At 47.2% G+C, this 57,671-nt stretch carries 53 protein-coding genes and 1 pseudogene (1 of these 54 running past the window's edge); 24 read left to right on the top strand and 30 right to left on the bottom strand.

What is annotated here, in order from left to right; all coding sequences use genetic code 11:
- The 3 genes from B067_RS0108765 to B067_RS0108755 form a co-directional block, all read right to left on the bottom strand.
- Positions 1-899, bottom strand: the 5' portion of a protein-coding gene (locus B067_RS0108765; protein WP_019529705.1) for an AraC family transcriptional regulator. It extends 85 nt beyond the left edge of the window; only the first 899 of its 984 coding nucleotides appear in the window; the start codon lies at positions 897-899; the stop codon falls past the left edge of the window.
- Positions 900-1,008: 109 nt separating this feature from the next.
- The gene (locus B067_RS0108760) at positions 1,009-1,803 is read right to left on the bottom strand and encodes an SDR family oxidoreductase (RefSeq protein WP_019529704.1); all 795 of its coding nucleotides are present in this window, start codon (positions 1,801-1,803) and stop codon (positions 1,009-1,011) included.
- A gap of 90 nt (positions 1,804-1,893) precedes the next feature.
- The gene (locus tag B067_RS0108755; RefSeq protein WP_156820800.1) at positions 1,894-4,287 is read right to left on the bottom strand and encodes a TonB-dependent receptor; all 2,394 of its coding nucleotides are present in this window, start codon (positions 4,285-4,287) and stop codon (positions 1,894-1,896) included.
- Positions 4,288-4,550: 263 nt separating this feature from the next.
- Between B067_RS0108755 and B067_RS0108750 the strand changes: the two genes are divergently transcribed.
- Genes B067_RS0108750 through B067_RS0108740 form a run of 3 tightly spaced genes read left to right on the top strand, consistent with a single transcriptional unit; the run spans position 4,551 to position 7,639 of the window.
- Positions 4,551-6,125: a phytoene desaturase family protein gene (locus tag B067_RS0108750; protein ID WP_019529702.1), complete on the top strand. Its 1,575-nt coding sequence runs from the start codon at positions 4,551-4,553 to the stop codon at positions 6,123-6,125.
- A 1-nt stretch (position 6,126) separates the two neighbouring features.
- A complete protein-coding gene (locus B067_RS19985; protein WP_019529701.1) occupies positions 6,127-7,056 on the top strand; it encodes a flavin reductase in 930 nt (309 codons plus the stop codon).
- A 28-nt stretch (positions 7,057-7,084) separates the two neighbouring features.
- A complete protein-coding gene (locus B067_RS0108740; protein WP_019529700.1) occupies positions 7,085-7,639 on the top strand; it encodes a carboxymuconolactone decarboxylase family protein in 555 nt (184 codons plus the stop codon).
- 673 nt (positions 7,640-8,312) lie between these two features.
- Here the strand turns inward: B067_RS0108740 and B067_RS0108735 are convergent.
- From B067_RS0108735 to recA, 3 genes are all read right to left on the bottom strand, one after another.
- Entirely contained in the window at positions 8,313-8,720 is a 408-nt protein-coding gene (locus B067_RS0108735) for a hypothetical protein (RefSeq protein ID WP_019529699.1), read from the bottom strand.
- A 301-nt stretch (positions 8,721-9,021) separates the two neighbouring features.
- Entirely contained in the window at positions 9,022-9,558 is a 537-nt protein-coding gene (locus B067_RS0108730; protein ID WP_019529698.1) for a regulatory protein RecX, read from the bottom strand.
- A gap of 36 nt (positions 9,559-9,594) precedes the next feature.
- Positions 9,595-10,701 carry a recombinase RecA gene (gene recA, locus B067_RS0108725; RefSeq protein WP_019529697.1) on the bottom strand — a complete coding sequence of 369 codons (1,107 nt, stop codon included), beginning with the start codon at positions 10,699-10,701 and terminating at the stop codon, positions 9,595-9,597.
- Between the two features lie 439 nt (positions 10,702-11,140).
- Here recA and B067_RS0108720 point away from each other — a divergent pair, with 439 nt between their 5' ends.
- The 4 genes from B067_RS0108720 to B067_RS0108705 all read left to right on the top strand — a co-directional run bounded on the left by B067_RS0108720 (position 11,141) and on the right by B067_RS0108705 (position 15,764).
- Positions 11,141-11,878 carry an HAD family hydrolase gene (locus tag B067_RS0108720; RefSeq protein WP_019529696.1) on the top strand — a complete coding sequence of 246 codons (738 nt, stop codon included), beginning with the start codon at positions 11,141-11,143 and terminating at the stop codon, positions 11,876-11,878.
- 2 nt (positions 11,879-11,880) lie between these two features.
- Positions 11,881-12,636 carry an AzlC family ABC transporter permease gene (locus B067_RS0108715; protein ID WP_019529695.1) on the top strand — a complete coding sequence of 252 codons (756 nt, stop codon included), beginning with the start codon at positions 11,881-11,883 and terminating at the stop codon, positions 12,634-12,636.
- Entirely contained in the window at positions 12,629-12,937 is a 309-nt protein-coding gene (locus B067_RS0108710; protein ID WP_019529694.1) for an AzlD domain-containing protein, read from the top strand. Before B067_RS0108715 ends, B067_RS0108710 begins: the two co-directional genes overlap by 8 nt.
- 256 nt (positions 12,938-13,193) lie before the next feature.
- Complete coding sequence (locus B067_RS0108705) at positions 13,194-15,764, top strand: TonB-dependent receptor plug domain-containing protein (RefSeq protein WP_240472844.1); 2,571 nt, start codon at positions 13,194-13,196, stop codon at positions 15,762-15,764.
- Between the two features lie 95 nt (positions 15,765-15,859).
- Here B067_RS0108705 and B067_RS0108700 read toward each other — a convergent pair whose 3' ends face one another.
- The 10 genes from B067_RS0108700 to B067_RS0108650 form a co-directional block, all read right to left on the bottom strand.
- On the bottom strand, positions 15,860-16,243 hold the full coding sequence (locus B067_RS0108700) for a hypothetical protein (protein WP_019529692.1): 384 nt from the start codon (positions 16,241-16,243) through the stop codon (positions 15,860-15,862).
- Positions 16,244-16,361: 118 nt separating this feature from the next.
- Positions 16,362-16,667: a c-type cytochrome gene (locus tag B067_RS0108695; protein ID WP_019529691.1), complete on the bottom strand. Its 306-nt coding sequence runs from the start codon at positions 16,665-16,667 to the stop codon at positions 16,362-16,364.
- A gap of 28 nt (positions 16,668-16,695) precedes the next feature.
- Positions 16,696-17,256, bottom strand: a complete 561-nt coding sequence (locus B067_RS0108690; protein WP_019529690.1) for a CBS domain-containing protein — start codon at positions 17,254-17,256, stop codon at positions 16,696-16,698.
- Positions 17,257-17,260: 4 nt separating this feature from the next.
- Positions 17,261-17,602, bottom strand: coding sequence for a hypothetical protein (locus tag B067_RS0108685; RefSeq protein ID WP_019529689.1), 342 nt, complete (start codon positions 17,600-17,602; stop codon positions 17,261-17,263).
- A 503-nt stretch (positions 17,603-18,105) separates the two neighbouring features.
- Positions 18,106-18,861, bottom strand: a complete 756-nt coding sequence (locus B067_RS0108675) for a DUF4197 domain-containing protein (RefSeq protein WP_019529687.1) — start codon at positions 18,859-18,861, stop codon at positions 18,106-18,108.
- Positions 18,862-18,875: 14 nt separating this feature from the next.
- Complete coding sequence (trhA, locus tag B067_RS0108670; protein ID WP_019529686.1) at positions 18,876-19,499, bottom strand: PAQR family membrane homeostasis protein TrhA; 624 nt, start codon at positions 19,497-19,499, stop codon at positions 18,876-18,878.
- 60 nt (positions 19,500-19,559) lie between these two features.
- Complete coding sequence (locus B067_RS0108665; RefSeq protein ID WP_019529685.1) at positions 19,560-20,174, bottom strand: 3'-5' exonuclease; 615 nt, start codon at positions 20,172-20,174, stop codon at positions 19,560-19,562.
- Positions 20,175-20,183: 9 nt separating this feature from the next.
- Complete coding sequence (locus B067_RS0108660; protein ID WP_019529684.1) at positions 20,184-20,687, bottom strand: M48 metallopeptidase family protein; 504 nt, start codon at positions 20,685-20,687, stop codon at positions 20,184-20,186.
- Positions 20,688-20,796: 109 nt separating this feature from the next.
- Complete coding sequence (locus tag B067_RS0108655; RefSeq protein ID WP_019529683.1) at positions 20,797-21,135, bottom strand: 50S ribosome-binding protein YggL; 339 nt, start codon at positions 21,133-21,135, stop codon at positions 20,797-20,799.
- A 170-nt stretch (positions 21,136-21,305) separates the two neighbouring features.
- Positions 21,306-21,512 carry a hypothetical protein gene (locus B067_RS0108650; RefSeq protein WP_019529682.1) on the bottom strand — a complete coding sequence of 69 codons (207 nt, stop codon included), beginning with the start codon at positions 21,510-21,512 and terminating at the stop codon, positions 21,306-21,308.
- Between the two features lie 801 nt (positions 21,513-22,313).
- On the opposite strand from B067_RS0108650, the gene B067_RS0108635 reads away from it, so the two are divergent.
- Positions 22,314-22,715 (top strand): DUF3127 domain-containing protein, encoded by a 402-nt coding sequence (locus B067_RS0108635; protein ID WP_019529680.1) that lies wholly within the window; start codon positions 22,314-22,316, stop codon positions 22,713-22,715.
- A gap of 68 nt (positions 22,716-22,783) precedes the next feature.
- Here B067_RS0108635 and csrA read toward each other — a convergent pair whose 3' ends face one another.
- The gene (gene csrA / locus B067_RS0108630; RefSeq protein ID WP_019529679.1) at positions 22,784-22,981 is read right to left on the bottom strand and encodes a carbon storage regulator CsrA; all 198 of its coding nucleotides are present in this window, start codon (positions 22,979-22,981) and stop codon (positions 22,784-22,786) included.
- A gap of 477 nt (positions 22,982-23,458) precedes the next feature.
- On the opposite strand from csrA, the gene B067_RS0108625 reads away from it, so the two are divergent.
- The gene (locus tag B067_RS0108625) at positions 23,459-23,803 is read left to right on the top strand and encodes a helix-turn-helix domain-containing protein (protein ID WP_019529678.1); all 345 of its coding nucleotides are present in this window, start codon (positions 23,459-23,461) and stop codon (positions 23,801-23,803) included.
- Here the strand turns inward: B067_RS0108625 and B067_RS0108620 are convergent.
- Together B067_RS0108620 and B067_RS0108615 are read right to left on the bottom strand one after the other, a co-directional pair.
- Entirely contained in the window at positions 23,800-24,195 is a 396-nt protein-coding gene (locus B067_RS0108620) for a DUF4124 domain-containing protein (protein ID WP_156820798.1), read from the bottom strand. The genes B067_RS0108625 and B067_RS0108620 overlap by 4 nt on opposite strands.
- A gap of 195 nt (positions 24,196-24,390) precedes the next feature.
- Positions 24,391-25,098 carry a winged helix-turn-helix transcriptional regulator gene (locus tag B067_RS0108615; protein WP_205619958.1) on the bottom strand — a complete coding sequence of 236 codons (708 nt, stop codon included), beginning with the start codon at positions 25,096-25,098 and terminating at the stop codon, positions 24,391-24,393.
- 184 nt (positions 25,099-25,282) lie between these two features.
- Here B067_RS0108615 and B067_RS0108610 point away from each other — a divergent pair, with 184 nt between their 5' ends.
- From B067_RS0108610 to B067_RS0108600, 3 genes are all read left to right on the top strand, one after another.
- Positions 25,283-26,716, top strand: a complete 1,434-nt coding sequence (locus B067_RS0108610) for an FAD-binding oxidoreductase (RefSeq protein WP_019529675.1) — start codon at positions 25,283-25,285, stop codon at positions 26,714-26,716.
- Complete coding sequence (locus tag B067_RS0108605; protein ID WP_019529674.1) at positions 26,716-27,312, top strand: hypothetical protein; 597 nt, start codon at positions 26,716-26,718, stop codon at positions 27,310-27,312. The genes B067_RS0108610 and B067_RS0108605 overlap by 1 nt, the downstream gene beginning before the upstream one ends.
- 70 nt (positions 27,313-27,382) lie before the next feature.
- Positions 27,383-28,384: a DUF1853 family protein gene (locus B067_RS0108600; protein WP_083921388.1), complete on the top strand. Its 1,002-nt coding sequence runs from the start codon at positions 27,383-27,385 to the stop codon at positions 28,382-28,384.
- 34 nt (positions 28,385-28,418) lie between these two features.
- On the opposite strand, the gene B067_RS0108595 is transcribed toward B067_RS0108600, so the two are convergent.
- Positions 28,419-29,579, bottom strand: a complete 1,161-nt coding sequence (locus tag B067_RS0108595) for a hypothetical protein (RefSeq protein ID WP_156820797.1) — start codon at positions 29,577-29,579, stop codon at positions 28,419-28,421.
- A gap of 154 nt (positions 29,580-29,733) precedes the next feature.
- Positions 29,734-30,171 (bottom strand): thioredoxin TrxC, encoded by a 438-nt coding sequence (gene trxC, locus B067_RS0108590; protein WP_019529671.1) that lies wholly within the window; start codon positions 30,169-30,171, stop codon positions 29,734-29,736.
- A gap of 191 nt (positions 30,172-30,362) precedes the next feature.
- Here trxC and B067_RS0108585 point away from each other — a divergent pair, with 191 nt between their 5' ends.
- Positions 30,363-31,760, top strand: a complete 1,398-nt coding sequence (locus tag B067_RS0108585; RefSeq protein WP_240472843.1) for a two-component system sensor histidine kinase NtrB — start codon at positions 30,363-30,365, stop codon at positions 31,758-31,760.
- Between the two features lie 935 nt (positions 31,761-32,695).
- Here the strand turns inward: B067_RS0108585 and B067_RS0108580 are convergent.
- Together B067_RS0108580 and B067_RS0108575 are read right to left on the bottom strand one after the other, a co-directional pair.
- Entirely contained in the window at positions 32,696-34,153 is a 1,458-nt protein-coding gene (locus tag B067_RS0108580) for a DEAD/DEAH box helicase (RefSeq protein WP_019529669.1), read from the bottom strand.
- Between the two features lie 164 nt (positions 34,154-34,317).
- Positions 34,318-36,159 carry a DEAD/DEAH box helicase gene (locus tag B067_RS0108575; protein ID WP_026244532.1) on the bottom strand — a complete coding sequence of 614 codons (1,842 nt, stop codon included), beginning with the start codon at positions 36,157-36,159 and terminating at the stop codon, positions 34,318-34,320.
- Between the two features lie 139 nt (positions 36,160-36,298).
- Here B067_RS0108575 and B067_RS0108570 point away from each other — a divergent pair, with 139 nt between their 5' ends.
- Complete coding sequence (locus B067_RS0108570) at positions 36,299-36,808, top strand: DUF3087 family protein (protein WP_019529667.1); 510 nt, start codon at positions 36,299-36,301, stop codon at positions 36,806-36,808.
- A gap of 126 nt (positions 36,809-36,934) precedes the next feature.
- On the opposite strand, the gene B067_RS0108565 is transcribed toward B067_RS0108570, so the two are convergent.
- The 3 genes and pseudogenes from B067_RS0108565 to B067_RS19980 form a co-directional block, all read right to left on the bottom strand.
- Positions 36,935-38,101 carry an iron-containing alcohol dehydrogenase gene (locus B067_RS0108565; protein ID WP_019529666.1) on the bottom strand — a complete coding sequence of 389 codons (1,167 nt, stop codon included), beginning with the start codon at positions 38,099-38,101 and terminating at the stop codon, positions 36,935-36,937.
- Between the two features lie 70 nt (positions 38,102-38,171).
- Positions 38,172-39,545, bottom strand: a complete 1,374-nt coding sequence (locus B067_RS0108560; protein ID WP_019529665.1) for a glutamine synthetase family protein — start codon at positions 39,543-39,545, stop codon at positions 38,172-38,174.
- A 315-nt stretch (positions 39,546-39,860) separates the two neighbouring features.
- Positions 39,861-40,085: pseudogene (locus B067_RS19980) on the bottom strand (transposase); the annotation flags it as partial.
- 300 nt (positions 40,086-40,385) lie between these two features.
- On the opposite strand from B067_RS19980, the gene B067_RS0108545 reads away from it, so the two are divergent.
- Genes B067_RS0108545 through B067_RS0108535 form a run of 3 tightly spaced genes read left to right on the top strand, consistent with a single transcriptional unit; the run spans position 40,386 to position 43,229 of the window.
- A complete protein-coding gene (locus B067_RS0108545) occupies positions 40,386-41,138 on the top strand; it encodes a mechanosensitive ion channel family protein (RefSeq protein WP_019529662.1) in 753 nt (250 codons plus the stop codon).
- Positions 41,135-41,956: a magnesium transporter MgtE N-terminal domain-containing protein gene (locus tag B067_RS0108540; protein WP_019529661.1), complete on the top strand. Its 822-nt coding sequence runs from the start codon at positions 41,135-41,137 to the stop codon at positions 41,954-41,956. Before B067_RS0108545 ends, B067_RS0108540 begins: the two co-directional genes overlap by 4 nt.
- Positions 41,943-43,229 carry a magnesium transporter gene (locus B067_RS0108535; protein ID WP_019529660.1) on the top strand — a complete coding sequence of 429 codons (1,287 nt, stop codon included), beginning with the start codon at positions 41,943-41,945 and terminating at the stop codon, positions 43,227-43,229. Before B067_RS0108540 ends, B067_RS0108535 begins: the two co-directional genes overlap by 14 nt.
- A gap of 140 nt (positions 43,230-43,369) precedes the next feature.
- On the opposite strand, the gene B067_RS19975 is transcribed toward B067_RS0108535, so the two are convergent.
- Positions 43,370-44,206 (bottom strand): M48 family metallopeptidase, encoded by an 837-nt coding sequence (locus B067_RS19975; RefSeq protein ID WP_019529659.1) that lies wholly within the window; start codon positions 44,204-44,206, stop codon positions 43,370-43,372.
- 241 nt (positions 44,207-44,447) lie between these two features.
- Here B067_RS19975 and B067_RS0108525 point away from each other — a divergent pair, with 241 nt between their 5' ends.
- From B067_RS0108525 to B067_RS0108515, 3 genes are read left to right on the top strand one after another with little or no spacing between them, the layout of a single operon-like run.
- The gene (locus tag B067_RS0108525; RefSeq protein ID WP_019529658.1) at positions 44,448-45,935 is read left to right on the top strand and encodes a Wadjet anti-phage system protein JetA family protein; all 1,488 of its coding nucleotides are present in this window, start codon (positions 44,448-44,450) and stop codon (positions 45,933-45,935) included.
- 33 nt (positions 45,936-45,968) lie between these two features.
- Positions 45,969-46,679 carry a DUF4194 domain-containing protein gene (locus B067_RS0108520; RefSeq protein WP_019529657.1) on the top strand — a complete coding sequence of 237 codons (711 nt, stop codon included), beginning with the start codon at positions 45,969-45,971 and terminating at the stop codon, positions 46,677-46,679.
- Positions 46,669-50,319, top strand: coding sequence for an ATP-binding protein (locus B067_RS0108515; RefSeq protein ID WP_019529656.1), 3,651 nt, complete (start codon positions 46,669-46,671; stop codon positions 50,317-50,319). The genes B067_RS0108520 and B067_RS0108515 overlap by 11 nt, the downstream gene beginning before the upstream one ends.
- Before the next feature lie 47 nt (positions 50,320-50,366).
- Here the strand turns inward: B067_RS0108515 and B067_RS0108510 are convergent, their stop codons facing one another.
- Together B067_RS0108510 and hmpA are read right to left on the bottom strand one after the other, a co-directional pair.
- Complete coding sequence (locus tag B067_RS0108510) at positions 50,367-50,648, bottom strand: TehB family protein (RefSeq protein ID WP_019529655.1); 282 nt, start codon at positions 50,646-50,648, stop codon at positions 50,367-50,369.
- A gap of 101 nt (positions 50,649-50,749) precedes the next feature.
- Positions 50,750-51,934, bottom strand: coding sequence for an NO-inducible flavohemoprotein (hmpA, locus tag B067_RS0108505; protein WP_019529654.1), 1,185 nt, complete (start codon positions 51,932-51,934; stop codon positions 50,750-50,752).
- A 174-nt stretch (positions 51,935-52,108) separates the two neighbouring features.
- Between hmpA and norR the strand changes: the two genes are divergently transcribed.
- The 4 genes from norR (at position 52,109) to B067_RS0108485 (ending at position 55,667) form a co-directional block, all read left to right on the top strand.
- The gene (gene norR / locus B067_RS0108500) at positions 52,109-53,686 is read left to right on the top strand and encodes a nitric oxide reductase transcriptional regulator NorR (RefSeq protein WP_019529653.1); all 1,578 of its coding nucleotides are present in this window, start codon (positions 52,109-52,111) and stop codon (positions 53,684-53,686) included.
- Positions 53,687-53,691: 5 nt separating this feature from the next.
- Positions 53,692-54,255 carry a Crp/Fnr family transcriptional regulator gene (locus B067_RS0108495; protein WP_019529652.1) on the top strand — a complete coding sequence of 188 codons (564 nt, stop codon included), beginning with the start codon at positions 53,692-53,694 and terminating at the stop codon, positions 54,253-54,255.
- A gap of 72 nt (positions 54,256-54,327) precedes the next feature.
- Complete coding sequence (locus tag B067_RS0108490) at positions 54,328-54,822, top strand: GNAT family N-acetyltransferase (RefSeq protein ID WP_026244531.1); 495 nt, start codon at positions 54,328-54,330, stop codon at positions 54,820-54,822.
- Entirely contained in the window at positions 54,819-55,667 is an 849-nt protein-coding gene (locus B067_RS0108485; RefSeq protein ID WP_019529650.1) for a DMT family transporter, read from the top strand. Before B067_RS0108490 ends, B067_RS0108485 begins: the two co-directional genes overlap by 4 nt.
- A gap of 789 nt (positions 55,668-56,456) precedes the next feature.
- Here B067_RS0108485 and B067_RS0108475 read toward each other — a convergent pair.
- Positions 56,457-57,617 carry an IS30 family transposase gene (locus B067_RS0108475; RefSeq protein ID WP_019529719.1) on the bottom strand — a complete coding sequence of 387 codons (1,161 nt, stop codon included), beginning with the start codon at positions 57,615-57,617 and terminating at the stop codon, positions 56,457-56,459.
- Between the last annotated feature and the right edge of the window lie 54 nt (positions 57,618-57,671).

Here is a 57,671-nt window from a genome sequence, read left to right as displayed (position 1 = left end):
CCAAGCTGGGTTAATATATCCGTGACTGTATCATCGCATTTAGCGGCCATAAGACACTGATGGGCCTGCTCAAGGCGGAATTTCTGCAATCGTTTCATCGGCGTGACGCCACGGAAACGTTTGAACGCATCAAATAGTGACCGTGCGCTAACACCACAGACCTCGACCAAATCAACAATATTTATTGGCACGCTAAGGTTCTCAAGCATAAAAGCTTCAGCCTGTTTAACATGCTTTGGGGCGATCGTGTGTTGGCTAACTTCCAGCAAAGAAGAATAATTATGGGGTAAGGCATGCAAAAGATTGGCAACAATAGTTTTTTCGATATTTTTCTTTTCTGCCGTACCTAGATAGGAAAAAGAACCTTCATCTATATCAGAGACCATGCATTTTATATAACGCCACCATGAATCCATGCGCCGGTTATCGCTTAAAGATATAAGCGGATCAAAAACTAACGGCTTAGTTATATTACATCGAGAAAGACGACCTAAGGCCTGCTCAATAGAGGATCTTTTTATTTGAACCATCAATTGCTGGCAACCTTCGTTCCATACCATCGATGTTTTTTCAGAAGGATTAATCACCGTCGCCACCTCACTGTGACTCAGCACTTCCTGACCGCAGGTATGCACTGTAGCGGTACTGTTATTCAGAGGGAGCTGTAAGAGATAGAAATCATCAAGAAACCCTGGATTAATAATCACCTTCGAAGAATAAGTCATATAATTGATAGAAAGATCATCAATTGGGACATAATTATGAATAGCGAAAAAAGGATCGTTATGAGCTACGTTCGCCAGCGAAAGTTTATGATCGCAATAAACCCCGCTAATAAGCTTGCGTGCGTAATCAAGGTGTTTGGTATTGACAAGCGTATGATCATTTAGCGGAGTCATATTATTTTAAACCCATTTATCCCCGTAACAGAAGCTCTAACTTAATCCTTTTATCCTGTACTGTAAATAAGCACGTCTTGATCAAGGAGCGCTTATTCAAACATTAAAGTTATGATTGCCCTTCCATCAATAGCGGCATAAGAGGGTAATGCTGCTCTGGACCCATGGCGCTATAGCCGCCATCAACGGGAAGCTCAGCACCGGTCACATAAGACGCCTCGGCAGAGGCCATAAATGCCACGACATTGGCGACCTCCTCGGCATTGGCAACACGCCCCATCAGATTATAGGGCTCAGAAACCTTATCCGCATGTGCTCGGTTATCGCCCGTTAAACCCTCAAACGGATCTGACCAAATATGGCCCAGCCTGGCCATATTCACCCGGATGCCATCTTCAGCGTATTCCACCGCTTGCGTTTTAGTCAGATGAATCATCGCAGCTTTGGAAACGGGGTATGTCCAGCGTCCAATGTGTGGCGCAATACCTGAGATAGACCCAATATTGACAATACAGCCACCACTGGTTTTTAAATGGGGACGAGACAATTCCCCCAAAATTGCAGGGGATATTGCGTTGGCATTTAAAGTGCCCAACCATTGCTCCCTAGTTGAAGCACTGCCGTCATCGTCATAACTGGCAGCATTGTTAACCAGAATGTCTAGTCTGCCAAAAGTCGATACTGCTGTATTCACCAAGTTTTCCAGTTGGCGGTCATCGGTTATGTCTGTCTGCACGTACAGCGCACGATCACCTAGCCTTTGAGCAATTGCCTGTCCTTTATCCGCACTCCGTGCAGCAATAACAACCGATGCACCACAGGCATGTAATTTCTCTGTAATAGCGGCGCCTATAGATGCTGCCCCGCCTGTAATAATTGCTACTTTTCCGGTTAAATCAACCATAATTTTCTCCAATGGACAGTAAGTAAAATCAACTAACCCACCACAAAGGGGCAGGCTATACGACCTGCTACCTTAAGTAGCAGAGAGCATTTAGAAGTTATAAAGCATTTTCAAGTACCACTCAGAACCCCGAGCGTATACACCTTCATAAGATTGAAACGCATCACCCACTATCCCCGAAACCAAATATTTTTCATCCGCTAAGTTAGTTCCGCCCAAAGTTACTTCGTATTGTTCATCGGCAGAAATCCAACGAATATTGGCATTCAATAAAGAATAACTATCTTGGCGGATTTCAGGACTATTAAACGTATCCATCTCCTGATCAGCACGATATGACCAATCAAGACGAGCCGTTACCGCTGAACCGTTATTTAAGAATGTTACTTTGGAAATCGCGGCACTCAATGTCGTATCGGGTACGCGTTCCAAATCATTACTTTTACTGATCAACGTATCAGCACTACTCAACGATTTATACTTTGCATCGGTTATACCAACTGACGTTTCGAGCATCCAGCCTTCGGCAGGTGCCCAGGTAACCTCAAGCTCACCGCCTCGAATACCCACTGACGCCGCATTTTTGGTGACCGGGGCAACACTGGTAAAGACCTGAATCTGAAAGTCGTCATAGCTCGTATCAAAAACCGCTGCGTTAATCCGTAGTTGCCCATCTTCACTGGTATATTTAAGACCAATTTCAGTGGATTCTACAAACTCTGGTTCAAAAGAAGGAATCAGGTCAATATCTGCCGTACCAGCTGGAGCAGTGGCACCCGCAACTTGTGGTGGAAATACACGCTGACTAAAACCACCGCTTTTAAAGCCCTCTGAATAAGAAGCGTAGAGCATAACGTTTTCTCTCGCCTGCCAACGTACATTCAGCATGGGTGTCGTTTCCTCAATCGATATTTCCTTTGCCAGTTTAGGTAGTACACGACTTCCAGCTTGCATAAAGGGCGCATCAAGCGAAGGATGCCCGGAACCGGCGAAGTAATTTTCTAGGATAAATTGATCAGGCAAAAACGTTTTACTTTCGTCCGTGTAACGTAGACCTAAGGTGACTGTAATATTATCCGCAACGTCATAGCCGGCCTGAGCAAAAACTGCTTTACTTTCATTATCGAACTGACCACCACTGACAAAATTGGAAACGCTGAAATCAAGCGTATTGATATTGTTACCATCCTCCTCAAAGTAATAGAGGCCCAAAATCCAGTTTAAACGCTGATCTTCAGAGGCGCCCAACAACTGAAATTCCTGCGTGAACTGCTGCTGGTCTAATTCATCCAAAAATTCCGACACCCTGTGCGGGGAACCATCTCCATCACGACCAAAAGAACTGTCCAAATCACGGTAACCCGTTAAAGATTTGAAGGTCAGGTTTTCGTTCACCTGCCAAGTAACTGTTACGTCTGTTGTTAATAAATCTGTTTTTGAAAATGACTCTGAGGTGCCATGATTAACACCATCATTGGTGACATAGCGATTATCGTAACAACCTGGCACCGCCAAATTTGTTGTGTCGGTCACACCTGGAATAATACAGGGCGCGGGCGGGCCTCCAGCGGCGAGGTTAGCGCCAACATTATGAATAGTTGCCAACGGTGGCGTGTCGGGATCAATTGGTCCCGCATAATTTATGCCTAATAACTCTATCGCAGGCCCGTTTTCATCATCTTCAGTAAACCCGACAGACATATCAACATCAATGGTATCAGAGGCTATCCAACGAAAAGCAGCCCGGCCTGTCAAAGTGTCATCATTACCCAGATCCAAACCATCAAAAGATCGCTCAACATAACCATCGCGGGTTAACTTCGCCAAAGAAAAGCGGCCCATAAAATCATCAGTAAAAGGCACATTGACCATCGACTTTACATCAGCCCGACTATCGGACCCTAAGGTCATCTGTACATTACCCTTAAACATCTCTTCAGGTTTCTTACTAGTGATGCTCATCGCACCACCGATTGTATTACGCCCAAACAAGGTCCCCTGAGGGCCACGCAATATTTCTACCTGTTCAATTTCTACTAAATCAAATATCGCACCAACTGAACGCGCTACATAAATTCCATCGAGGTAAATACCCACACCCGGATCTACTGTCGGAACAAAATCCTTTTGACCAATACCACGAATATAAATAGCCGCTGCCGAACTGGCACCGCCGAAACTGGGATTATTTTGAAACGTAAGGTTAGGAGCAACATTTTGAAGATCATTCAGCTGGGTAATACCACGATCGGATAAACCCTCGCTTGAATATGCGGATATGGCAATCGGCGCATCCTGCAGACTCTCCGAGCGCTTTCTTGCTGTCACCATCATTTCTTCAAGTTGCCAGTTTTGGCTATCCTCTTCAGCAATGGTCGGCGTAGCCGCCATCAGTAGCACAGCACCAACAGCAGCGGCTATGGGCTTCATTACCAATACATTTAAGTCAGTCATACGCGTATTTTTTATAGAGCGAACAGTCATTTCTTACTCCCACATTTTATTCGGCGGGATCTAAAGCCGATTATTATTAATAGATGCTTTTCCTTCGAACTGGACTGATTAACCCAGCACCGAAAGATGAACTCTATGACTGCCGCAAGCAAATAGATATTCGCAAAATGCAGGAAATGTTCATTTAGTGAAACTTTATGCGTAAAAACTTATTTTCTGCTTGTCACTACTCATCTGTTTTCGCTATAACAAAATCAAATGAATAATAATTGACAGCAAGGTTACGTAATTTCATGAATGACTTTGACCACATAATCATTGGCAGTGGCTTGAATTCACTGGTTTGTGCCGCTCTTTTGGCCAGAAATGGCAGTAAAGTCTGCGTACTCGAGAGAAACCAACAGCTCGGTGGCTGCATCGCTACTAACGAGATAACGCTACCAGGCTTTCAGCACGACCTATTATCGAGTTGGCACCCCCTTTTTGTGACTTCTGGTGCTTATGCCGAGCTACAGGAGGACTTGGAACGACATGGGCTGGATTATGCTTATACCGAATTCCCCGCTGCCGGGTTAACTTCACAGGGTGAAAGCTTTATTTTCACACGCTCAAGGAAAGCCAATGCCGAAGCATTAGCGGAAGATGGCCCAGGATATCTGGCTGCCATGGAGGAAATTGAGGCCCATGCCGAATTGATTTTCCCATTGCTATCACAGCAACTCCAACGCTTCAGTTTCGTCAGAGTGCTCGCCAAATGTGGCTGGAATATGGGTATCAAAAAGCTATTGACCTTCGCCAAATCTAGTCTTTGCTCAGCTGGTGATTGGCTAAATCAAACATCATCCAATAGAGCCTATCACGCCTGTGTTGCGCCCTGGGTTTTACATGTTGGCCTTGGCCCCGAAAGCGCCACTTCGTCAATGATGGCAAAAGTTGTGTTATTCACGTTGGAAGCCGTCGGTTTACCGGTAGTCAAAGGTGGTAGCTACAATTTGGTCAGTGCATTTAAAGCACTTATCGAAGAACACGGAGGCACCTTGCTCACCGAATCAGACGTCAGTGAAATTATTATCCAAAACAAACGCGCAACGGGCGTCAAATTGACTGATGCGTCCACCATCCTTGCCCGCAAAACTGTTATTTGCAATGTCACCCCACAACAACTCTACGGCCAATTAATCGCCAGAGAACATATCCCTGATGAATTACACACACAGGCAAACAACTACCGGTTTGGTCGCGCTGATATGCAGATACATATTGCCATGGATAAGCCTGCCCAATGGAAAAACGCCGAATTAAACAACGTGGCAATGATACATCTATCTGATGGTATCGAGGCTTTGTCCAAGGCTGTCAATCAGTCCCATAGTGGTTTATTACCGGAGCAAGCAACCATCGTTGTTGGCCAACCGTGTGCCGTCGACCCCAGCCGCGCTCCCGATGGAAAATGGATTTTATGGCTGCAGCTACAGGAGCTTCCCAGCCTCATTAAAGGAGATGCAGCCGGCGACATTCAGATTCCAGAGAGCGGCGAATGGAATCATGAAATTAAAGAGCTGTACGCTGACAGAATCATTAGACGCTTGAATGAAGTCATTATTAACCTTGATAGCAATACATTAAAACGCGTGGTTTTGTCACCTAAAGATTTACAGGCAATGAATGTTAACTTGGTCGGCGGGGACCCTTATTCAGGCGATTGTGCACTGGATCAAAACTTGTTTATGCGCCCAACAAGCCATGCAAAAAACCACGACACTTGTATTAAAAACGTTTTCCACATCGGCGCTTCCACCCACCCCGGGCCGGGTCTCAATGGAGGCTCAGGACTATTGGTAGCCAAGCAATTATCTAGAGGTAAGTAACATGAGCCAAGAAAAAAGTATTGACCCGATTGAATTTAGAAACGCATTGGGAGCATTCGCTACGGGTGTAACCGTGGTCACCACCAATTGCGACGAAGTAGGTCGAGTCGGCTTAACCGCTAATAGCTTCAATTCAGTATCATTGGACCCACCAATGGTATTGTGGAGTCTCGCCAAGACCTCAAAAGCGTTGAAATTTTTTACCGATGCACAGCAATTTTGCGTTAATATTCTTGCTGCTGATCAAGTCAGTATCTCAAATCATTTTGCCAGTAAAACCCTCGATAAATTTTCAACTATAGCCTATAAAGATGGCATTATTGGCACGCCTGTTATTGATGATTGTTCCGCTTCTTTTGAATGTAAAACGGTTTTCACCTATGAAGGAGGGGACCATTTGATTTTTGTTGGTGAGGTGGTAAATTTTATTAAAACCGACAAAAAAGCGCTTATCTATCATGCTGGTAGCTATGCTGTATCAGAACCACATCCTATCACTGCCCCCAAAAACGCGGATAACCCGTCAAAAAACAGAGGCTTTGTCGATGATTACTTGGACTATCTGTTAGCTAAAGCCACCCATAAATTTGAGGTGAGCTTCCAACAACACCTAGACAGAAGAGGCATTGGGAAATATCAGTGGCGAACACTGGTCACCATTGCCGACTTCAACGGTATTACAATCGATGAACTGATGAAAATTGTTCTGCTTGAAGAAGATAAACAACTTGAACTTATTAATAACATGATCGAAACGGGCTTTATCCGCAGCACTCAAGGCCAGCCCCCAAGCTATCACTTGGAAACAAAAGGTGAGCAAGAGATCATTCAATTATTAGCGGCGGCAAAAGCCCATGAAGCAGACACACTCGGAAATTTTAGTTTAGATGAGTCCCGAACATTAAAAGCTTTGTTAAAGCGCCTACTATAATGCCTATTATCAGTGCCGGAGTACTACGATGACCAGAGTTGGCTTAATAAAACCAGATGAAATTGACGACCCTATTATCCAAGAGATTTTTAGCTGGGTGACGGATATGGAAGGAAAAGTTCCAAACCATTTCTACGTAGAAATGAATTTTCCGGAGTATTTAAAAGCCAAGCTAGGATCTACCAAGATACTCTGGGAGCTGGGTGAACTGAGCATGGAAGAAATTCAACATGTCGGCATTTTAGTCTCTAAAGCCAATGGCTGCGACTACTGCACTGGTGCATTTTGTACTGTGCTCAGCTATGGTATGAACACGGCTGAATCCTATGTCGAGGAACTAGTTAGCCGCGGCGTTGACAGCATTAAAAACAAACGCATACTGTCCATCGTCATTTTTGCACTGAAGGCAAACGCAAACCCTAAATCAGTCACCGACAACGATATAGATGAATTAAAAACGCTAGGGCTTACCGATAAAGGCATTGTGCAACTTGTACATTTAGTCAGTGACTTTGGGTCCTACAACCGCCTTAATCTGTCACTACAAACTGAGTATGACTACAAGGATATGTGGCGACAATAGTTTGTTGATCCGGATGTAGTAAAGTGTAGTAGCTTAGACTTGAACTGACATTTCATAATCACAGGTTTATATTAAATCTGACGATCAGCTTAACTGCTGATAGCCTCCAAAACGCCCCGGGGCAGCTGTTCATCAAGTTTGTTTTGGGCCGGTGAGATTTTAATTGAGATAGTAGAAGTTGACCTTGAGAGGTCTTTTAGGGCATTTCACAAATCCGCTCAACAGAGGATGTTTGATTAGCGATTATCGGTGGATTATGGCTGATCAATAAGCATTCGTTACGACCCCTTTAATTTCAATTCACACATTGGCAAAAAAGAAAAAGTCTCTATCCGCTCCACTTATGCCTAGGATGAAACCGGGGTCCATGAAAATTTGGTAGAGCCTTTGAAAAAAAGTATTACACTGGATGAAAAAACAATCAACTTCAACACCCAATTACATGGCGGCATTACCGCCTCAGCTTTCTCGACCATCTGCTTTACGCACTAAACGGCTGTACGATTAGATCTAGCCTTATTGTTAATTTATGCCAGATCAAGTCTGAGCTACTACATGGGCCAACAAACTGGTTTACAGCTTACAGGGCGACAGCGTCAGCCCTTATTTGACCAACCTCTACACGCCACTGTTTCATATCAAGGATAGGGAGCTACGCATAGGCAGCATCAGCTCAGACTGAGGGAGGCTTATCCTCAAGCTCTTTATCTTCAGTCGGCTTATCTTCATCAGGCTCGCCGATTACTGCAGTAGCCACCGCTAAGGATAGGTCATTACTTTGAAAAGCACTGGGCAAAACTTCTATACCATAGCGCCTGCCAAAGGCACACAACATAGGTACCGTCACCACACTGCCTGGGGTAATAGCCAGCAATAACAAGGCGGCAATTTTATGTACGTCTTTTAATTGCTCTATGGCTGCGCGAATTTCTTGCTCATCGGGCTTGCGGCCATTGGGTAACTTTTGGGTGAGGGCATCAAAAAACGTGCGCACCATGACTTTGGTTTCCACACGTTCTTTGCTTAACCCCACCATAACGCGGTCAAGGACTTTGCTATAGCGGTCAAATTTTAAAGCCATATATTACACTTAATAAGTTGCAGCACTTTTTTGCCTGATTCCACGGCATACGTGACATCAGTATACCCATAGCACAGGTATTAGTGATACCTGCAAATACTCAGCCTGCGCAAACAAAAGCTGACAACCAATAAAGAGAGGGGGTTACTACATAGCCCGACACCACCCCCACTACCACCAAACTACCTGCCGCTATACAGAGATAGCATTACTCTCACTAAGAAATAACTACATTAGCGAGATCTACTGTAAATAAGCTCAAAAAAATCCTGTAGTAACAGGTGGCGTGAAGATGTAAATATTAAATGCTAGGTGTGGTCAGTAAATGCAGAAAATAATCAAAGCTAAAGCCTCGGCTTTGCATAAAGCGTATGCGCTTGGCTTTTTCTTTATGGCCGGTAAAGGGTTCGCCTTGGTATTTGCGCTCATACAGCGCTTGCGCGAGAGCAAACCACTCCCCTTCTACCGCCTCTAATGCCAACGCTATCAGCTCGGCGTTTACGCCTTTTTGCTGCAGCTGTTGCCGCACCACCATAGGGCCCTTGCCGCTATTTTTCTTGCTATTAATAAACGCTTCCACAAAGCGCTCATCATTTTGCAAACCTTGCTCTCGTAGCATTTTCAGCTGCTCATCAATAAGGGCTGGGGGATGGTGTTCAGATTTAGCGAATTTGCTGCTTAGTTTGCTGTACAGCTCTTGATAGCCGTGCTCACGTCTGGCTAATAAATTCATAGCCGCTAGGCGTATATCACGAGGGGGATTTTTTGGGGTTTTTTTAGATCTTTTTTCTGACTCTAGCTCGCGTGCTGCGTCATCACCTTGATGATAATTTTCCATAGCAGCACGTCCGCTAGTTAGCCAACTAGGGCAGGCTTATTCAGCCGCCACAGCGTCTTCTGTTACTGTAGTTTTTGCCGTGGCTTTTGCTGCTTCTTTTGCTGTTACTGCCGCCGCTTTACTGGCTATCTCTGCTTTTTCAGCATTAGACGTAGGCACCACTAACAGCTCATCGCGAATCTGTTTTTCAATTTCAGCGGCCATCTCTGGGTTATCACTTAAAAAACGCGCTGCGTTAGCTTTACCTTGACCGATCTTGTTGCCTTTATAAGCATACCAAGCGCCAGATTTATCAACCAAATTAATCTTAACGCCCAAGTCTATTACTTCACCCATATGGTATATGCCTTTGCCATAATGGATTTGGAATTCCGCTTGTTTAAAGGGAGGCGATACTTTGTTTTTCACTACCTTAACCCGGGTTTCGTTGCCTATTACTTCCTCGCCGTCTTTAACCGCACCGATGCGACGTATATCTAAACGTACTGAAGAATAAAACTTCAAGGCATTACCACCGGTGGTGGTTTCAGGGTTACCAAACATCACGCCTATCTTCATACGAATCTGGTTGATAAAGATGGCACAGCAGCCGCTGTTTTTAATGTTGCCGGTTAGCTTACGCAGTGCCTGTGACATTAGGCGTGCTTGTAAACCTACGTGGTGATCACCCATATCCCCTTCAATTTCGGCTTTAGGGGTTAAGGCGGCTACCGAATCTATGACTATCATATCTATAGAGCCCGAACGCACTAGCATATCGGTAACTTCTAAGGCCTGCTCACCGGTATCGGGCTGCGAGATAATAAGTTCATCTAGATTAACCCCCAGCGCTTCGGCGTAAATAGGATCTAGGGCATGCTCGGCATCGATAAAGGCACAGGTGCCGCCCTGCTTTTGACACTCGGCTATAGCCTGTAGTGTTAAGGTGGTTTTACCTGAAGACTCTGGGCCATATATTTCAACGATACGACCTTTAGGCAGGCCGCCTATACCTAACGCGATATCTAGGCCAAGAGAGCCGGTAGAAATAGCCGGTATACGCTCTACAGGCTTGTCGCCCATACGCATAGCGGTACCCTTACCGAATTGTCGTTCAATCTGGCTTAGTGCTGCTTGTAGGGCTTTTTCTTTATTGGTATCCATAATTCACTCTCTTGTTAGTAGATCGCAGATCTTTGTTAATCGTTAACGGCTTAGTTCAAGCTCGCATAGTACTTTTTTGTTACTGCGTGTTGTTATGTATATTGTTACTGCCTGTTTTTGCTAGCTGCTACTGCGTATGTGCCTGCTTATTTTTCAGCTCTGGGGAAAGGTAGTTGTTGCTCCCTCCCCTAGAGGTAAATAAAGGTAAAAACACTGTATAAGCAAACAGTAAAAAGAACTGTACACATAAACAGTTATTTTGGCAAATATCTTTCTCACTTTTTTTCATCATTATTTGCCCAGCCCGCCTGCTGCTAAGTGTAAGGTATTTGTCCACGTCTAGCTACGGCCTCAAACAACTGTATAAAGCACAGTCAGAGAGCCATTATAGGGCCATTGCCGTATAATGCTTTTTCACCAATAACACTCGGAGTTGTTAATGTTAAAAGCCCTGTTTCTAGACATGGATGAAACCCTCTGCAACACCCTCGCCGCCAACGCGCTAGCCACCGAGAAACTAGGCCAGCTGGCCGAACAAAGCCTTAACCCTATTAATGGCCAGCGCTTTGCCGAAGCCTATGTAGCTGGTATATACCGTATGTGGAGCGACAGTGAACGCGCTAAGTACTTACCCTTGGCTGAGCGCAGTGAGCAAGGCTATAGATTACAATTAGCACGCGACCTACTGGCCCAGCAACATATACTGGACGTAGCTAAGCCCGTGGCGCAAAGCTTTCTAGATTGCTTTGATAACGAACGTCTCGCGGCATTAGAATTTTACCCAGGCATAGTGGATTTTTTAATCAACGCCAAAAAGCACTTTACCCTAGTGGTGATCACCAATGGCCCTGAGTATTCGCAAATCCCCAAAATAGCGAAGTTGCAGATGGCTAAGTATGTCGACCATATTATTATTGGCGGCCAAGAGCCTGAGCAAAAACCAGCCCGCTCGATTTTTGAAAAAGCCCTGAGCCTAGCTAATTGCGAAGCGCATGAAGCCATACACGTAGGCGATAGCTTAGCCGCCGATATAGCTGGCGCTCACAGTGCCAATATCACCTCGGTGTGGATACAACATCAACAGCCTTTAGATGCCGAGCTGGGCATTAACCCCAATCACACCCTACTCAGCCCCGATGAGATACCGGCGTTAATACAAGAATTACACCCCCACTAACCATGGCTAGCACCCCCCAACCTAGGCACAACCACAAGCGTTCATTTAGCAAAGGCTTAATCGCTGGGCTGCCGCTAAGCCTCGCGGTGCTGCCTTGGGGGCTATTAACTGGTTCCTTAGCGATAGAAGTGGGCCTGCAAGCTAGCGAGGCCTTGGCGATGTCAGCACTGGTGTTTGCCGGCGCGGTGCAGCTAGCCGTGCTGGGTATGCTCACCAGCGGAGCCGGCCTGCTCAGTATTTTATTAACCAGCTTAATGATTAGCTCGCGCCATCTGCTCTACGGTATGGCCATGCGGCCCCATATTGCGCAGTTAAGCCTGCCTTGGCGTTTATCCTTAGGCTTCTTGCTCACCGATGAAATGTTTGTATTGGCCGCCCCTAAAGGTGGCCAATTCGATCGCTGGTTTGCACTGGGTGCGGGGCTAGGGTTTTACCTGAGTTGGAACCTGTGGACCCTCTTGGGCATAGTGATAGGCCAGCAGCTCAATGACCTAGCAAATTGGGGGCTGGACTTTGTGATTGCTGCCACCTTTATCGCGCTATTAATACCCGCTATTAAAAACGTCTCATCTTTGCTGGTCGCCCTAATCGCCGCGTTGCTATCGGTACTGTTTGCTTATTGGCAGTCCCCAGCAGGTTTGGTACTGGCCGCCTTAATCGCCATGGCTATAGGCTTTATACTGTCACCGCTGTTAGACAGTGATGACAGCTCACTGGCCCACAATAGCCAGCAAGCAAGTGAGGGCGGCGATGATTAGCCTATTACTGATGCTCACCGTGATTACCTTTAGTTGCCGCTATGTGTTTTTAGAGCCCAAACTGCCGATACGACTTAACTACCGAGCCAAGCACTTTTTATCTTACTCAGCCCCAGCGGTGCTCTCAGCTATCGCTGCCCCCATACTGTTTATGCCCGAGGGCGAGCTGGCCCTACACCTACACAACCGTTATTTATGGGCCGCACTGGTGGCCATTATCATTATGTTAGCCACCCAGCGCATGCTGCTCACCGTAAGCTTAAGCTTTGCGGCTTTTATTGCCTTAGGGCAATACCTATAAAACCCTCTCCGTAGAAAAAATACGCCATATAGAATATTTTTTTAATCGCAATTGCGTATGTAAAACACCAGCCCCTCCCTCAATATAAATATAAAAACGACTAGGCTTATAGTTACGCTAATCAAAAATATAACCGCATCTGCGGTAATAAAGCCCAATAACTCTTCATGCCGCCGCAAAGCACAACACAACTTAGCTTTCTAATAAAACAATAATGGCAGCACATTATAACCCCCTAGGAGAATGGCAAATGAACATGAATAGGAAATCAACGTTGTCCCTTGCAGTATCTGCAGTTATGGCAGGCCAGTTGTTAAGTTATAACTCCGTAGCTTTAGCGCAAGAAAAACAGAGCGCAAATACCACCTTAGAAGAAGTTGTGATTATAGGTTCACGGGTTAAAGGACGCACCGCCGAGGACTTGCCAGTACCGGTAGATGTATTAAGCTCCAGCGCTATGGAGAGCACCGGCCACACCGAAGTAGGCAGAATGCTACAATCACTAGCACCTTCTTTTAACTTTTCCAGCTCCTCCATCAGTGATGGTACCGATGCATTAAGGCCCGCCACCTTGCGCGGCTTGGGCCCCGACCAAACCTTGGTACTAATCAACGGTAAACGCCGTCACCAAGCCTCACTCATACATATCAATACCTCGGTAGGGCGAGGCACCGCCGGTGTCGATATGAATGCTATACCTGCCGCCGCCATTGAGCGTATAGAAGTGTTACGTGATGGTGCCGCCGCCCAGTACGGCTCTGACGCCATCGCCGGTGTCATTAATATTATTCTTAAAAACTCCGCCGACGCCGGCAAGATTAGCCTCTCCTATGGTGAGTTTAAGGAAGGCGATGGCGAAACCACCAACGTCGATATTAATAAAGGTTTTGAAATAGGTGACGGCGGTTTTATTAACGCCACCTTTAATTTTCGCGACCGTGGCAACACCAACCGCGCAGGCAAGCAAGGTACCTGCGCCTTTGAAGACTGCAGCGCCCTTAGTGATAGCAACGGCAATGGTTATCTCGAAATCACCGACCCCAGAGAAATTACTTTCGATCGCGATACCTTTCGTATAGGTGATGCCGACTCCAAACAATACGCCGCCGCACTTAACGCTGCCCACCCCTTGGGCGAGGGTGAAATATACGGCTTTGTAACCTACTCCAGCCGTGAAAACGAATCCGGTGCTTTTTATCGTAACCCTAGCTCGGGCTCATCGGCTTACTTGGCCGATGGTAATAACGTGATACCCAACGGTTTTTTGCCTTTAATTGAATCACAAATTGATGATTTCTCTTACAGCCTGGGCTACACCATGGATTTTGATAATGGCATGTCCATGGATATCTCTTACACCGATGGCAGCAATGAAATTGATTACAGCACCAATAATTCGGTTAACTATTCCTATGTCAACTTCTTGCGTTTTGACCAAGGCTTAAGTGATGCCGAGATACGCGCCAGCATACCGCGCTCGGCCGATGCCTATGGCTTAGAGTTGGGCCTACAAACAATTAACCTAGACTTCACCCATACCTTGGGTGAGCTAAGCCTAGCTTTTGGTGCCGAAATGCGTACCGACGATTACCAAATTAAACCCGGCGACGCCTATGCCTACACCGACTTTGACACCAGTGGTGCCAGCTCCTTATACGCGCAAGACGCCAGTGGCGGTATACAGGGTTTCCCTGGTATCAGCCCAACCTCATCAGTAGATGAGGAGCGCGATGTGATGTCGGCTTATGTGGATGGCGAATACCAAGTTAATGCTGATCTAATTGTTAGTGCCGCTATGCGCTACGACGACTACGATGGCTTTGGTGACACCACCAACTTTAAGCTAGCCGGTAACTGGGCGGTTACCGATAGGGTGAGTTTACGCTCCGCAGTTAGCACCGGATTTAGAGCGCCCTCTATGCAACAGTTGTATTTTAATAATATAGGTACACAGTTTGTAAACGACCCCGATAACCCCTTGGGGCCACAAATTCCTGTGCAGGTGGGCACATTTAGGAATGATAGCCAAGTCGCCAAAGACATAGGCATACCCGAGTTGAAAGAAGAAGAGTCAGTGAATATGAGCTTTGGTATTATTGTGACCCCCTCTGAACAAGTCAGTATTACTATCGATTACTACTCTATAGACATAGAAGATCGCATTGTTATCAGTAACCAATTAGACGGCAGCCTCAGCACAGACTTAAATAATGCACTGGTCACTGCAGGTGCCGGCTCTGGACAGTTTTTCTTAAACGGTGCCGACACTGAAACAACAGGGGTAGATATTATTGTTACCTACAATGGCTGGGAGGTTTTAGCCGGATCGGTGGACGTCACCCTAGCAGCTAACTTTACCGACACCGAGGTTACTGATATTTACAGCCCTGACTCACTGGCCGACATACCGGCCAGCGTGGTGTTTAGTGATCAAGATATTTCCATCATAGAAGAATGGCAGCCTAAAGATCGCATATCCTTAAGCATGCTCTATCTTAAAAATAACTGGCAGGTATCACTGGCTTTTAACCGTTACGGTGAATACACCGTGCTAGACGGCGGAGAACAAACCTACGGTGCCGAGATACTCACCGATTTAAATGTACGTTATGAAATTGATGACAACTGGAGCGTCAATGCCGGTGGTAATAATATCTTTGACGTTTACCCCGATAAGAACGAAAAGGGTAATAGCCGTGGCGGTGCGCTAGAAAGCGGAGGTAACTTAATAGTTAACAGCCCTGGGGTATTTACCTACTCACGCCGCTCGGCGCCCTTTGGCTTTAATGGAGCCTATTACTATGCGGGGGTTAGCTATAATTTTTAAAACCAACTATTGCTAAAATAGTTAGCTAGTTTATTCGCTAAACGAAAAAGCCCCCACTGAAATCAATGGGGGCTTTTTTATTATTGGTAGCAAGATTAGAAAATTAACGTTAGCACAATAATCACCGCTATCGTCAGCAACACATTACGTAGCAAGCGCTGCTTGCTGAGCGCGGGCTTTTTGTTTTGCTGCTCCTCTTGTATCAACCTAGCCATTAAGGCGTCTACATCGCCGCTGCCCAAACGCTCTGGCTTGGCGCTTGCCGTACTGGTCGTGCTAGCAGAACCCTGCCCGCTGGCCACCTGTACCGCTTGTTGCACTGCCACCTTAGATTGCTGCTCGCAGCGCTGCACCAACGCCAATACGCTTAATAATTGCTGCCTATCGGCTGCGGGCATTTGTTGCACCGGCAAGCTGTCGTGGGCAGTTAACTTATACACATTGCCATTGATAATGCAGGTAATTGGCGAAACAGACATAAACTCGACCTCGTCGTTATTACACGAAAGGCCATATCATGCCCTGCTCGCCAGCACCTAGGCAAGCCTTGCCCGAGTAGGTGCTGCAGGCCTATATAGCCCTGCCCGCACCGCCCGCTTACAAGCTAGAAAAGTACGCTGCCAAATTCGCTATATCCGTATCGCTTAAAGGCTTAGCCATCGCCGACATCACCGGGTCTATTCGACTGCCACTGCGAAAATTATTAAGCTGCTTTTCTAGATAAGGCGCTTTCTGTCCCGCCAGATTAGGATAAATTGCTATTGCAGAAACACCTGCCGCGCCATGGCAGCCCGCGCACATGGCCGACTTTGCCTTGCCGGCATTGATATCTGCGGCCGTCGCGTTATAAGCCGCTAAACTAACACAACTTAACACCATAAATTTCATCATGGATTTTTTCATTACTCTCTTCACAATTCAGCTCTCTCTATTAATGATGCATCTGTGCCAGCACATGGGAAAAACTCGATTTGACTTCAATATCCACAGGCAGGCGCAGCTTTTTAGCAATGTCGCTGGTCGATAATAAGCCGCGTATGCTGTGCAGCTGCCTATCGATCACCAAGCCCAATTGTTGGCCACTCTCCTTAAAGGTATTAATCACATCGACAATGCTGGCTGCTGATAATTCTTTATAATCAAAAGCCTGTAGCTGGCTTTTGGGCCGCATAAAGTCACTGACTAATAATTCGCTGCGTTTAAAGCCTTTCGATAACTTTTTCATTATCCCCTGCTCATTTAAATCTTCGGTATTAATAAGCCCTATAAAGTGTCCATCTTGGTCAACCACCAACATCACACTGACATGGGACTGATGCATAATATTTTCAGCATCTACCGCCGTGGCCGATGCCGCTATCAATAAAGGCTGCTGTTTGGCAAAATCATTTAAAACACTCAATGCTGATGAATATTCACTTAGCTCTTTAGCCATCATGGGCTGAGCCAACTCATCAATACTGCTTGTTGCAAAAAAATTAAGTTTTTTCATGGTGTTAAATTCCTATGGACGCCCGGTGGTAAATTTTTTGACAGCGATTATGGCTGCTATTGATTTGTATCAGCTTGCCTATGACCCGCTCTTGCGCGCGATCAAATGCCAGCGCCTCATTGGCCTGATACTCATAAATATCAACGGGATGTTTATTAGGGATGTGTATAGAAATATGGCAGCCGATCACATCATCCTTTTGCTCGTGCTGTTTTTCTTTACTAAACACAACTTGGATGCGAGTGATATTGGCGGCATGCAACGGAAAGGATAATAACTCCTGGCCTATATGGCGGCGCAGGGGCTTATCCTCCGTACCATGACGGAAGGTAATAGATACAATCATTAGAATGTACTCCTAAGCGATTAATGTTCCGGCAAGTGCCGGTGCAAAAAACTAACTTAGGACGTAAGGAGGTGCGCGAATAGGATGGTGGGGGCGGTACGCTGAGGCTAAGAAATTCCTATGGCTAGTAATATGGCCTGGCGCAAGCAGCTCGGCAAAAAATTGCCTGCCACTAACACTACAAGCATCGGAGCTATCGGTGTCGCTATCAACATCAATCTCTGTTTGATCAAAACAAACAGTATTATCATCGACTAGGCTTTCGGCGTTTAACGAGTACCCTTCTCCCATACCTACGGTAGTGGCAAGGAAGAGAGTTAAGTATAAAAACAACTGCGCCATGAGAATATTTTACTATGTAATAAAAGTACAAACGGTTATTAAACTACCGTGCCTAGACGCTTTGATACTATAGCTAGCCACGAGTTCCAAAAACATCCTGAGCATAGTCAATATAATTAGCGCTGTCTACACGATTAAGCCAGTAGCTTAATGCCGCTATATTATTGGCTACCAAATACTTTCTTTAGCAATACGGTGGTTTGCTGCACTGGGTCTTTTCTGATTGCAGCTTCTTCTTTTGCCAAATAATAAAATATTCCATCCATGCCTTTATTCACTACATGCTCGTTTAAGTTGGCGGTTAAGTCCGGCACAAAGGGTAGGCTTTTATATTCGCTAATTAGCTGTTCGTAAACTTTAATCGCGCCGACTTGGGACAAGCTGTCATTCACGATGGGCTGCATCTCGGCGGCTAGCGAACTCTGCATTTTGCTTTTAAAGTATTGGGTAGCGGAATCTTCGGGGCCTTGATAGATAGCCCGTACATCGTCAAAAGTCATGGTTTTAATAGCCTCTACAAATAAGGCTTGGGCTTTCGGCGTTGCCAGTTCTGCAGCACGGTTTAACTTGAGTTCCAGCTCGTCAACTGCCGCGGCCATACCAACTTTATCGAGTAAAGCCTTAGCCTGGTTAATCGCTGCGGGCAAGGGTATGTGTATAGCGGGGTCGGTGTTAAAGCCGTCCACCTTGGCCAATTGGGTGACGACTTTATCCGACCCCAACTGCAAGGCTTGCTTAAACGCCGCAGCCATATCATCGGCGCTGAGCTCGCTGGCTATAGGCTGGTCGGCCTTCAGTGTTTTAAGGCTGTTAAGGCCTTTTTGCCACCAGCTATCTTCAGCATAGACCGACACTGATGTAACCACTGAACAACACAACAGCATTCCTAGTAATTGCCTACGTTTAATCGCTTTCATATTCACTCCTAGTGTTATCGCACATAGCCCACAATTGAAATAAAGTGACACAGCGAGCCCATTAAAACAAACAAATGCCAAATGCCATGGGCATGGCGAAAGTTGCTTACATTACCCAATAAGTAAAATACGATACCCACGGTATAAGCCAAGCCACCCGCTGTCAGCCAAGCAACGCCGACCTCGGATATTGCCGCCTGCAGCGCACTGTATTGCACGGTGCACACCCATCCCATTACCACGTAAATAATGACTTGCAGCCATACAATGCGCTTAGGTACTAGCGCATCTAATAACAGCCCCACCAACGCTAGGCTCCAAACCACCGCCAACATCAGCATGCCATCGTCTTGCAGTGACACCAGCATATACGGGGTATAGGTGCCGGCTATTAATAAATAAATGGCGATATGGTCTAGCTTTTGAAAAATTCTCTTCAGCTTAGGCGGATGAAAGCTGTGATACAGCGTGGACATGGTATACAGCAAAATTAAGGTCACCCCGAACACACTAAAGCTTAGTATATGCCGCCAGCTTTGCAGCTGAATGCTAATCGTTAACAAGGCGCCAAAACCCACCAGGGCCAGCACGGCCCCTATTAAATGGGTAATGCTATTGAGCTTTTCACCGTGATACATGGGTAATCCTATAAAAATACCGCTTACAAAATCCTATCGAAGCTACCGTTAAATGCATAACTACCACTGCGCCAAAAAATCAGCCACCGATTTTTTAGGCACTTTTACTAGCTTTTTCACTAACGAAAAAGGCACTTGCTGCAAGCCACAGCGCTCGCCTATAGTTTGCAATAACGCCAGCCATAGTTTAGCCGTCATCTCTGAATCATATAATGCTCGGTGAAAATCACCATCCGCTGCAATATTGGCATAGTTCAGTAAAGTCGCCAATTGATGGTTGGGGGCAGCCGGGTAGATACGCCTAGACACTAATAATGAACAACTAAATTCACCACGGTAACGACGCTGAATATGGGCCAGCTCAGCATCTAAAAAACGTTTATCAAAGCTGGCGTTGTGGGCCAATAAATTACTATCCGCGATAAAGTCGGCAAAGCCATCCATCACTTCTGCGCAAGGCGGCGCTTGCCGCAACATGGCATTGCTGATGCCCGTGTACTGGCTAATAAAGCCACTGACCTTAAAGCCAGGATTCATCAAGGACTGAAAGCGATCAACTGCCACGCCATCAACTATACGCACCGCACCTATCTCTATAGCTCTATCACCCTGTAGCGGCGAGAGGCCCGTGGTTTCAAAATCCAGTACCACTATGTCGTTGGCATTACAGCTCATATTTCACCCTTAATAAATGGGGCCGTTTGCTTCTAGCTGCACTAAATACAAGCGAGCATCAAATTCTAGTTGTTGATAATCAGGCAGCATATAGCTACAGAGGCGGTAAAAAGCTTTATTGTGCTCGGACTCTTTTAAATGAGCCAATTCATGTACCGCTATCATCGTTAAAAAAGGCTCTGGCACTTTTTTAAATACGGCGCTAATGCGAATTTCATTTTTACGTTTCAGCTTGTTGCCCTGCACCCGCGAAACACTGCTGTGCATACCTAAGGCGTTGTGCAATACATGTAAGTTGTCATCGTAAATCACCTTGCTTAGCGGCGAGGACTTTTTTAAATAGCGGTTTTTTAAATCCTGCACATAGCTGCGTAATTGCTGGTTGTTGTTCAGCTCATGAACTGAGGGGTAACGCTTTAATAAAAAATCAGCCAAGCGACCCTGCGCGAGCAAGGATTCAACCTGTTGAATAATGTGCGGGGGATAATGGCCCAAGTATTTGCGTATTAGCATAGCGAACAGACCAAGCGTGTTTTATAGCCCTTGTTATTATTATGGCTTGGGCTATTTCAGATCAACGTATTAGAATATTGGTATTAGACCATTGATATCAAAACACAGCTTACGCTTCGTAGCAGGCGTCAACCAACTGGCCGATAGTGACATCGCTCATAATGCTATAAGAGTTCAATGCCTCTTCTATGGCTTTTCTATCTTCTTCGGTGGCAGAGCTATAGCGGCCGCCGGAAGAAACAAAACCGGTTAATTTGTCGTGCTCACCGTCAAGGCTTACAAATAAATCACGGCCTTCAACGACATCTGCGAAGCTATCAAAGAACTGTTCGTAATCAGCATCTGATTCGGTATTGATAGTGCAGGTAAATTCAAAGCCTAAAATAGCGAATTCATCTAAGTACAATTTTTTACGAAGACGACGGCTTCTAACAACTTCTTTGCTCATGGTGTTTGCCTAATAAAATAAGTAATGCCTAAGGAATAGGTAAGTCAGTAAATGGATCAATAATAGAATAGCCCAGCGCGCTGGCTGAATAACACAGGCGGCTGGACGGCGCATCATAGCAGTTTTACCCTACAGGGTATAGAAACAAAGGCCTGGCCGCAGCTAGCACGTTATCGCATGACGCCAAAGCGAAAAGGCTGCTTGTTACCACGATTATCATGCCCCTGACCGTTGCCACCATTTGGATTGCCGCCGGTCTCTTTCTTCAATTTGACCTTTTTGGCGATTAACCCTGTTTTACCTGGATGGCACTCAAACTCAACCTGCACACCCACTTTTAAAAACTGGCAATTCAGCAAGTCAGCCTTGCGAACCATGATATCCGGGCCTTCGCCATTATCGAGAAAACCATACTCTTTATCGCGAAACCACTTCTTAACTGCAGTAATCAGTTTTACACCTCATTATTTATCATTGTGAAAGCAATCTATTATTACGTCTTTGTTTTAGCGAGATATCATCATGCTAATTGGCACCGCCATTAGCATCACGCTGGTATAGGCTAAGCAGCGTCCAGCCGCTAGCAAACAAAATAGCCAAGGCTATAGAAGAATGCTTAGGCATTAACACGACCTAGCTATCAAAGGGCAATCCATTTTTACAGAATTCAAAAACGATATAAGCGTTTAAAGCTTCCTATATCAAGCCGCCACAAGGCGCCTTAAGTTAGCTTAAAGAGCATCAGACGATACTCGGATAAGTCTTTGTCACAACTCCCTAGCACCAAGCCAACTACTGTGGCAGTGGAGTCATAGCCATAAAATGGCTAAAGCGTGAACAATAAAGTTGCCCATCATACGCTGAAATGCGCTGGCAACCAATACTTCAAACACCCTCTTGTGCAATAAACAAGCAAAACTATAGATTAATTAACGGTGCTTAGCCAAATTTCACCGCTACAGCAGCACTAACATCAGGCGATGACTAGCTAAACACCCAAGCTATAAACAACTATACGCTAGACCATGCGGTAATAAGCCCATTAAAATGGGGGGCCTAGGCCACAAATTTAGACATTTTATAATTGCCTGCCTAGCTCTCTAATTTATTAATAACAGCGCTTAATAAGCCTTTATAAAGGTGCTACTATCGCGCCACTTATTTTGCAGGAACCTACCATGTCTACAAGTTTTGAAATCCAAGGTTTAATCCATTCTATAGGTGCAACCACTGAATACGGCAGCAATGGATTTACCAAGCGTGAGTTTGTATTAAAGCTCACTGGCGAAGGTGAAAACAGCACCTACCCTAATCACGTAGCCCTAGAGCTTATAAAAGATAAATGCGCGCTAATGGATGCCTACCAAATAGGCGATGAAATAAAAGCGCAGTTTAACCTATCGGGGCGCCTGTGGTCGGGCAATGGCAACCCTGAAAAGTGCTTTACCAGCTTACAAGCCTGGAAGGTTGAAAGCCTGAATACGTCTATGGATCAGCAAGCCCCGCCGCTGGCCAGCTATGAAGCTGCGGGCTTTGTGCCGCAAAACAATTCTAGCTTTGACGATGATATCCCGTTTTAAGCTGCCCAATATATAAAAACTGAATTATGATTCAGGCATAAGCTAGCGTCGCTTATCGGGCGCTTAGCTTACTCACTCTCTTCATCACCTTGGGGTTTGGTTGCCGTGCCGTGTATGCGCTCATAAATCTCTTCACGATGCACTTCTACGTCTTTAGGGGCGGTAATACCAATACGAACCTGATTACCTTTACTCGCCAATACCGTGATTTTAACATCATCACCAATAATCAAGGTTTCGCCAACCCGTCTCGTTAATACCAACATATTATTTACTCATCATTATAAAAACAGCAGTCATATCCAGCCGTTCACAAATATCATAGGTCTTGCAATACGCGCACGCTGGCTCAAACACAGTAAAGTTAGCGGCACATTCTTCCCTATTAGGCCTAAAACCGTAAGCAGAAGAACAAACTGAGGGCAAACTAATAGATGAAAAGAGCATGAGCAACATTTTTTTGATTTCAAAAAGAAATTTGAGCCGACACTGCTCACATACAACCCTATAGACCATAAACTTGCGCACAATACGCGCAGGCGATATAACATTCTTGAAACAAATACAACTCTGTTATATCAACCTATAATTTATTACCTATAGCGTAACAACAAAAATCTTAGTAACCGACCCCGCTCAGTGGTCAGCGAGCTAAACTAACCACCGACAGCCACCAGTATAGCGAATCTATAAATGCCTAAGTTGAATAGCGGTGTATCTTTAGCTATAGCTAAGGTATAGCTTTGACTTATCGGATCGTTAAAAACGAAGGCAAAACCGTGGCAAACAGCGCTAGAGGGAAATTAATACGCAGCTACATGAAGGGCATTAGTGACTCTGAATTAGCGCGTATCACCCAACTTACCCGCCGCACTATTAGCAAGGCCAAGTCAGGTGAAGATATTTCTTTTGAAAAAATGATGGCCATATTTCAGGCACTAGGCATAGAGCCGGCTTTTTTACACCGCGCGATAAACCCCCGTGATTTAAAAGCGCTGAGTTTTTGGCAGCAATTAAGCGATAAAGAAAAAGATGTTTATATAGCGCTACTAGATATGTATGCCGCCAACAAAAATACCCGTAACTAATCGCTTAGCATGCTCAGTTCTTGCTCTAACTGCTTAACTGTTATCCTAGCCTCATCAATTCTTTGTTCATAACGTTGGCTAATCGCTGCTTGTTCAGCACTCGCTATGTCAGAGCTTAGCGCATTATTCCTTTGCTCTCGCAAAGCCATAATATTGCGATATTGTTCGGGAATTAATTTGCGCTTAATTTCATCCATTCTTTTACTATCTGCCAACCTTTTTAACTCGGCCTCACCTTTAAGACCAGTCTCATTGACATACTGCTTTTTCGCGCCGACTTCACAAGGGGTTTGACTAAAGATGGGCCTGTCTTTTGCATCCTTACATTGATAAAACTCGGCGCTAAAAGCTGGGCTAGATACCACGAATAACCATAAACAAATTTTATGCACGCTACGACTCCATGCGATTTTTAAACACTGCGTGTTTGTGACTAATGAGATTGATAAGAAACTACTTCCCAGACGCTAGCAGCTATAGCTTGCTAATTATTATTATCTAAAAGCTGTTACTGCTATTAAAGCGCAATAAGTGTACTAAAAAATAGCGGTGGCAATCCACTTTTTATGAGAAAAATATTAAGTCCACTAAACACGTAGCTCCCTAGCCTGCTTTTTAATATGGGCCACACTACTTTGCCCTAGCCAAGACAGTGCAATATCGGTATATTTTTTTGGGCCTTTCAACTTTAGGCTGCCGTTTTTTTTCGCCGCTTCAAAATCTTCCCACCCCATCCACACCTTAGTTAATTTTTTTACTGCCACCTCTATAATCACATCACTGGCGAAATCCTGATCAACGTGGCATAGATCAACCTCACCGTCTTCATAGACCAACCAATGCTCACTTTTATTATCAGGCACATCGGTTAAGAAGAAATGTACGATAAACGGGCTAGGCAATTCGGCTAAGGGCTTAGTATTGCGACGTATATCCCACATCAGTAAATCCACATCCACATCCTCTACTGACGGCTCTATATTCAGCCACTCCTGCCCCCACTGCGCCATGCTAAACACCACCGTCTCCAAGGCCTTGCCCGCATCGGTTAATAAATACTCGGCACTACCCCCCACATGTTTTTTTTGATGAGTAATAAGTCCAATCTCAACCAGCTCTTTGAGCCGGTTAGAGAGTAAAGTGCGCGACATACGCGGCACGCCCCGGCAAATATCGTTGAACGCGCTGGAACCAAACAAAAGCTCGCGAAAAATCAACACAGTCCAACGATTACATAAGAATTCAGCCGACATGGCTAACGGGCAATATTGCCCATAACGTACTTTTGAGCTCATGATGTACTCCTTAGTAATCAAGTTACGTTCGCCCAAGCAATGTAACACCAAGCCGCACCGATAGTACAAACTTTGTACTGCCCACAACCAGTACTACATCTGTACCTACCAGTACACTTCCTGAACTAGACCCGCAATACGTTCAGGCATAGCCTCAAGCAACTATCGATAAGGAGGCTTAACCGTGAACACGATAATCAAGCAATTAGATAACAGCACTATAACCATAGCCCAACCTGAACTAGACCCGCTGGCAAGTGCCTTACGCGGCGAACTACTCAGTCCAGCCCACGCCGATTATCAACAAGCCCGGCAAGTCTGGAATGGCATGATAGACAAACGCCCGGCACTGATAGTCCGCTGTAGCGGCTGTGCCGATGTCATCACCGCCGTGCGCTTTGCCAAGCAACATAAGCTACTACTATCGGTTAAAGGCGGCGGTCACAATATTGGTGGCAGCGCGGTGTGCGAGGGCGGTTTAATGATAGACCTCAGCGCCATGCGCAGCGTCCAGGTAGACCCGCAAAATCAACGCGCCTTGGTAGAAGGTGGCGCGCTGCTGGGGGATGTCGACCACGAAACCCAATGCCACGGCCTCGCCGTACCCCTGGGGATTAACTCAACCACCGGCGTAGGTGGCTTAGCGCTGGGCGGCGGCTATGGCTGGCTCAGCCGTGCCTTTGGCCACACCGTAGACAATATATTATCGGCTGACATTGTTACCGCCGACGGTGAATTTCTACACCTCTCAGAGCAACAAAACCCCGAGCTCTTTTGGGCTATACGCGGCGGCAGTGGTAATTTTGGCATAGTGACCCGGTTTGAGTTTCAGCTACATCCAGTAGGCCCCATGTTATTAAGCGGCCCCGTCATCTTCCCCATTGAGCAAGCCCAAGAGGTGCTTAAAAACTATAGAGAGATAGCCCCTCAACTACCCGACCAGGCCTCCTGCTGGTTTGTGGTGCGCAAAGCGCCGCCCTTCCCCTTCCTAGACCAGCGCCACCACGGCCAACCGGTACTTATTTTAGCGATGAGTTATTGCGGTGATCTCGCTAGTGGCGAACAAGCACTAGCGCCCTTGCGGCAACTGGGGCAGCCTCTGGCCGATGCCGTAGCGCCACACCCTTATACCGGCTGGCAAGCGGCCTTCGACCCACTACTCACAGCAGGCGCACATAATTATTGGAAATCCAGTGATTTCTTACAGCTACCCGACGGTCTAATCGACATGATTAGCGCTGCCGCACTTAGCCTCCCTTCTGACGATTGTGAAATATTTGTCGCCCAATTAGGCGGTGCCGCTGGCCGAGTCGCCCCCGACGCCATGGCCTATCCCCACCGCTCAAGCTGCTACACCATGAACATACACGGGCGCTGGCCATCTGCCGCGTTAGATGAACGATGTATTAGCTGGGTGCGCGAGCAGCATGTACATGCCGAGGAATATGCCACCGGCAGCGTCTACGTTAATTTTGTTCCCGAAAATAATGAGCCCCGCAAAGTAGGCCCCTATGGCGCCAACAAAGCACGGCTAGAAAAAATAAAAGCGCAGGTAGACCCGGACAACCTATTTCGCTGCAATATTAATATTCAAACAACCAGCAAAGGAGCCGCATAATGAAAAGCTATCAACAGACACCACAACTACTCGCTATCGCCGCTATAACACTCTGCGGATTTAGCCCCTTAAGCCAGGCCGACGACAAGGAAACAGCGGCCAGTAAAATTGCCCGCGCCATGAGCGCCGCCCCCGCAGACATAAGCCAGCAGGCCACCATCATGGATGTGGATGGCAGTATATTACGACAAGGCAGCAACGGCTGGGTGTGCCTACCGGGTGTAGGCTTAATCCCCGGCGACAAACACCCTATGTGTAATGACAAGGTTTGGATGGCATGGATGAAGTCGGCCAAAAACGGCGCGCCATTTTCAACCCAAGTGATAGGCGTCTCTTATATGCTGGCCGGCGATGCCTTGGTTAATAACGACAACCCAGCAGCAACCGACCCCAATGATGGCGGCGTGTGGGTACAAGAAGGCCCGCACATCATGCTATTAATGCCGGATAAAACCGCACTCGCCGAACTACCCCGTAACCCCTATGTCGGGGGCCCTTATGTTATGTGGGGCAACACCCCTTTAGTACACGTCATGTTACCCATTGAGGCAAAACCACAAGCCCCCAAGCCCGCCACAGCACTGAGAGTAAATTAATAAGCCTGCCGACACTAATCCTGCTGTTGACTATGGTGTATTGCAGCATCAGCCCCTATCATTAGGGGCCATGCATTCCTCTAAACCAGCGCCATCACTTTCAACTATGGGCAAACTGCCGACACTACAGCATCAAGCCGTTAGAGATTTAGCCTGGGTTTGTTTTAGCCCGCCACTGCTAAACGCATTACCCGGCAGCAAGGCCGACATAGTAACAGGCCTACAAAACGACAGCGCCTTATTAAGCTGGCTAAGCGCACAGGACCAGCAACCACAGCAGCTCAACCAATACCTCAGCCAACTCAAAAGCCCACGCTTAGGTATTTATTACGAAGCGCTATGTGCCTACATTTGGCAGCACTACCCCGGCCGGCAATTACGCTGTAAAAACCTACAAGTGAGCGATAACGGTAAAACCTTTGGCGAGTACGACCTGATAGGCCAAAGCGCAACCGGGCTATACCATATAGAAGTGGCGGTAAAATTTTATTTAGGCCTTAGCGAAAAAGATAACGAAGCGAATAGCCACTGGCAGCAATGGCTAGGCCCCAACTGCAACGATAGGCTAGACAAAAAACTACACCGCTTGCGCGATCATCAACTACCACTATCCCGCACGACACCGGGCATCGCCGCCTTACAACAGCAGGGCATCCCAGCGCAACAGCTGCACAGCCGCTTACAATTACAAGGCTATCTCTTTTACCCTGCCCATAGCGCATTAGCCACGCCCGTACACAGCCACTCACAACATTTACGAGGGCTATGGTATTACCAGCGGGACTTTATCAAATTACTCAAGCAACAAGCTAACAGCCACTGGCTAGAACTGGACAAACCACTGTGGCTGTCCCCCGCTGTGCTATACCAAGAGCACAGCCCAGCGCCTTTAAACAGCGAGGCTATGGCGCAATCTATCAACGATTATTTTACTAACACCATAAACCCGCAGCACAAAAGCCAAAAACAACGCCCTTTACTATTAGCACAGATGCAACAACAGACACAGCGCTGGCAAGAGCAGCAACGCTGCTTTGTGGTGCCCGATTACTGGCCTTGGGGTAAAGCGTAATAGGGTTTAGCAAGCCGCAATGAGGGTTACTCAGCTACAAACGACTATTGTCACGCCATTGTTTGCGCATATTAGCCATAAATACGGATTCCTCAGGCACGCTCACCTCATTAATTAACCGCGTCACAAAAGCATCAACTTCTTTTTTATCATCATAGCCTTTGATAGCTGTATGGCGCACCTTCACAAACTTGTCATTTAGCAGCACCACATAGGTCTTAGAGGCATTGGTGTTTTGTACTAAGTCTATATATTCATTTTCAAAATACAGCACTTCAACGTTGCTATTCGCTAGCGGTAAATGTCTAAGTTGATCAGGGCTAAAATCAGTGTCGCTAAACTCTAACTGCTGGTGAGTCAGTACTATGTTTTTCCTGATATTAGCCGCCTCTTTCTCTAACAGGCCCACAATATCTTGCTGCCAGTAAGGCGACCTAACGGGATACACAAACACATCGATATAGTCCATATCATTACTCTTGTGTATATACCTGACTTGGGCTCCCTGATAAGGGTGGTGGTAGTAAGCGATGCCATCGCGCAGGTAATTATTCGCCACTTCAGGTGTTTGTAATTCGACTTCATAATTATTAGAGTCTAAAACGTGGGCTAAATACCCAGCACTAAAGTAATCACCTTGCTGTATATCGTGTAGCAAGTGGGAGCTTATACTCTTGGCTATATCACCCTCTATATCTTGCTGGGTATTTAATACGGAAAGTCTAAGCTCTATAGGCAGGTCATAGTCAAAATTGCCCAGCTCGTAGCCATACCAGTATATCCCTGCATCCACTTTAATATGCTGCGTCATAATCATAGGCGCAATCATTAGGGTCAACCCTGCCGTCACCGCACTGCCCAGCTCTTCGGCATCCTCATCGTGATAACGTGCCGTAGACAGCACCAACTGATAGCCTACTTCCTTATTGGCATACAACACATCTTCAAAAACATCAGCGCTTTTTAACACACTATAAAATTTTTCAAGACTGACATGGTTTAAATCACAATGATCCAGCACAGAACCCCTGTCAAAATCTTCACAAGCCTTGCGAAAGTCATCATCAGGCTGTTTTAAAAAAACAGTAATAGGGGGTAATTTTGCTAAACCCTGCTGATAAGCCGCCATGGGTACTTGATTAGTTACTGAACAAGCCGTTAGCAGCAGTGATGACAGTAATAACAGATACCTCATTATCCATCTCCATGATTTATTATTGTATTTGCCAGCAAAGAGCCCTTACACCTAGACCGGCATAGTCAGTAACACAGAAACCACAGTGTACAATCTTCAATCAATCGACACTAAGCTGCGCTGGCTAAATTCAATATCACCGACCTAGCAGCGGCTAAACCACACCCTGCTGCGCCAACCACTGCTTAAGCTGCGACAATGACAGCGCACCCGACAGCCGCGCATGCTCTTTACCCCCCTTAAACAGTATCAGCGTGGGTATAGAGCGTATCTGCCACCTTGTCGCTATAGCCTGTTGCTGCTCAGTATTTAATTTAGCTAAGCGTAGTTTGGGCTCTAGTGCGGCGGCGGCCTGCTCAAATACGGGCGCAAAGCTCTTGCAGGGCCCGCACCAAGGCGCCCAGCAATCCACCAATACCGGAATATCATTATGATTGAGCATAGCTGCCACATTGGCTGAGCTCAGCGTAGCGGCCTTGCCTATAAACAGAGGCTGTTTACACTTACCGCACTTGGGCTTATCGGCCAAGCGCTGCTCGGGCAAACGGTTTTTGCTATTACAGCCCGGGCAAGTCACATTAATAGATGACATAAACTCATACTCACTATAGATTTATAAACATTAGCTTAGCGACCCAACACAGTATTAATGTCAAAAGTCACTGCCTAATCACGGCCATACCATTATACAATAGCAGCTTAGCTAACAAACCCAGGTGGAACAGGTCGCTAGCAATGCCCTATTATTACACCTATACCTTATAGAGTTACCGCAGTAGACCTATGACTGACAACCGAACCGCAATGAAAACCCACCTACGCCGAATTTACACCCTCTTACTTTTGGCTTTCACTACCTTAAGCCTAGGCGCCTACGCTAGCCCTATTAGCTATTTTAAAGAAGATGGCCGCACCAACTGGCAATATATCGCCAACTTTTCCAGCGGCGTGTTGATTATACTACTGTCCTGCACCGCCATTAGCCTATTTTTTAGCAGTCGCAAAACTAAAAAAGCCAACCGCCAGCTTAACGATATACGTGCTGTATTAGAGCAGCGGGTACAGGAACGAACCGTTAACCTAGCTGAGGCCAGCAAACAGTTACTGGCTTCAGAAACCTACATCAAGAATATTTTAAGTTCCATGCCCTCTATGTTAATAGGGCTAGACAGCCAAATGCACATCACCCAATGGAACCACTGCGCCGAAGAAACCACCGGCATTAGCGCCGATAAAGTACTAGGCAAAAACTTGTGGGCGGCCTACCCCGCCGTCACGCTGTCACAGCAACAAATAGAAGAAGTCATTACCGAGCAAAAACCCGCCACCCTCAAACACAACCAACGTGGCCAGTATTATTTTGACATCACCATTTACCCACTTAAAGATCACACAGAAGCGGGCGTTGTAATCTTAATAGACAATGTCACTCTGCGCTCTATAGCCGAAAATAAACTTATACAAAGAGATAAGATGTCATCCATGGGTGAACTAGCCGCCTCCATGGCTCACGATATAGATACCCCGCTGCAAGCCATATTTAGAGATTTAAAAAGCATACAGCAAACCATACATTCTAATGATCCCGAGATCGCCGCCACCTTAGATGACGCCGTAACAAGAGCCAATCAGGCCTCGCAAATCATACGTAACCTATTAGACTTTGCCCACAGTAATGACCGCAAGAAAAGGCCAGAAAGCCTAACCGAATTAATAGATCACACCCTGGAGCTAGCAGGCAATGCCTTCTCAGACCCTTCCGGCTTGCACTTTAAAGATATCAACATCATTAAAGACTATCAGGACGAGCTGCCAGCCATACCCTGCTATAAAACCGAATTACAACAAGTTTTTCTCAGCTTATTTCGCCATGCCTGCCACGCCATAGCCAGTAGCAATAAAGATGACAGCCCTACTATCAAAATTCAATTACTGACCTGCTATGACTCACTGTGGCTAAAAATTCAACACAATGGCTTAGGCCTAACTGCAAAAGAACAGCACGAGATTTTTGAGCCCTTCTATCACGATAGAATAAACCCCAAAAGCACCGAAGCCGAAAATCGCCTGTCGTTTTCACAATTTATTATTGTAGAACATCATCAGGGGCATATTTTCGTCACCTCTGATGTCGATGTGGGTACAACTTTTCATATAGAGTTTCAGTTGCCGAAAAAATAACGCGCAAGTGGCAAGTGGCAAGTGGCAAGTGGCAAGTGGCAAGTGGCAAGTGGCAAGTGGCAAGTGGCAAGTGGCAAGTGGCAAGTGGCAAGTGAAAGCTTAATATTGGTATCTTTACTTGCAAGGTTTTTCAATATTTTTTTGGCAGTCTAACTGTTGTAGCGGACTGCCCACTATTCGTTATTGAAACACATCCCCAACTCGTCATACCGGCCTTGAGCCGGTATCCATGTGTAGTTAGCTGAGTGATGACGCAGGGTACTGATCAATAAAGTAATAAAATCTTATCACTAACTAACGTCTGGCTAGAAATATTCGTTTATGGATACCGGGTCGAGGCCCGGTATGACGGAAGGACGCTTTATTCCCTACAAGTAATCTATAAGTCACAGTTCGATAAAAAGTCTGATTAGGCTATTAAGTTTTTCCCAACATTTATTAGCAGACTAACTATTGCCATACACTCCAACTCGTCATACCGGCCTTGAGCCGGTATCCATGCGTAGTTAACTGAGTGATGACGCAGGGTACTGATCAATAAAGTAATAAAATCTTATCACTAACTAACGTCTGGCTAGAAATATTCGTTTATGGATACCGGGTCGAGGCCCGGTATGAAGGAAGGACGCTTTATTCCCTACAAGTAATCTATAAGTCACAGTTCGATAAAAAGTCTTAATAGGCTATTAAGTTTTTCCCAACATTTCTTAGCAGACTAACTATTGCCATACACTCCACCTTGTCATACCGGCCTTGAGCCGGTATCCATGCGTAGTTAGCTGAGTGATGACGCAGGGTACTGATCAATAAAGTAATAAAATCTTATCACTCACTAACGTCTGGCTAGAAATATTCGTTTATGGATACCGGGTCGAGGCCCGGCATGACGAAAGGGACTTTAACTCGCATCTGCAAGTTTGCGCCTTACAACTCTATTATTTTTTCTTACCCCAACCGGTACTTTTCATACCGGTTAATGGCCTGCGCTTAGGTTTAGGTTCGCTATCAACAGCCAGCTCATTAGTTTGAACAGGCTTATCAACGGGCTTTGGTACTGCTGGCGTATTCCTGTTTTCATGCGAGTTATATGCCGCTTTATTAATGGGCTTCCTCACGCTTGTTTGCATATTCTTTTTCTGTGGAGCTCTTTCTGAACGGCTATTTTTTTGCGTATTCTTTTCTTGCGCACTCTTTGCTTGTACCCTTCTTTTTGGCTCGCTCTTTTTTGACTCGAACTGTAAGTTAGACGCAGGCAAGTCCTTCAACGGTTCAAAACCCGCAATCACTTTGCGTGTAATAATCTGCCCTAATCTGCGCTCTATCGCGCACAGCCGTTTAAAATCATCCCTAGAAACTAAAGACAGCGCCTCACCGCTGGCGCCAGCCCTGCCGGTGCGGCCTATGCGGTGTATATAATCGTCGGCATCATCGGGCAAGTCGTAGTTCACCACGCATTGCAGCTCGTCTATATCGATACCACGGGCGGCCACACCGGTGGCCACTAACACGGTTATTTTACTCGCCTTAAAATCCGCTAATAGCTGGGTGCGCATAGCTTGGCTGCGGCCGCTGTGTATAGATTCGGCTTTAACACCGCGCTTCTCCAACTGGCTCACTAATTTAGCCGCACCGTGTTTAGTACGTATAAATATTAAGGTTTGGGTCCAACTATGCTCGGTCAGTAAATGGCTGAGTAGCGCAGATTTTTTATCCTTATCGACACTCACCAACCACTGCGTAATTTGGGCAGTGATAGCTTCGTCAGGCGTTAAGCTGATTTCCACTGGGTTATGGATGGCCGTTTTCGCTAACATCCTCACCTCATCGGATAAGGTGGCAGAAAACAGCAGGTTTTGCCTGCGCTCAGGCAAACGCGCAATAATCTTATTGATGTCGGCGATAAAGCCCATATCTAACATGCGATCGGCTTCGTCTAACACCAACACTTCCAGCTCATCAAAATACAGAGCGCGCTGGTGCGCCATATCCAATAAGCGGCCCGGCGTGGCCACTACTATATCTACGCCATCTATTAATTGCTGCTTTTGCGGTTGCTCATCAACACCGCCAAATAGGGTCATGGTTTTTACGTCTACATGCTTGCCATACACATTAATATTCGCCGCCACCTGCATAGCCAGCTCACGGGTAGGCACTAATACTAAGACACGCAGGCGCTTAGCCCGTCGCTTACGCTCACCCGCCAGCGCTTCCAGCAGTGGCAACACAAAGCTAGCCGTTTTGCCGGTGCCCGTTTGCGCCGTAGCCAATACATCTCTACCTGCCAATACCGCTGGTATAGCCTGCGCCTGTATAGCCGTAGGCGTGGTGTAACCCTGCTCGGTAACAGCTTGTAATATAGGGGCAGATAAACCCAATTGTGTGAATGTCATGACAGGTCTCGCTAAGTCCGGATAAATCCGGATAAGTCTCGATAAAAAGACAGGTGGCAGATAGCCGCTAAGAATACCATTTATCGCCACACAAGGATTCACAAAAATCGCTCACTAGCCATGGCTAAGCCCACCGCGCGGCTGTTTGCAGAAGCACATAACGGCTATGCCAAGGCATTAGCCAGCCGATAGCGGCCCTGATAATCAAATATTTTTTCACGCACCACCCAATAGCGTTTTTGCTGGCGGCCTATCACAAAGTCTGGCGCCCTAAAAAGGTGGCTCTGTTGAAGTAAGGCGTCTACCGTATCGGTATTAACGTTTTGCTGGCGATCTTTTAAATGCTGCTTGCAAAATTGGTGATAAAAAGCGCCCCGCTGCGCCGCCGTATCAAAGCCAAAATACTCGGCCAGCTCGGCGCCCTCTTCATCGTGGTAAGTGACTTTTAAACGCGGCTGGCCCTTGGCGCTTTTCGCCTGGCTAAAACTCATACCGCTGCAGCGTAACACCTTGGCATCGCGTAATTGCAAAGCTGCTTTTAATTGATTATCAGGGTCTACCAACAAATACTCACAGTGGCTGCATACCCGCGCGGCTATATCATTTTCGCCATTACAGTTAGGGCATTCTTTAAAGCGATAGCGAAAGTCGCATTGTTGTTTTTTTTGCGGCTGTTGTTGGTTTTTTCCTTGTTCTAGCTCTTGTTTTTGTTCTAGTTCTAGTTCTAGTTCTGGCTGAGCACTCACAACAACTAAGCCCTGGCAACGCCGGCCATAGTGCTCTACCAAGTCACCATCACTATCCACCAAACCCCAAAATTGATTGCGGTGCTGGCAAACCGGGCAAGGCACGTCTACCGCCACCGCATTGCTATCGGGTTTGGCCTGGCCTATTTCTGGCCTAAATAAATCATGGGGGTTGCCAGCATAATCCAACACCAAGCAGTCTTGTTTACCCGGGCTTAAGCGCAGGCCACGGCCTATAATTTGTTGATATAAGCCTACCGATTCGGTGGGCCGTAAAATGGCAATTAAATCCACATGTGGCGCGTCAAAACCGGTAGTCAACACTGATACATTGACTAAAAATTTTATCTGCTGCGCTTTAAACGCGTTAATCACACTATCGCGGGCGCGCAGGCTCATATCGCCAACAATCAACGCGCTACAATCGCTGGGCAGGTAGCCCATAATCTCGCGGGCATGAGTCACCGTCGCCGCAAAAATCATCCCCCCTTTTCTATCGCTGGCCTGGTCTACGATTTGCGCGATAATGCGCTTAGTGGCGCGTTTCGCCCCTTTTAATACCCGGTTTACATCCGCCTCACTGGGCTGAAAATAACCCTGATGGCCGCTAGGGCGCAGCTGCTCAAAATCGTATAAGGCTACCGGGGCATCTTGCTGGGTGACAGGGGTTAAAAAATGGTCGTTTATCATCTGTCGTAACGGCAATTCAAAAATACACACTTTAAAAGCGCAGGCCTCGGTGTTTTTAACCGCATTTTGGGGGATGTGTTGCTGGTAAATCCAACCACTCTCTAGGCGATAGGGTGTAGCCGTTAGGCCCAACACTTTTAACTGCGGGTTAAAGCTTTTGAGGTGGCTGATAATAGTTTGATATTGGGAATCGGCATCCAAAGACACCCTATGGCACTCGTCAATAATCACCAGCGAGAAATGATCATCAAAGGCAGCCAAGTTACGGCTCACCGACTGCACGCTGCCAAAGACTACCTGCGTATCTGCGTCTTTTTGCTTAAGACCCGCCGCAAAAATACTGGCCTTAAAACCATAGTTGGCATACTTGCTGTGGTTTTGCTCCACCAGTTCCTTAACATGAGCCAGCACCAAAATGCGGCGTTTGGCTAAACGCGCCAACTCGGCAATCACCAAACTCTTACCCGCACCGGTAGGCAACACAATCACCGCCGCCTCATCGCTGGCGCGAAAATGGCTAAGCGTGGCGTCCACGGCTTGCTGTTGGTAAGGGCGTAAAGTAACGGGCATAGCCCAGCTCGTCATCCATAGTGGTTTAAAGCTAGCGATTATACGTAATATCTTAGGGTTTGGGTGCATGATTAAACGCAAGCAGCCCTTAAGCCGCTATAATGTCCACACAAAACCACTAGCCCTATGAGGAACCCGCGTGCAGTTTAAGCCCGTAGACAAAACCCAGTACAAACAACGCTACAAAACCGTAGGCATAGCTTTAGTTACTGTGTTGGTGATTTTAGCTCTCAGCTTTTCGACGCTATTAGTAACGCTATGGGGCGAGGCTAATTCAGGGGATAATTTTTGGCTGAACTTCAGCGGTGTCGCCCTAGCGGCCATCATAGTCACAGGTTTGTTACGCCACTATAAAGGACACTCTTATTTAACTGATCTCAGCTATGTGTGGGATTTAAAACAAGAACTCAACCGTATTAACCGCAAGCTACGGCCTATACGCAGCGCTGCTGAACAAGGCGATGCCTCCGCCCTATTAATTTTGCACTATTACTATCAAGGCTGCGAACAGCTGTGGACGCTGGATGACAACACACTGGTGTTGCCAGAACTCAAGCAGTGGCAGGTTGATTTACAAAATTGGCTGACGCAGTTTGCTGTGGAGGTTAATGCAGCGGATTATCGTCGTGAATTATTGCAAGCCTATTAATCAATATTGTGCACTGCGGGGTTAATAAACAATTAATAACTACGCGGATCGCAAGCACAGCCTGTCGTTACGCCGGTGCTAGCCGGAGCCCATCAACAACGCTACTTACCAGCAATAAATTCGGGCTTACAAAACACCCTCTACCGCCCGCACAAACAACTGCCTATATTGCTCTGCAGTAAAAGCAACGGGGTTACTCCCCGCCGAAGGATCTTCGGCAGCCATGCTGCCAAGCAACTCGGCCTGCGTACTGTTAATGCCTATGCCAGCCAAGGTTGCAGGTATGCCCACCTGCTGGCGCAAATCCAGCACCCATTGCAAAAAGGCGGCAAAACTCCCTGGCAAATCTAAATAAAGCGCCAACCGTATTATCTTTTGCTCTATCGCCGGCCGATTAGCTTGCAACACATAGGGCATCAAAATCGCATTTAACATACCGTGGTGGGCATCGTATAAGGCCCCCAAGGGGTGCGCCAAAGCATGCATAGCTCCCAAGCCTTTTTGAAAGGCGGTGGCCCCTAAAGTGGAGGCAACCAGCATCTGCATTCTGGCCTCTAGAATATCCCCCTGGGCAACCGCTAGCGGTAAATAATTTTTGATTAAACGCATGCCTTCAACCGCCACACCCGCGGCCATGGGGTGATAGCTAGGCGAGCAATACGCTTCCAAGTTATGCGACAAGGCATCCATACCCGTAGCGGCGGTTAGCTGGGATGGCAAGCCCACGGTTAATTGCGGATCTAAAATCACTATGCTGGGTAATATCTTGGGGTGAAAAATAAGTTTCTTTAATTGCTTGGCCTCATCGGTAATGACCGCAACGCGCCCCACCTCCGAGCCGGTGCCCGCCGTAGTTGGCACCGCCACTATGGGGGCTATGCCACGGCTAATAGCCTTACTCCAGTTATCCCCAACATCCTCAAAGGCCCACAGTTCAACGCTTTGTCCCGACATAAACGCAATAGCCTTACCTGCATCTAAAGCCGAGCCGCCGCCAAAAGCGATCACCCCATCATGTTTTCCCTCATTAAAAACCAGTACACCGTCGCTAATATTTTTAGCCGTTGGGTTACCTTTAATGCGGCTAAACAAACCACAGCGTAAACCCGCCTTACTACAAGCCGCTAGGCTTTGCTGCAGCATAGGCAAATCGGCAAGCCCGGGGTCGGTCACTAATAGAGGTGCTTTGATGCCTAAGCTGTGACAGGCATCGGCCAGCTCGCTGATACGACCTACCCCGGCGCGTATGGCGGTGGGGTAATTCCAGTTGGCGGTAAAGTGTGATTCATTCATCAGTGGCTCCGGTACGGCTATGTAATCAAAGCAATGGCAATTTAAAAACAAAAATGACAACGATTAAAGCTTAAATAATTTCGAAGTAGCGTTGTAACTCCCAATCACTTATATGACGCCTAAACTCACGCTCCTCCCACTCGCGGGTTGCTGCAAAATGTTCAACAAACGGCTCACCCAATAATAATTTCGCGGCCGTGGATTGTTTGAGTTTTTGCGCCGCCTCCCATAGCGTCTTAGGCAATGCCAACTCGGCTGCATGGATTTGTTCATAAGCATTGCCTTTTACCTGTGGCTCTGGCTCCAGCTTATGTTCTATACCGTATAGGCCCGCACCCAACGCTGCAGCTATAGCTAAATAGGGGTTGGCATCGGCCGCCCCCAAGCGCAGCTCCACCCGTTGCGACTTGCTATTACCGGGGATAACCCGCAACGCGGTGGTTCGGTTCTCTACCCCCCAGGTAGCATCGGTAGGTGCCCAAAACCCAGGTATCAAACGGCTATAACTATTAACGGTGGGTGCAAACATAGCCAGCAGCTCAGGCATCAGCCGCTGCTGGCCAGCTACAAAGTGGTGCTGAGTAGCGCTCATATTATGTGGATTATTGTCATCAAAAAAAACTGCACTGCCATCGGCAATATTTTTTAATGACAGATGGATATGACCACTTTGCCCGGGGTAATCACCAGACCACTTCGCCATAAACGTGGCCATCATATTATTGCGCTGCGCCAGCACCTTCATAAAGGTTTTAAACAAGGCCGCCTTATCACCGGCGGCCTCGGCCTCATCGTATGTAATAGCCGCTTCCAAAACGCCGGGGCCGGTTTCGGTGTGCAGGCCCTCTATGGGGAAATCCATCAACTCCGCCATAGCCAAAATTTTCTGATACAACTCAGCATGCACTGAGTTGCGAATAATGGAATAGCCAAAAAAATCGGGCGTTATCGGTTTTAAATTGCGGTAACCTTTTTCACGTATGCTATCGGGAGTTTCATCAAATAGGAAAAATTCATATTCCAAGGCAGCCATTGCCTCATAGCCCATAGCCTTAGCTTTTTCTATGACCTTGCGCAAAGCCGCCCGTGGGCAGACCTGCTCGGCGGCACCAGCAAACTCAGCAATAAAGATAAGTTGCTTGGGCTCATCAACCACATCACGGCAACTGTTCGGCAAAATGCGTACCGGCGCATCGGGGTAACCCGTGGCCCAACCGGTGTAGCTAACATTGTCGTATAACTGATCTTTGCTATCCCAACCCAACACCACATCGCAAAAAGCAAAGCCATCATCCAGCGCCGAGAAAAATTTTTGCTTGCTCATATACTTGCCACGCATAACGCCGTCTATATCAAACAGCCCTACCTTGACATGGCTTAAACCGCGCTCCTCAACGATACGCTTTGCATCCGCCACCGTTTTTACATCTCTTGCCTGCAACATAATGCCGTATCCCTCTTAAAAGAGTTAAAACTTCATGGCTATGCCGGTGCATAGCTCATGCATGCAACTGGGCCATTACCGCTGTTAATCCGCGTGTGCCATAGGCGGTTATTTTTTAAGAATAGCTTATTCTGGCGGCAGCGCGGTACGCTAGGGGACTTCGAGGAAGCGAAAAGTGGACGCGCCATTCGATGGCGCAACTTTACGACTTAAGAAACTGCTTTACCTTTGAACTGGGCAACAGCATAAACGCCTTATTAGGCCTAACGCTAAACGCTGCATTTATTGTAATTTTGGAAGTCATTAAATAGCGGCCTCTTTTAGAATATCGCGCGCCTCTGTCACCCGTTTTAATTCGGCCTTGAGCCTGTGTAACTCCTTATGGGAGGACTACTTAGCCTGATACTCCGCGACCCCTTCCCCATAACGATCTCGCCAGTTATACAAGCGCTTGGCAACATCCGCTATCGAGTAGCCTTTTTCGGTGACCTGCTTAACAGCAGCAAGCTTGAATTCTTCGGTGTATCTTTCCCCAGCCATAGTGGCCTCCTCTTTAAATACACTGTAACGTTAAGAGTGTCTAGTGACGTAGAGGCGATTCAATCGTGTATTTTTCCATGCTTAATATCCCTAAGCATTGTAATGTTTTAACTAGTAATATTATTAATTAGCACACTCTATTGATAACAACCGCCATTTTTTATTTAATAATAGCCGCTTAATCTAAGCAAAATACGGACTATTCAACTACGCTATACTGCAAGCACATTTACCCGCACACTGCGTTTATGTATTGACTATAAAAGCAATTTATTTCTAAACCACTAGGAATCTATATTGATGAATAGCTCTTACCTCAATCAACACCCTGAGTTTATTGCGATAGGCGTAGCTATCTGCGGAATTATCGTCGCGGGTTTTATAGCCAGATGGTTTGAAAAACTGCTAAACCTACTCGATAGATTTGTACGAAAAATCTCACCTTTACGTGCCGACCAATTAGCAACGGCAACACCGCGAGGCATCATTTCACGAGTGGTTTATTACGCCACTGTGATTTTTTTCCTATTGCTTGCTATTCGCATTCTCGGTATTTTCGCGCTCACCGAATGGCTAGATTTATTTCTCGGTTATATCCCGCAAATTTTGCTAGGCGGCTTTATTATTATCTCTGGTTATTTACTGGGGATTTTGGTTTATAGCGTAGTCAGCAACTTACTACACCCAGGCCAAAGCAAATTGTTACCACGCCTAGCACAATTCATCGTGGTGATTACTGCTGTGATGACCGGCCTAGAGCAAATGAAAATTGACGTCACTTTTGTCACCAATGTGATAGTGATTATCCTAGCCTCTTGCCTAGGCGGCCTCTCCTTAGCCTTTGCACTGGGTTCAAAAACCTTAGTAGCTAACCTGCTTGCGCGCCGCGGGCTAGCGCACTTAGCCGTGGGCGATACCATTATAATTGGCGATGCTCGCGGTATTATTATCGAGTTCACCGCTACCGGTGTAGCACTAGAAACCGAAGCCGGTGTTACCCACATACCGTCTGCTCGTTTTCTTGAACTCGACGTCACTGTGGTAAGCCCATGAACGTTGATAGCCTACTGGTTAATTTTGCCAGCCATCACCCTGGGGATGTGGCTGACCGTATGGATAATCACCCCGCCGAAGAAGTTGCTGCACTACTGCAAACGCTGCCTGACGAAACCGCCTGCGCGGTAGCCTCAAGGTTAGCCAGCAGGCCACTGTCAGCGGTGCTACACACTCTCTGCCAGCGCAAGCTGGGGGCAATGCTAGTAGCCGGCCACTATGCGGATGTGACGTCCTTGGTCTCTCATATGGCCAGCGACCTCCAACAGCAGGTACTGGCGGAGGCCCTAGAGCATGATAAGGAACAGCTAAGCCGCTTGTTTCACAACTCATTGAAAACCTTATCGGGCATCGCTAGCCCAGATTTTGTGCGGGTGGAGCTAAGCAACCGCTGTCGCGTCGTACTCGAACAATTGATTAACAATGATGTAACTGAGGAGCAACCCATCTTTGTCATCAATGAGTTCGGCGAATATCAGGGGATAGTTTCAAGCATGGTGTTATTGCAGGAAAAAAATACCGACCGCACTATTGCCGATGTATTACAGCATGTCGAAGCCCTAAGCGGCATTACCCCCTTTGCCGCTGCCCTAGCGGCACCGCAGTGGACACGATTTCGCGCGCTGCCCGTTATCGACAACCAGTCACGTTTACTGGGTGCGTTAAGCTTTGAACAGCTAGTCAGAGCACACAATGGTTTAATCGATGAGCATTTCGGACTGGGTGAATTAATAGGCGAAGTTGCCACCGGCTATATCGATGTCTGCGCCAGCCTGATGGAAATCACCGTAGGGAGAAACCGCGTTGAACCTGATTAATGCCCTTAAGGCCGATTACTTTTTCCGCCACCCGGTGGAAGCCGCACGCTTTATTGAACAGGCCAACACCCAGCACTTAGACATTAGCGGGGTACCCGTTGCTAGCCTAAGCCCACTGTTTGAACGCCTAGATCCTGGCCATGTACGCGAGCGATTTCTCGCCCTACCGCAGGCATTACAACTTGAACTGATAGCCAGCTTATCCATAGGCACCACCTTAACTATATTGCGTAACCTCAATGAGTTAGAGCGCGACGACTTGTTAGCCGCACTATCGGAAGGTAGCGCCAGCGAGATTCGCAAACTGCTAGCATTCCCAGAGAATACCGCCGGTTATTACATGGACAGGCTACACGGCCATTACCGTAGCAACATGACAGTACACGAGGCACTAGAACGTGTTCGTGACTCTAATCGCCGCCGCACACGATCCATCTATGTTGTCGACGATAATGGCCAACTAGCGGGCCGGGTCGACTTACAGGATATGGCGCTATCTACCGGCGAAACACTGCTTACTAGCCTGTTAAACCCCGTGGAAGGCACAGCCCAGTTAACCGATAGGCGGGAGGAGCTAGTCAAAACCTTTGACCTATACCGCACCGACTCCATTCCCGTTATTGACCACGACCGTAAATTGATTGGCGTGGTTCGCTACGCGGCGCTGTTTCAAGCGGCGGAAGATGAAGCAACCGTAAACATCCAAACCATGGTGGGCGCCAGCGCTGATGAACGGGCGCTTTCGCCAGCCCTGTTTGCCGTCAAAAAACGCCTGCCTTGGCTGCATATTAATTTGCTTACCGCCTTTTTAGCGGCTTCCGTAGTGGGCATATTTGAAGCTACCATTGCGCAATTTACCGCACTGGCCATACTGCTGCCGGTAGTCGCCGGCCAATCGGGTAACGCCGGCTCCCAGGCTTTAGCGGTAACCATGCGCGGCCTCGCACTTAAAGAAGTCACCGGTTTGCAATGGAAAATCGTGCTAGCCAAAGAGCTGAAAGTCGGTTTGATCGACGGCTGCGTGCTGGCAATCACCTGTGGTTTAGGCGTATATGTGTGGAGCCAATCTTTTGGCCTGGCGTTAGTTATCGCCATCGCCATGGTGTGCTCTATGATCGCTGCTGGGTTGGCGGGCGCCTTAGTACCGATGATTTTAGTGCGAATAGGGCAAGACCCAGCCACCGCCTCGTCCATTATTTTAACCACCGTGACCGATGTGGCAGGGTTTATTTCCTTTCTCGGCACCGCCACCTTGCTGTCGGCCATGCTTTAAATTGAAAGTATTAGCCCCGGTTAAAAAAGGGTGAATTTAATACTCGAGTGTTGCTAGCTTTGTTGCTTTGGATTCCGGCTCGCAGGCCGGCATGAGCAGGCCCATATCAACACAAATCCAGCAAGCCGTACCAGCCCCCACTACCCCGCCTTCTCAGCAGGCTTAACAGTTTTAGGGATAACAGGCTTATTGCACTGAGGGTTTTTGCCCGCAGCTTTGGCCTGTAAATATAAAGGCCGCATTTTGCCGAGGTTTTCGCGCAGGCGCTCAGCGCGATTATTAGGGTCGGGGTGGGTGGACAGTAACTCTGGTGGCGTCTTACCGTTACCTGCCATCAGCTGCCACAGACGTACCGCGTGGGCGGGGTCGAAGCCGGCTTTAGCCATTAGGCGCTGGCCTATATCGTCGGCCTCTGTTTCATGGGTGCGGCTAAAGGGCAGCTGCACGCCCACATAGGCACCCATACCCAGAGCCGCCATAATAATGGACTGCTGCTCGTTATTAGCGGTGGCTATGCCTGCTAACGTCATACCTATTACGGTAAGCTGTGCGGTAGACATGCGCTCGGCTGAGTGTCTGGCAATCACATGGCCTATTTCATGACCCATCACCGCCGCTAGTTGATCGGGCGTTTCGGCTAATTGCAGCAGCGCGGTATAAACCCCCACCTTGCCACCGGGCATGGCAAAGGCATTCACGCTATCGCTGTTAAATACCGCTATATCCCAGTTAGGGGGCAAAAACTCATAGTCGGCAGTGGCCTCGACAATTAGCGGGTCTATCACGCAGTGCACATAGCGGTTCACCGCCTTATCCTTCTCCAACCGCTCCTGCTGTTTCATCTCAGTAAAGGACTTAGCCGCAGCCGGGGCTATTTGATCGCTATCCACCATCATTAATTGCTTGCGGCCCGTGGGCGAAGTGGCGCAGGCGCTGACTAGTGAGCACAGTAATAGGCTAATAATAAAGCGGGGCATGTCGAATCCTTGCGGGTGTAGTTGAGGCTATTTTAACCGCATTAAGCAGAATATCTAGCGACCATTCCAAACTAGATGCAGTGCAAAAAACAACCAATACTATCTGTCGTATTTTCAAGCCCATCTAGCGCACACAAATGCCATTAAGCCCTACTCTCCCCCATGGCCTTACGTTACAATCAGCCCACAAAAATACACGCAGTAAGCCAGCGCCGCACTCACCCAGCACCTAAGACTCATCATGTTTTTTAACGATGAACGCCTACAATTTTTTAAGCCCCTGTCTAGCAAATACCGCGAGCAGATCGTGCAGTGCCTGGTGCTTTTGTATCAACGTCAATACAGCTCTAGCGCAGATTATGGCCAGTCGCTAAACCGCAGCCAGTTGATAGAGATTTTAGAAGAAGCGCTGGCCCGCTCGCAGGACTTGGTATTTGAAGTTGAGCCGCCAGAGCAAAGCCAGCAGCCAGAGCTATATAAAGAACAAGCACACGAACAAGAACAGCGCTTTAAAAACCACCGCGAGCAAGCCAACTGGGTACTCAAGCAATTAATAGAAGCTGGCTGGTTAGAGTGCCAAGTGGATGCCGCCACACTGCAATCCACCTATCCTTTTAGCCGCATGGGTCGTATTTTCTCGCTGGCCTTATTAGAGTCGGATAATAGCCAAATACGCACCCGCCACCGCAATACCCGCAATACACTGAATGCCTTAGAGGCTTTTATTAATCGCGGCGAAGTTTACGACTTGCTGGATGCCTATGAATATTCCGAGCGCATTATCACCGACTTTACCGATGTTATCTCAGAGTTAGAGGAGCGCAAGCGCGAGTTGGTGCGCGAGGTAGAGGCCCAGCAATTAGTGCAGCAGGCCAGCGATCAGTTTTTTGAATTTATGGAAAAACGCTTTCAGCCCGATATAGCCGTGCGTTTATCTGCCGACAGCGTAGAGAAACACCGCGACGATATCAATAAAGTCATAGCCAAAATTCGCCGCAAAAACAAAGATTTTAAACAAGAGGCCGAGCGACAACTGCGCCGCACCCTGCCCGACTTATGCCAGCCCGAGCAATCCTACTTATGGTATGTGTTAGATAGCATAGAGCAACGCATGCGCAACGCCGCCGACATCATGCTGCCCGCCCTGCGTCGCGCCCTGCACAGTTTTACCAAACGCGCCGACATAATTATTCGCCAAATTAGCTACCTCAACAGCCAGCACAATAATGATTTAGTGGAAGTATGCCGCGAGCTGGCCGACCTACCCGAAGCCGATTACCAGCACCGGCTGCAAAATGCCAGCCAGGCCATGGCCACATTGAAGCTGCAATGGGTAGACCCGCAAGCCATTAAGCTGCAAGAGCGCAAACAAAAACAATGGGTGGATAGCAGCGTACAAGAACATGGCGAAATTGATAGCGGCGCTCAACGCGAGTTAATGATTCAGCAATTACTAGATCAAGCTTTTATGATTAACGGTAAGCAAGTACACCACTATGTGCTTAACGCCCTGCGCGACGGCGGCCGCATTTCTACCAAGCAACTACCCATAGACAACGCCAATGATTTGCTAGCCATGGCCCACGTTATAGAAGTAGGCGCGATTAACAACCTAAGTTCAGAGTTAGCGTTTAAGGTTAGCCCTACCGGCAACACCGTAAGCAACTCTGAATACTACAAATCCTACGACGAATTCACCATAGAACTACTTAACAAACCAAATAACTAGCGACTAGCGACTCATAACTAAAGACTGACGCCTATGATACTGTCCGAGCTGATAGCCACCAGCCTAAAAAAACTAAACCTCAGCCCCGATGATTTTTCGGAGCTGCTAATACGCCTATTAGATTACGGCGTAATTAGCCGTGATGAGAGCCATGTCGAAGCCAAACTCTACGACCGCTATATCATCTGCCAAGACTTAGTCGAAGATTACCTATCGCCCTTAAAAGTTCGCCTGCAACACGATAACAAATTTAAATTTGTGCGCTTATATCCACCCGGTGCCAGCGTTCCCGGCATGATAGACCCCGACAGCGACGCTTTTAATAATGGCTTTAGGGTAAAACCCAATCAACAAGAAGTGGCGGTTATTTTGGTGTTGCGAGTTGAATATGAAAAATCCCTGCGCGAAGGCCAAGTAGACGAAAAAGGCTGCGTGCTGTTACCGCTAGAAGGCTTAGCCATCGCCCATAAAAACTTACTGCGCCGCTCCCTGCCCGATAATTTAGGCGAGCGCAAAGCTATTTTTAAACGTCTGCGCCAGCTGCGACTAATCCATTTTAATGCCGAAGCCGATTTAGAATCTGCCGAAAGTTGGATTAGCATACAACCCAGCATTACCAGCTTTGTTAGCAGTGAGGTGCTAGACAGCCTCTATCCACAAACCGCCACCGACGCTAACAGCTCATCCAGCAACACAACTAACAACACAAGCAACAGCAACGAGGAAGCCACGGATGTTTTGTAAGCGCGGCATATACGTTAACTGGGGTAATATCCCCCATTTAGAATTTGATTTTGGCCCCATTAATTTATTTTCCGGCGGCAATGGCTCAGGTAAAACTACCGCCGCCGATGGCATACAGTCACTAATGACAGCCGCACACGAAAACTTATTCACCTATAACCCCGGCCAAGATGAAACCACCCAGCGCGGCCGCGGCGGTAAGCAAGTGCGCACCCTAGCGTCCTATGTTTTAGGTTGTGACGACGGCAGCTATGCCCGCACTACGTTAACCGACGGCTATGTAGCTGGCGTCTTCCACCCCACTCAGGGTGAAACTGGCGAGGTGTTTACCGCAGTCATGTGCGTAAGAGCGCGCATAGATACCGCCAATGCCACTAGGCAGGCGCGGCAAGATGACTTATTGTTTTTAATTGTGCCCAATCACGCCCTTAGCCTTAGCGATTTTGTTAAAGAAGAAGCTGGCGGTAAAACAATAGTCCCCATCACTGAAATCGCCAACCTCCTACGCATACGCCTAGGCAAAGACGCGGTAGAAAGCTACGACAAAAAAGGCCCCTACTTACGCAGATTGTATGGCGCGTTTAAAGGCTTAAAAGGTGCCGTTAATGACAGAGAAGCCAAACACGCGGCGCGTACCTTTTCTAACTTTATGGCCTATAAACCCGTTAAAAGCATCACCGAATTTGTCGCTAAAGAAATTCTAGACCCTAAAGATTTATCAGAAGATATTAAACAAGTTTCCGAGTTGATGAAAACCATACACAGTATGGACGAGGAAACCCGCTACATAAAAGAAGCCATAGGTAACTTAGACAGCGCGCAAATCGCCACCCAAAGCTATATAGAAGATTGGGGCCAGCACTGCAGCGGCGAGTACGCCGAAGTCACGCGCCAGCTATTACTGAAGCAACAAGATTACCTCAAGCAAAAAGATGATCAACGCCGCAACCTAGAGGCCATTAACGATACCGGACTACAATTAGACAAAGCCAAGCAAGCCAAACAGTTATTGCATACCCAGTTAGTGCAATTAGAGGCGCAGCGCAGCGGCATTAGCGCGCTAAAAAATAAAGATCAGTTAGAAAGCGATATAAAAAACTATCAAGACCAGTTAGTCGCGCAAGTAAAACCGCTGCTAGAGCAAGATCAGCAATTCGCCAAAAACCACCAAGCGGCCAAGCAACTGGCACAAAAGCTACAGGAGCTTTCGCTGGGCCTAGAAATAAACACCCTAGACAGTAAAGCTTTTCGCAAACAACTCAAAGCAGTGATAGACGGCCCCAGCGATACCGGCCTAGACATGCAGCAAGTGCTCACCAAAGATTGGGTAGGTATTAGCGCCCTAGAGCAAAAGCTTAGTGATGTTAGCCAGTTAGAAAACAGCCACCGCCAATTAGGCCAGCTATTACACCAAGGCGAGCGCGAAGCCAGCGGCGTGAGCATACGCGATCAATTATTTTCGCTGCAGCAAACTAAAAAAGAACAGCTAGATAAATTAAATAGCCAATTGCACAACAAAAACAACGAGATCAAACACCTCACTAATCACCAAGTAAGCTACCCGCCCCATGTTGAGGCCGCCATAGCCGCCATAGAGCAACAGTGCCCGCAGGCCAAGCCCTGCGTATTATGCGATTACGTGGAAGTGTTAGACCCGCAGTGGCAAATGGCCATAGAAGGCTATTTGGGCGGCGCGCGTTTTTCTATTATCGTCGAGCCCGAATACGAGGCGCAGGCTATACGTATTGTTCGCTCCATCAAAGGCAAACGTAATAGCGCCAAAATTATTCAAGGCGCTAAGGCGCAACGTGATGCCAGCAAGCTCAGCCTATCTAAAGAGTCTATCGTTGCAGTGATGGCCTTTGAGCACAAAATTGCCCAGTACTTTATTCAAGCCTCTTACGGCGCGGTGGTGCGGGTAGACAACGAAGAAAACTTAAAACAAACCGCCCGCGGCTTAACCGCCGATGGTTTAGGCTCGGGCAGTTACAGCCTATTCCGATGCGATCTTAACGATGGCCAGCTAGTGTTTGGCCAAGGCGCTAGGGAGCGCGCCCTTAGCGCTAAACAAAGCGAGCTGCACAACTTAGAACAGCAAAGCCAACAGTTGGAAACTGCCTATCAAGATACCGCCCGCGTTCATGAATTGGTCAACTATATACAAGTAGTCGAATGCAGCGACATTATTAGCCGTATGCTTAGCCACTATCGCCAACTCGATATGGCCGAAACACAGCTAGCCAATTTAGACCTCAGCGACTTTGAAGAACTAGAAGCACAACTGGCCGATAAGCAGCAGCAACACCAAGACATAGAAGCGCAGCTGCAACAGCTCAGCGAACAACGCGGCGCTTATAACAGCAAGGTACGAGTGCTTGAACATAATTTAGAAAAGTTTGAAAACGAACGCGAGCAATTGCAAGCGCTACAAGAGATCAAAGAAGCCTTAGTGTTAGCCGCCAGTGATATGTACCCGCGCTTTGATGGCGAGGTTATGCTGGAGCAAGCCGAGCAGCGCGCCAACAGCGCTATGGGCGAATACTCCTTTGTGGCCGACAACCACGACTGCCTAGCTCGCCTAGATAAAACCGACCGGCAGCTATACGAAACCGTTACCCACCATAATCAAAACAGCAGCGCCTACAATAATATTGTCTATTTCAACCACAGTGGCGAGCCCCACAATGCCGAGCACTTTAAAAACATGGTGGCCCTGCAAGAGCAAATTGCTGGGGTATATAACGGCTTAAAAAATAATGTATTAGTCGAAAAGCACGAAAAAATTACCAGTTTAAAAGAGAGCTTCAACACCGCCTTTGTCACCAACCTCTGCCACTCTATTTACCAATCCATTAGTGATGGCAAACGCATACTGGACGACTTAAACCAAGAGCTAGAGCATCACGTCTTCGGCTCAGACCAAGAGCGCTTTAGCTTTGGCTATGACTGGGTACCGGAATACCAAGAGTACTGGCGCTTTTTTAAAGAGGTAATCGACATACCCAGCTTAGGCGATGGCAGCACCCTATTTGACATAGAACTCAGCGCCAAAAGCTGCCAAGTGCGCGACAAACTGTTAAGCATGTTGCTAGATAAAGACAGCCAGTTCGCCCTGCAAGAGCTGCAGCGCATTAGCGATTACCGCCACTATCGCCGCTACGAAATTTACAAAACGCCGCTGGATAAAGAACCTATAGCCTTAAGTAAATACGGCACTGGTTCGGGTGGCCAGTTAGAAACACCGGCCTATATCATACGCGCCGCAGCGGTCACCTCGGCCTTTAAGTTTAACGAAGGCAGCAGCCACTGCCGTATGGTGTTGGTGGATGAAGCGTTCTCAAAAATGGATGAGACCCGCTCGCGCGAGGTTATCAACTATTTAACCCAAGCTTTAGGCCTACAGCTAATCTTTATTATGCCCACTAGCAAATCCGGTCCGTTTATGGATTTAATTAGCAACCAGGTGGTATTTAGCAAATGCCCCACCACCGAAAAAATTGGTGAGTTGAATACGCGGGTACTCGTGGATAGAAAAGCCTGTAACCAAGAAAAAATTGCCGAGCTATGGGCCAATCATAGAAAAACGATTAGGCAGCAGGGGATGCTGGATTTTATGGAAGACTTAACAGTCGTTAGTTAGAGAGTCGCTAGCTCCTAGTAAGGAGTCTCTAGTTTAAAAGACTTAGCTTAAGGCAGCTGGTAAAACTCTACGTAAAATTTTACTTTGCCTAGGGGTTTTACTTGGTGTAGCACTGTGGGCTCTACTACGCCGTGCTGCTCTGTGCTTAGCACTACTGTCTCTAACTCGGGCTCTAGTATGCTGTATTCTAGCTGGCCTGCCAGTATGTTGATTTTACCCCATACGCCAACTTTAGTTTGATGTGCCTTTAACAGTCCTTTGGGCACAGTGTTTTCATCAAACTCTGGGGTTTTCTTGTACGCTATTACATCGCTGGGTAAGTCTTTCATAAAATGCACTCACTGTTTTTTACTTAAGTAAAATTAACAAATAGCCGCAGCGTATGAGCTACGCTGCGGCTTTGTTAGCTACCGCGTTTAAAACAATAACTTTATGCCGCCGACTCTAAACTTTCTAGCGGGCCGAAAAATTCATACTGAATATTTTCTACCGGCACACCCAATGCCTTTAAAGCATTATAGCTAGCCTGCATAAACGGCTTAGGGCCCAGCATATACACATCGATATTTTTATCGCTGGGTAACATGCCCTCTAACAACTCACGATTAAGATAACCCTGCGCATGGGGTTTATCCTCAGCGCTGGGTTTTTCGTAGCAGTAATTTATTTTTAAATTACTGTGTTGGCCCGCTAAGTTATCGACATGATCTTTAAAGGCATGGTGGCGGCCATTAATTGCGGCGTGCACAAAGTGTACATCACGGCCGCTGGCTACTGCAGGATTAAGCATACTCATCGCCGGGGTAATCCCCACACCACCGGTAAGCAATACCACTGGGCGGCTTTCTTGGTTGAGGGTAAAGTTTCCTGATGGCGACGTTAAGGCCATCTCATCGCCCACATTCACATGATCATGCAAATAATTAGAAGCTACCCCACCTGGCTCGCGCTTAACACTGATGCGGTAATACTCGGTGCCAGGCTGGTTAGATAAAGAATAGTTTCTGCGTATGGCTTCGCCATTCACAGCAAACACAATAGTGATGTACTGACCGGCTAAGTGCTTGGCTATGGCCTTACCATCGGCAGCTTCAAAATAGAAAGACGTAATCACCTCACTCTCTTGCTCTTTACGGCGCAAGATAAACTTACGCTCACCGCGCCAACCACCTAGTTGCTGTTCGTTTTGCTGGTAGGCCTGCTCTTCGGCGCCTATCAATAATTCTGCCAATTGTTGGTAGGCCTCACCCCAAGCCGCTAAAATTTCATCACTGGCTACATCGCCCAGCACTTCTTTTATTGCCGCCAACAAACATTCACCCACTATGGGGTAATGCTCAGGCAAAATGTTCAACGACACATGCTTTTGTACAATTAACGCCACGGCATCACCTAACAGCTCTAGGCGATCAAGATTGGAGGCATAGGCCACCACGGCATTAGCCAACGCTCGGGGCTGGCTGCCCTGCGCTTGATGCGCTTGGTTAAAATAGGCTTTCACTTCGGGGTAACGGCTAAACATCAGCGGGTAAAACACCGCGGTAATCTCATCCACTTTAGGGCCTACGGCCGGTAGTGAGGCATTAACCAAATCTTTACTTTGCTGCGACAACATTGCACTCTCCTAAGCGTATTAAAACAGTGGGCGGCCTTATTTAAACCACCACTACTACTAGCTCTTTCAAGAAGCGTACCAACATATAATCTGTTGATTTATATGGAAAAATAATCTACCGTTGTCAGCTTAACAACGATAGATTGCAGTCAGAAACACAACCAAGAGATCAATATGACAACAAGCCGATTTATTCAATCGCTACTCGCTATTGTCAGCGACCTATCGCAACCGCTATCCGAAGAGCTACGCTTGCAAAGGCTATTACAGGCGGTTAAACAGGTGTTCCCCTGCGATGCCACCGCCCTGTTACGGCTGCAAGAGCACAAACTGATTCCGCTAGCCGTAGACGGCCTCAGCGAAGATACCATGGGCCGAGAATTTGCTGTGGACCAACACCCTCGCCTAGCCACCATCTTATTAAGCCGCGAGCCGGTACGCTTTGCCGCTGACTCTACCCTGCCAGACCCCTACGACGGCCTAATCAATACCAATAGTGGCAGCCTGCATGTACACGACTGCATGGGCGTATCCCTATACATAGACGGTAAGCCCTGGGGAGCACTCACCCTAGATGCATTAAGCATAGGCAGCTTTGACCATATCAATATGGTGGAACTAGAAGCCTTTATACACTTAGCAGAAGCCACCGTGAAAGCGGCCGACTTAATACACAGCCTAGAGGCGCAACTGCAGCACGAGCACCAAGTAGTGCAATCGGTATTAGCCGATCGCAGCGCTCAACCCATGATAGGCAAAAGCCCTGCCATGGCCTCATTGCGCCGCGAAATCACTACCGTAGGGGAATCCGATTTATCGGTATTAATTTGCGGCGAAACCGGCGTGGGCAAAGAGTTGGTCGCGCAGCAAATTCACCAGCACTCCGCTAGAGCCAATGCTGCATTAGTCTATGTTAACTGTGCCGCGCTACCCGAAAACCTAATTGAAAGTGAATTGTTCGGCCACGAAAAAGGCGCATTCTCAGGTGCTACTCAGTCGCGGGCGGGCAAGTTTGAGCTGGCTAACGGCGGCACCTTGTTTCTTGATGAGGTGGGTGAAATCCCCATAGCCGCACAGGCAAAATTATTACGCGCCCTGCAAAGCGGTGAGATACAACGCATAGGTAACGACCAAGCACTGTCGGTGGATGTACGCATAATTGCCGCCACCAACCGCCAACTGCCACAGGAAGTATCAGCCGGCCGCTTTCGCGCCGACCTATACCACCGCTTAAGCGTCTACCCCATACATGTGCCGCCGCTGCGCGAACGCAAACGGGATGTATTATTACTGGCGGGCTTTTTTATAGAGCAGCAGCGCAGGCGCTTAGGGCTACCGGCGGTGCGCCTAGACCCTCACAGCCAAACACAGCTACTGCATTACCAATGGCCGGGTAATATACGCGAGCTGGAACACAGCATCAGCCGTGCCATATTAAAAGCCAAAAATAATAGCCTGGCCACCGCATCGCTATTGCAGATTACCGCCGATGATTTAGGTATAGAGCAGAGCAGCAGTGCGCAACATATTACAGCTGACAACACTACCAGCGGCGACGCAACTGATACTGGTACGAGCGAGACTGACACCACAACTACCCCTATCAGCCTCAAGCTAGCCACCGATGATTTTCAGCGCAAACTGATACAGCAATTACTACACCAGCACCAAGGCAATCAGGCGCAGGTATCACAGGCACTCGCCATGGACCGCAGCAATTTTTATCGTTTAAAAAAACGCCTAGGGCTTTAACCGATATGAAACAGCGCTTTATTACTTTTTTACAACAGCAGGGTTTTAACCCCGAGCAGGCACAGCTATGCAGCCAGCACGCCGAAGCGGTAGAGCTGCCATCGCAAACCCTGCTGTGCAAGCAGGGCCATGCCCTTGAGTACGCTTACTATTTAGTGAGCGGGCTATGCCAAGCCTATTACCTTACCGATGAGGGTAAGAGTTTTAGCAAAGAGTTTTACTGGCAAGGTGATTTTATAGTCGGCTTTGAAAGCCTACTCACCCAACAACAATCACCTTATAGAGTCGCCACCCTCACCCACTGCCAACTGCTACGCCTGCCCATAAAACAAGTGCAGCTATGGCGCGAACAAACGCAGCCTTTTTATCAAAAGCTATTAGAAAACCAGCTACTCTATAAAGAAAGAAAAGAGCGTTACATGCTGCTACATAGCCCCGAGCAACGCTATAAGCTGTTTAGCGAAAACTACCCCGAGCTAGAGCAGCAACTCACCGACTACCAAATCGCCTCGTATATAGGCATTACCCCTATAAGCTTAAGCCGCATTAAAAAAAGGCTGAAATCTTAACAAAGGTTAAGGCTAAAGCCGGGCGTTAACGCTAAAGTGCGCAGCAGTAAAACCACAGCTAATGAGCCCGCTATGAACTGGATATGCCTACCCTTTGCCCAACTCAACACCGAACAACTCTATGCGTTAATGAAACTCAGGGTAGATGTGTTTGTGGTAGAGCAAACCTGCCCCTATAACGAGTTGGATAACAAAGACAGAAACCCCGGTTGTTATCACCTGCTGGGTTATCAAGAAAGTGATCAAGAAGGCCAAGATGGGCAAGATGGGCAAGATGGCCAGCTCGCCGCCTATAGCCGCCTACTTGCCCCTGGCATTAGCTATGAGCATGTCAGCATAGGTCGCATAGTCACCCACCCCGCACACCGCGGTAACGGCCTAGGGCAACTACTGATCAACACCGCCATCACCCAGTGTCGCCAGCTATGGCCCCACTGCGCCATTGATATAGGCGCACAACTACATCTCAGTGATTTTTATGGCCGCTTTGGTTTTAAGGCTTTTTCTGATAGCTACCTAGAGGATGACATCCCACATATTGATATGCGGCTTAGCTCTAGCCAGTGAAATACCTTAGCGTGGTAACCCTAGCTATTTTAGTATTAATAGCCGGTAACTTTGTCATGTCTTTATCGGACGTGGCGGTAAAATTATTAGACGGTGGCGTATCCGCCTTTCAATATATTTTTATCCGGCAGCTATGCTGTCTGCTGCTACTATTACCCTTTTGGCTTCGTTGCAGCGCAAGTCAACGCACACTAAAACACGGCACCGTCACCACACTTAGAGCGCACCTAGTATTAGTGGGTAGCGGCTGCGCAATGGTGGCACTTACCCACCTACCACTGGCCACCGCCAATGCCGTATTTTATGCCGCACCTTTAATTATGCTGCCGTTATCCATATGGATAATGAAAGAAAAAGTACCACTAGCTCATACCCTAGCCACAGCACTAGGCTTTATTGGCGTGTTAATTGTGTTGCGCCCTTCACAGTTTCATTGGGCTGCACTATTTGCCTTAGGCACAGCTTTTACTTGGGCATTGTTTAATGTACTGGTTAAAAAACTGCCGGTAGAGCAACCCGTCAGCATTACCTTAATCTGGACCAACCTCTTAGGGCTACCCCTAGCCGGCGTGTTAGCGGTTATCTTTTGGCAACCTATGTCGGCATTGGAGTTAGGGTTAATTGCCATTAGCGCACTCTTTTCCCTGCTCTACCACGGCACATGCGTATTTTCTTATCACCGAGCCCCCACCTCACAACTAGCCATCGCCGAATACTCGGGGCTGATTTTTGTTAGCCTAATAGGCATGGTTTATTTTGAGGAATATTTAGATGTGCTTTCGCTAGTGGGTATAGCGCTTATTGTGTTGCCTATCGCTTTGCAAAGTTTGGGTAAACTCAGATAGTCCGGCAGTGGTTAGCAGCTAGTAAATAAAAGAGCACTTAGGGTAAATTAATTAGGCTCGGAAACTACCAATAGCTCATGGGTTGTTTTTTAACGACTCTGACCCTGTTGATCGCTCTCTTGAACCCTAAATCTTTTCCGAACCTTGTTCGTCCCGCGACACCAAAGCCTTCATCATTTCTTTCAAGCCAGGCTCTAGGTCAAGTAATTGCCACTGATTATGGAAAGGCACACGTTGATAAAGCCGAACTGTGACTTCGTAATAAGTTTCTGTAAGCTTAGACAGATCGTCAGTGCTAACTGGATATTTATCTTTTATCGCTTTGAATGTTAAAGATGGTGACCGGTGCGCCACTAGATTGTTCCTTTGCATATTAATATTTTTTATTACGACACTGAACTTATCGATCTCTTTTTTAAGAGAGACCTCTTCGGCTTGAGTGATATACCCCCCTCAAACGCTTCACCAATGAGACTGTAAAGGCTAACTCCTCGCTTTGACTTCATCATATCCAAGTGCACTATCATGGACTGAAAATAGTGCTTGCCCAGCACTATTTAGAACATAACCAACACCCCAGGACCAATGAATCCGATTATTGGGATTCATAAATTCACTATAAATTTGAAAGTACGAATTTACATGCATCGCTAGCCTCATTTGGTTCCATACCCTATATCCAAGGCTAGATGTCTTCTTTGACATATTATTATATTGCTCCGGCAAATTTTCTTATATTTAACAGTTTATTTTATAGAGTTTCCAGATATAACAATTATGGCGGTGATCTCAAGCGGTCGCTGCAACACAAGTATTAAATCTAGCAGCAGGTGTTTCGTATTCCAATGTTTTTCTCGGCCTTTCGTTGAGTCGTCGAGCTATCCCATTTAACTTTGCTTGGGAGTGATCAGACAGGTTTGTTCCTTTTGGAAGATACTGCCGCAATAACCGGTTAGTATTTTCATTAGAGCCTCGCTGCCACGGTGACTGAGGGTCACAAAAGTAGACCTTAATATCTGTCGCTAGCGTAAATCTCTTGTGAGCGGACAGCTCACTACCGCGATCCCATGTCAGAGATTTATAGAGTTCGTTGGGTAACTTTTTTGATTGTTTGATTAACGCTGTAACTACAGTGGCTGTCTTTCTGTCTGCTACTTTCACGAGCATGACGTATCGCGAATGCCGCTCAACTAGCGTCGCTATATAGCTGTTGTGGGTACCTGCAATTAAATCGCCCTCCCAGTGACCAGGTACCGCTCTATCTTCAACGGATGCGGGTCTCTCACTAATGGTAATGGCATCTACGATCTTTCCCCGCCCTACGCCTTTAAGACTAGAATACTTTGATCTACGCTTAACACGTTGTGATCGCAGGCACTGAATAAGCTCTTTTTTTAAGGCTCCTCGCGCTTGTATATAAAGCGTTTTATAAATAGTTTCGTGTGACACGTAAAAGTTCTCACCTGCCGAATATTCTCTCTTCAACCAACCTGATATTTGTTGAGGAGACCATCCAGCTTTAAGTTTTCGAGCGACGATCATACTAAGCGATTGATTACATAGCAGCTTACATCGCTTTGGCCGCTTGGCTCTCTCCCATGCGACTTTATCTGCTCGGCTAGCCCGATAGAGGTCGTATCCTCCGTTACGATTAATTTCACGACTAATTGTAGACGGAGCGCGACAAAGCCCACTCGCTATCTCTCTAATTGATTCATCAGTCGCTATGCCTCTGGATATTTCCTCTCGCTCGGATAACGACAAACAACGGCTCGACCTTTTTCGGACTGGAGGTCGTATGCCACCGGTTTCAGCGATGATGTGCTCAATTGATGAGTGATACCTATCAAATAGCCGAGCTATATCGGCTAGTGAGTCACCTTGTTGGTAGCGATCCCACATTAACTCTCTCTGCTCGGCGGTATAATATATTCGTTTTCTTCGTTTCATAGCGACGCTCTCCTTAATTAAAGAATAGCGTTGCAATGACCAATTGAAACCACA

Origin of the sequence: Dasania marina DSM 21967 (genome assembly GCF_000373485.1) — a bacterium.
Classification (GTDB): Bacteria; Pseudomonadota; Gammaproteobacteria; order Pseudomonadales; family Dasaniaceae; genus Dasania; species Dasania marina.
This window is presented reverse-complemented; position numbering and strand designations above follow the sequence as displayed.

Coding starts and splice junctions, on each gene's coding strand:
- B067_RS0108720 (WP_019529696.1), top strand. CDS start 11,141: ATGTTAAAAGCCCTGTTTCTAGACATGGATGAAACCCTCTGCAACACC.
- B067_RS0108715 (WP_019529695.1), top strand. CDS start 11,881: ATGGCTAGCACCCCCCAACCTAGGCACAACCACAAGCGTTCATTTAGC.
- trxC (WP_019529671.1), bottom strand. CDS start 30,171: ATGTCATCTATTAATGTGACTTGCCCGGGCTGTAATAGCAAAAACCGT.
- B067_RS0108545 (WP_019529662.1), top strand. CDS start 40,386: ATGAATAGCTCTTACCTCAATCAACACCCTGAGTTTATTGCGATAGGC.
- B067_RS0108730 (WP_019529698.1), bottom strand. CDS start 9,558: ATGGAAAATTATCATCAAGGTGATGACGCAGCACGCGAGCTAGAGTCA.
- B067_RS19975 (WP_019529659.1), bottom strand. CDS start 44,206: ATGCCCCGCTTTATTATTAGCCTATTACTGTGCTCACTAGTCAGCGCC.
- B067_RS0108490 (WP_026244531.1), top strand. CDS start 54,328: ATGAACTGGATATGCCTACCCTTTGCCCAACTCAACACCGAACAACTC.
- B067_RS0108615 (WP_205619958.1), bottom strand. CDS start 25,098: ATGAGCTCAAAAGTACGTTATGGGCAATATTGCCCGTTAGCCATGTCG.
- B067_RS0108690 (WP_019529690.1), bottom strand. CDS start 17,256: ATGAAAAAACTTAATTTTTTTGCAACAAGCAGTATTGATGAGTTGGCT.
- B067_RS0108540 (WP_019529661.1), top strand. CDS start 41,135: ATGAACGTTGATAGCCTACTGGTTAATTTTGCCAGCCATCACCCTGGG.
- B067_RS0108520 (WP_019529657.1), top strand. CDS start 45,969: ATGATACTGTCCGAGCTGATAGCCACCAGCCTAAAAAAACTAAACCTC.
- B067_RS0108575 (WP_026244532.1), bottom strand. CDS start 36,159: ATGCCCGTTACTTTACGCCCTTACCAACAGCAAGCCGTGGACGCCACG.
- B067_RS0108510 (WP_019529655.1), bottom strand. CDS start 50,648: ATGAAAGACTTACCCAGCGATGTAATAGCGTACAAGAAAACCCCAGAG.
- B067_RS0108700 (WP_019529692.1), bottom strand. CDS start 16,243: ATGTCTGTTTCGCCAATTACCTGCATTATCAATGGCAATGTGTATAAG.
- B067_RS0108705 (WP_240472844.1), top strand. CDS start 13,194: ATGAATAGGAAATCAACGTTGTCCCTTGCAGTATCTGCAGTTATGGCA.
- B067_RS0108710 (WP_019529694.1), top strand. CDS start 12,629: ATGATTAGCCTATTACTGATGCTCACCGTGATTACCTTTAGTTGCCGC.
- B067_RS0108525 (WP_019529658.1), top strand. CDS start 44,448: ATGTTTTTTAACGATGAACGCCTACAATTTTTTAAGCCCCTGTCTAGC.
- B067_RS0108685 (WP_019529689.1), bottom strand. CDS start 17,602: ATGATTGTATCTATTACCTTCCGTCATGGTACGGAGGATAAGCCCCTG.
- B067_RS19985 (WP_019529701.1), top strand. CDS start 6,127: ATGAGCCAAGAAAAAAGTATTGACCCGATTGAATTTAGAAACGCATTG.
- B067_RS0108740 (WP_019529700.1), top strand. CDS start 7,085: ATGACCAGAGTTGGCTTAATAAAACCAGATGAAATTGACGACCCTATT.
- B067_RS0108475 (WP_019529719.1), bottom strand. CDS start 57,617: ATGAAACGAAGAAAACGAATATATTATACCGCCGAGCAGAGAGAGTTA.
- B067_RS0108605 (WP_019529674.1), top strand. CDS start 26,716: ATGAAAAGCTATCAACAGACACCACAACTACTCGCTATCGCCGCTATA.
- B067_RS0108565 (WP_019529666.1), bottom strand. CDS start 38,101: ATGAATGAATCACACTTTACCGCCAACTGGAATTACCCCACCGCCATA.
- csrA (WP_019529679.1), bottom strand. CDS start 22,981: ATGTTGGTATTAACGAGACGGGTTGGCGAAACCTTGATTATTGGTGAT.
- recA (WP_019529697.1), bottom strand. CDS start 10,701: ATGGATACCAATAAAGAAAAAGCCCTACAAGCAGCACTAAGCCAGATT.
- B067_RS0108495 (WP_019529652.1), top strand. CDS start 53,692: ATGAAACAGCGCTTTATTACTTTTTTACAACAGCAGGGTTTTAACCCC.
- B067_RS0108750 (WP_019529702.1), top strand. CDS start 4,551: ATGAATGACTTTGACCACATAATCATTGGCAGTGGCTTGAATTCACTG.
- B067_RS0108760 (WP_019529704.1), bottom strand. CDS start 1,803: ATGGTTGATTTAACCGGAAAAGTAGCAATTATTACAGGCGGGGCAGCA.
- B067_RS0108580 (WP_019529669.1), bottom strand. CDS start 34,153: ATGACATTCACACAATTGGGTTTATCTGCCCCTATATTACAAGCTGTT.
- B067_RS0108560 (WP_019529665.1), bottom strand. CDS start 39,545: ATGTTGCAGGCAAGAGATGTAAAAACGGTGGCGGATGCAAAGCGTATC.
- B067_RS0108650 (WP_019529682.1), bottom strand. CDS start 21,512: ATGGTTCGCAAGGCTGACTTGCTGAATTGCCAGTTTTTAAAAGTGGGT.
- B067_RS0108600 (WP_083921388.1), top strand. CDS start 27,383: ATGCATTCCTCTAAACCAGCGCCATCACTTTCAACTATGGGCAAACTG.
- B067_RS0108585 (WP_240472843.1), top strand. CDS start 30,363: ATGACTGACAACCGAACCGCAATGAAAACCCACCTACGCCGAATTTAC.
- B067_RS0108735 (WP_019529699.1), bottom strand. CDS start 8,720: ATGGCTTTAAAATTTGACCGCTATAGCAAAGTCCTTGACCGCGTTATG.
- B067_RS0108660 (WP_019529684.1), bottom strand. CDS start 20,687: ATGCTAATACGCAAATACTTGGGCCATTATCCCCCGCACATTATTCAA.
- hmpA (WP_019529654.1), bottom strand. CDS start 51,934: ATGTTGTCGCAGCAAAGTAAAGATTTGGTTAATGCCTCACTACCGGCC.
- norR (WP_019529653.1), top strand. CDS start 52,109: ATGACAACAAGCCGATTTATTCAATCGCTACTCGCTATTGTCAGCGAC.
- B067_RS0108635 (WP_019529680.1), top strand. CDS start 22,314: ATGTCTACAAGTTTTGAAATCCAAGGTTTAATCCATTCTATAGGTGCA.
- B067_RS0108595 (WP_156820797.1), bottom strand. CDS start 29,579: ATGAGGTATCTGTTATTACTGTCATCACTGCTGCTAACGGCTTGTTCA.
- B067_RS0108665 (WP_019529685.1), bottom strand. CDS start 20,174: ATGAGCTGTAATGCCAACGACATAGTGGTACTGGATTTTGAAACCACG.
- B067_RS0108515 (WP_019529656.1), top strand. CDS start 46,669: ATGTTTTGTAAGCGCGGCATATACGTTAACTGGGGTAATATCCCCCAT.
- B067_RS0108675 (WP_019529687.1), bottom strand. CDS start 18,861: ATGAAAGCGATTAAACGTAGGCAATTACTAGGAATGCTGTTGTGTTGT.
- trhA (WP_019529686.1), bottom strand. CDS start 19,499: ATGTATCACGGTGAAAAGCTCAATAGCATTACCCATTTAATAGGGGCC.
- B067_RS0108695 (WP_019529691.1), bottom strand. CDS start 16,667: ATGAAAAAATCCATGATGAAATTTATGGTGTTAAGTTGTGTTAGTTTA.
- B067_RS0108655 (WP_019529683.1), bottom strand. CDS start 21,135: ATGAGCAAAGAAGTTGTTAGAAGCCGTCGTCTTCGTAAAAAATTGTAC.
- B067_RS0108755 (WP_156820800.1), bottom strand. CDS start 4,287: ATGACTGTTCGCTCTATAAAAAATACGCGTATGACTGACTTAAATGTA.